Here is a 57,671-nt window from a genome sequence, read left to right on the forward strand (position 1 = left end):
AGAAACTAAAAGGCCTGAGTCCGATAGAGTATCGGAATCAGGCCTTGAAAGCCGCTTAGAACAGAGTCCAACTTTATGGGGTCAGTTCAAATTGCAGGCTTTCTCGATCCAATAAGACAAAATTCCACCGATATTATGGTAGCTCGTCCTCCAATTCCTCTTTTGGCGTTGGCACCAAATCTTCACGATTGACATTCATCGCCAACAACAAGTTAGCCGCAACAAAGATAGAAGAGTAAGTACCGATCACAATACCAACCAGTAAGGCCATTGAGAAGTTGTGAATGGCTTCTCCACCAAACAAGAACAAGACCACCAACACAAACAAGGTCGTCATCGAAGTAATCAAGGTACGTCCAAGTGTTTGATTAATGGATTCGTTAATCAAATCGTATGGCTTGATATCGCGCATGATACGGAAATTTTCACGGATACGGTCACACACTACAATAGTGTCGTTCAGTGAGTAACCCACTACCGCCAATAATGCTGCCAGCACCGTCAGATCAAACTCCACTTCAAACACAGAGAAGAAACCTAAGGTGATAATGACATCGTGCGCCAAGGCAGCAACAGAGGCCACAGAGAACTTGAACTGGAAGCGCACCGCTACGTACAACATAACAATGAGCAATGCTAACAACATCCCCAATCCACCCTGCTCCCGCAGCTCTTCACCCACTTGCGCACCAACAAATTCAGAACGCTGCAAGGTCACAGATTGTTCGCCATTGTTTTGCAAACTGGCTAATACCTCATCACCTAAGGTTGGGGTATAGGCATTTGCCATGCGTACTACCACATCGGTTGGTGAGCCAAAATTCTGTACCACAACATCATCGTAGCCGTTGTCACTTAACAACTGACGCACATCATCCAATTGAGGCGCGGTTTCATACGCCACCTCAATCAAGGTACCACCGGTAAAATCCAGGCCAAACTGCAAACCTTTAACGGCCAGCGAAGCTAAAGAAACAAGGATTAAGGCGATCGAAAAACACGCAACTATCTTACGCATCGCCATAAATGGAATATTGGTCACTTTCATGGCTCACTCCTTAAATATAAAGCTTCTTGTTTTTACGACCGCCGCCATACACTAGGTTAACCTGCGCACGGGTTACCAAAATAGCCGTAAACATGGAGGTCAAAATACCTAACGATAAGGTAACAGCAAACCCTTTCACCGGCCCTGTACCCACAGCAAATAAAATAACCGCAACAAGTAAGGTGGTGATATTAGCATCAAAAATGGTCGTAAAAGCTCGGTTGAATCCGGAATGAATGGCTTGCTGACTGGGCACGCCATTGGCCAGTTCCTCTTTTATCCGAGAGAAGATCAACACGTTTGCGTCCACCGCCATCCCCATGGTCAACACAATCCCGGCAATACCTGGCAAGGTTAATGTGGCTGACAAGATAGACATACAAGCCATCAGTAGAATAATGTTAAGCGCCAAAGAAATGTTGGCAAAAATACCAAATACCTTGTAGTAAACCAGCATGAATAACATGACGACCAACAAACCAATCTGCGCTGACGTCACACCTAGCTGAATATTTTCAGCGCCAAGACTTGGCCCGATAGTACGCTCTTCAACAAAGTAAATTGGCGCAGCCAAAGCACCGGCGCGAAGCAATAACGCTAATTCGGAAGACTCTCGAGGGCTGTCCAACCCTGTAATACGGAAAGAGTTGCCCAAGGTCGTCTGAATGGTTGCAAGGGAAATAATCCCCTTTTCACTGTAACTACGACGCACTTCTTCCAGCTTACCGTCTTTTTCCACAAAACGACTGCGAGATTTGTGCTCAATAAACACCACCGCCATGTTTCGACCTACTGCGGAACGCGTGACTTTCGTCATCTGCTTACCGCCTTTGGAGTCCAGACTGATGTTTACCTGTGGTTGACCATTTTCATCAAAAGATGAGCTGGCATCGGCCACACTGTCACCTGTGATGATAATGTCGCGCTCAAGACGCGCTGTACGACCACTACCATCACGGAAAGATAAGGTTTCCACATCGGCGCCTTGATCATCCAAACCGGCTTCCAAATGGAACTCCAAGTTTGCTGTGGCACCGATAATACGTTTTGCTGCTGCGGTATCTTGCACACCAGGCAGTTCCACCACGATACGGTTGCTACCTTGACGCTGTACCAAAGGTTCCGCCACACCTAACTCGTTAACACGATTACGCAAAGTCGTTAAGTTTTGCTCTAACGCATAAGCTTCAATTTGTTGCGTTTCCGCTTCGGTAAAGCTCACATCTAAGAAGTAATCACTGTCCTCTTGACGCGTGTTGTAGCGGTAATCAGCAAACTCATCTTTGAGGCGATTTTCCGCTAACTCAAGATCGCTTTCTTTCAGGAAACGAATAGACATTACGCCATCTGCAATGGCCACACTACGGTAACGAATACGGTCTTTACGCAGTGCGGCTTTCATCTCACTACTGCTGACTTCTAAACGCTGCTTGAGCGCCGCTGGTGTATCAACTTCGAGTAGGAAATGGACACCACCACGTAAATCCAAACCTAACTTAGCAGGGCCTGCACCAAGGGAAGCAAGCCATTCAGGTGTGGTCGGCACCAAATTCAAAGCACTGACATAATCTTCACCAAGCGCAGCAGCAACAACTGGTTTCGCCGCCAATTGGTCCTCACCGCTATTGAAGCGCAAGGTACCACCAGCAGACGTTAACTCTGCTGATTTCAATTCAATATTTGCTTTTTCGAGCGCCGCTTCAGCGGTCTGCAAAGTTCGCTCATCCACTACAGCAGTGGCTTTTTGAGTAGAGAGTTGTAACGCTGGATCATCTGGATAAAGGTTTGGGAAGGCATAGAGTAGCCCCAAAGCCAAAACAAGAAGAATTAGCAAATACTTCCACAAGGGGTACTTGTTAAGCATGAAAAATCCTTTATACCTTAAAAATTAAGTGGATCGACAAAAGAAAAAGCGCCTTTGGCTAAGCCTTTAGGCGCTTTTCTCAGAAGCATTAAATCGACTTTAATGTTCCCTTCGGCAACACTGCCGCAACAGAAGACTTCTGGAATTTCATCTCAACGCCTTCAGACACTTCAAGAGCGACATAAGTGTCGTCGACTTTTGTTACCTTACCCAAGACACCACCGCCTGTCACGACTTCAGTCCCTTTTTCCAAAGAAGCAATCAAGTTTTTATGCTCTTTGGCACGCTTTGCTTGTGGACGCCACATTAAGAAGTAGAAAATAACAACAAAGCCAGCAAGTAGAATCAGGTTAAACATACCTGCATCTGCTGGTGCGCCACCTTCAGCGTATGCTGGTGAGATCAATGCGATCATGGTTTTAGCTCTCCAATGGTTTATGAAACTCTTACAATTCCCTAACAAGAGAAAATTGTCTTATTTTGTTTATTATTCACTCAAAGGCGGTGTTTCTAAGCCGCGCTTTGCATAAAACTCATCAACAAAGGCGTCAAATCTACCTTCATCGAGCGCTAGACGCAATCCCGCCATAAGAGTTTGGTAGTAACGCAGGTTATGAATGGTATTTAATTGTGCTCCCACCATTTCCTGACATTTGTCTAAGTGATGTAAATAAGCCCGAGAAAAGTTTTTACAAGTGTAGCAATCACATTCTTTGTCTAACGGCTCCACATCATGACGGTATTTTGCGTTACGAATGCGTACTACACCTTCCGATGTGAACAAATGACCATTGCGGGCATTACGAGTCGGCATTACGCAGTCGAACATATCCACACCGCGACGCACCCCTTCCACTAAGTCTTCAGGCTTACCAACCCCCATCAAGTAACGCGGTTTGTTATCAGGCATTTTTGGTGTGATGTAATCTAATACCTTGATCATTTCTTCTTTCGGTTCACCTACAGACAAACCACCGATGGCATAACCATCAAAGCCAATATCCACCAAACCTTCTAATGACTCGTCACGCAAGTTTTCATACATGCTGCCCTGAATAATACCAAACAAAGCCGATGGACTGTCGCCGTGCTCGTCTTTAGAACGCTTCGCCCAGCGTAAGCTCATTCTCATGGACTTAGCAGCCACCTCTGGCGTAGCAGGATACGGCGTACACTCATCAAAAATCATGACAATGTCTGAGCCCAAATCACGCTGCACTTGCATCGATATTTCCGGACTCAAAAACACTTTTGAACCATTAATCGGCGAACGAAAACTCACCCCTTCTTCGGTAATCTTGCGCATTTCTCCCAGAGAGAACACTTGAAAGCCACCGGAATCAGTCAGAATCGGCTTCTTCCATTGAGTAAAATCATGCAAATCACCATGGGCTTTAATCACTTCCGTGCCTGGACGCAACCAAAGATGAAAGGTGTTGCCCAAAATAATATCGGCCCCTATTTCTTCAATATCTCTGGTCAACATGCCTTTTACTGTGCCGTAGGTACCGACAGGCATAAATGCAGGGGTTTCGACTTTACCGCGCGGGAAAGTCAAGGTCGCGCGACGCGCTTTACCCGAACTGGTGTGCAGTTCAAAATCCATAAAACATTCTGGACGTTTATCAGACATACGTCTTAATCCTCACTTTGCGGGCCTTTGGCCTGCGCATTTCGCGTTATAAACATGGCATCGCCATAACTAAAAAAGCGGTACTTCTGCTCAACGGCCACGCGATAAGCCTTCATCACCTCTTGATAACCAGCAAAAGCACTGATTAGCATAATCAAAGTAGATTCCGGTAAATGGAAATTGGTCACCAAGGCATCCACCGTCTTAAATTCATAACCCGGATAAATAAAAATACTGGTATCGTCTTGCATCGGGGCGATTGTCCCAGACTGACTGGCCGATTCTAAACTGCGCACACTGGTGGTGCCGACAGCAATCACTCGACCGCCTCGAGCTTTAGTCGCCTTTACTTGCTCAACAACCTGCTCATCCACTTCCACATACTCAGCGTGCATAATGTGATCTTCCACCTTATCCACTTTCATCGGCTGAAAAGTGCCTGCGCCAACATGCAAGGTCACAAAAGCAATCTCTACTCCCTTGCGCTTTAGCTCGCCTAACAAATCATCATCAAAGTGCAAACCTGCTGTAGGTGCAGCGACGGCACCAGGCTTTTCACTGTAAACCGTTTGATAGCGTTCCTGATCACTGTCTTCATCCGGACGCTCAATGTAAGGCGGCAATGGCATATGACCGACACGTGACAGGACATCCAATACAGGCTCAGCAAAGGATAAATGAAACAAAGCACCGCTGCGACCAAGCATAGTGACTTCAATATGCTCATTTTTATCCTGACCTAAGAAGATCTTACTGCCTTCTTTGGGAGACTTACTGGCACGCACATGAGCCAATGCTTCGCTGGAATTAATCACTCGTTCTATCAGTATTTCAAGTTTGCCACCTGACGCTTTTTGACCAAACACACGAGCAGGAATCACTCGGGTATTGTTGAACACCATTAAATCACCCGCCTCCACCAAATCCAAAAGATCTGAAAATTGGCGATGAGCCAGTTCACCGCTTGGACCGTCTAGATGCAACAAACGACTCGCGGTTCTATCCTCGGTGGGATAGTTGGCAATCAAAGAATCGGGTAAATCAAAGTGATAATCAGAAACCAGCATGAGCAGAAAGCTACCTTGAAAAAAACGACCCGGCATTCTAGCGAAAATCACGGCAAAAAGGTACTTCCTCATTTCTTTTTTATTAATGGGAGACAGTAAAAGATAAAAAATAATGCAAACAGTCGTTGACATCCTCTCAAATCTCCCTAAAATACGCCTCACCTTTTTCAAGGCCAGTGTGGTGGAATTGGTAGACACGACGGATTCAAAATCCGTTGCCGAAAGGCGTGGCGGTTCGAGTCCGCCTACTGGTACCAACATGAAAAGCCCTGATCGACTGATCAGGGCTTTTTTCGTTTATACTTGATAACTTTTACTCACTCATCAGGTGATGACATGAACCGCCGCAAGAAAATCAAAAGCATTCTGACTAAGAAAGCAAAACAAGCCAACCTAAAAGCCAATCCAAAGAATAAGCCAAAGTACGTTTCTAAAGCAGAACGCGCCAAATTAGAAGAGCAAGCCAATCAAACGGCCACGTCTGAGACGGTATCAACCGCAACGCCAGCAGAATAAACACCTCAGGACGCTTATTTTAAAGGCCCCCAAACCGCCCATTCGTTGCCACAAGGGTCTAAGAAATGAAAGCGACGACCACCGGGAAATTCAAAAATCACCTGCTCTATCGTGCCACCAGCGGCCACCACCTGATCAACAACGGCTTCTAAGTCTTCGTTGTATAACACCACCAAAGCCGCACCTTGTTGTGGACGCGAACAAAAGTCTGCCTTAAAAAAACCGCCGTCTAAACCTGCGTCTTTAAACGCTGTATATTCGGGACCATAATCGACAAAATCCCAACCAAAGGCCTGACGAAAAAACGCTTTATTTAACTCTAAATCTCGAGCGGGTAATTCTACATAATTTATTTTTGTCATTTGCATGCCTTTTCCTTTGTTATTTCACCGTCGACACCACAACCAATATCACACTGAATAGAATCATAGTGCCACCGAGCCATTGTTGTTTCGACATTTTTTCCGCGAAGCGTACCTTAGAATAATATAAGGTGCCTAATATTTCGATTTGTCCAAGGGTTTTTACTAAAGCGGGATTCACCAAAGCAAAAGCGGTAAACCAACCGATGGAACCCAATGAGCTTAATACTCCTACCTTCCAACTCAAGCCTTTGTGCTGGCTAAATGGCACCAAAAGATCTTTGCTTAACAGCATTTTCAGTCCTACCAAAATCAAAGATTGCAACGCCAACACATAGCAAAGGGTTATTCCTGCACTGGTAACAATGGAACCGGACAAAGCGTGACTGGCCATAGAAGCCGTGACGGAGGTAACAGCAAAACAAAAACCACTGGCTAAACCCAATAATAACGACGTATCTTTATGCGCTCGACGAAGGTTCTGCCATTTAACCGTCATCACAATTGCCCCCATTACACCCAAAACAATACCTAACCAAGACCACAAGGTTAAGGAGTAATGCAGCAGTGACAGACCAATTAAGGCCGCCAACACAGCTTCTGTTTTGGCTAACAAGATACCCATGGCAAAACTGCCTGATCGAAATGCACGCAACATAAAGTAGGTGGCCAGCATTTGCGCTACGCCACAACTTGAAGCGGCCCACCAAAAAGTCGTCTCTGCTGGCCATTGCACGCCACCAAATAGGTACCAAACCACCAGCAAATACAGACTCACTAAAGGTAGGCCGTATAGAGAACGTGCCATAGTGGCGTGCAGAAAACCCGCATCATGAGCAAGGGTATTTTGATAAGCAGTTCGAGCTGACTGACAGGCGGCCGCAAATAAGGTGATAACAATCCACATACAAGGGTTCTAATATAAGTGATTTAAGAGTGCGGTAGCTTGCGGCCTGTTATGTTATTTGTAAAAGGAATTAATTTAATGTTTTGCATTCCATAAAGGAATGATACTTATTTTTGCTTACGCAGTTCTGCTACCTGCTCGCCAGCAATCCCCCAATTGTCCGTCTCCACCTCATCAATAACCACCACAGTGGTTGCTGGATTTTTACCAAGAACCTCCACCAATAAGTCTGTCGCCCCTTTGATCAGTGCTTGTTTTTGCTCATTAGTAACGCCTTCATTGGTAATGCGGATGTTCACGTAAGGCATAGCTTATCTCCTAAATTCATCTTTTTTTGACCTGCATATCGTTAAAATTGCAGCATGAAACAGATATTAAAGCACTCTTTTTTACGCTTTGCCTTAGTTGGCGGAATGGGTTTTCTGGTGGACGTCAGTAGCTTTGCTTTGCTGAGTCATTGGCTGGATTATGCCGTCGCCCGAGGCTTGGCTTTTTGGATCGCTGCTAGCAGCAATTGGTGGTGGAATCGCCATTTTACTTTCGCACCACAGCAGAAAAAAGCCGCCATAACGGAATGGTTACAATTCCTTGGCGGCTCCATCGTGGCCTTTGTTCCAAATATGACCTGCTATCTTCTTGTAAGTCAACTTGACGTTATACAACACCTAGCTTTTGGCCACTATGTTGCGTTAGTACCCGGCGTGCTGATCGGCATGATGGTGAACTATACCCTCTCTCGATATTGGGTTTTTCATCACTGCTAGTTCAAAATTTAATTCGCTTCGCCATGCTCTGCAAAACGTCCTTTGCTTTTATCATGCACTTGATCGTGACGAGGCCAAGGCCAACCACCAAATTGCGTCCGCTGATAATCCTGAAACGCTTGTTGCAACTCTACACGAGTGTTCATTACAAATGGGCCATGCTGTTCAACATGTTCATTGATCGGACGACCTTGCAGAAGTAAAAATCGTGCTGGCTTAGCATGATTTTTGATCATCAATTCGGCATCACTTTTTAATAAGAACGCCTGATTCACCGACCCTGTCGAGTCACCTAACTGAGCCTCTTCTCCTTCAAAGAAGTACAAGGTTCGAGTTAGTCCGGTTTGTGTAGCCGGCAAAGTCCATTCAGCCTGCTCCGCCAGATCAATCAACCAAATAGCGACCTGATTATTACTATCCGCCGCCCAAGAGTTTGGCGGACAAGGCAGTGGCTTAATACCTTCTATTGCCCCTGCAATCACTTTTACCTTTACTTCATTGCCATTTGCATCCGGCGTGGTTAATACAGGTGTGTCTTCATTCCAGAGCATGGTGAAATGCGGTGGCACCATTTTATCCTTACTTGGTAAATTCAACCATATTTGAAACAATTCAGCTGGATTTCTATCGGCTTCATTCAGTAAAGGAAACATCTCTGAATGCTGAATGCCTTTACCAGCCGTCATCCATTGCGTATCGCCATTTCCATAACGACCTGCAGCCCCCATGGAATCCGCATGATCAACAAAGCCTTCATTGACAATAGTGACCGTCTCAAAACCGCGATGGGGGTGGGCAGGAAATCCTGGCACCTTACTACCATGGTACATACGCCAACCATCTATGCCCGAAAAATCTTGCCCTATAGGACGATTATTTAAAGGCGCATCTGGCCCCATTTCGCCATTGCCTCTTGGGTAATCGTCATGATGAAAAGCGCAAAACAAAAAAGGATCAAAGGTTGGCCAAAACATTTCTAGCGGCATTTTTCTCAAAATGGTCTTGCTCATGGTTTACCCCCTAAAAAATATTGCCAATTTAAATTAGCCATATCGTAACATCAAAAAAGTCGATTAATTTATGCTGTTATTGGATCTAAAAGATCGACTATTTTGATTAACCAATATCAGTTCGGGAAACTAAGACGTGCTGTGCAACCTTTATCAAGATTATCTTCCAAACTAAATTCACAAGCGTATTTCGCGCAGATATCTCGCACTATCATAAGCCCCAGACCATAGCTTTCACCACCCGGCTTACCAGATAACCCACACCCGGTATCGATTACACTTAGGCTGTTAGCATTAACCTGAATGCTCACTTCCCCTTGCACAGTTGAAGCCATGGCATTTTTCAAGATATTACCCAGTAAAATGTGCAAAATGGCTTCTGGCATTTGTGTTGATAAATCTTGCTCAACCTCTAGCACTACCTGTACTTCATCACTGGTGAGATAGACTGAGTGAGCTTGCAAGATTCTTTCAAACTCGCTTTTTGTCACGGTTCGCTTGGCCACAGCAGACCAATCTTCTTCCCGAGTCAAAGACAGAAGCGTGGAAATATAATCCTCCATTTCCTGACAAGCTTGGCGCATTCTGATTTTTTGCCGTTCCATGAAATCTGGCGAATCGGTTTTACCCAACAGGGTAATGGCTCCTTTTAGCACCATAAGCGGGGTTCTCAGCTCATGGCTGGCGTATCGATTAAACGCCCTTTCTCGCTCAATCAATGAACGGATTTGTTGCTGATAATCATTAAAACAAGCCACTAGCTGATGCACTTCTCGAGTAGCGGCACCGTTTGGCAAAGGGATAGCAGACACATCATTAGCACTTCTGCTCGCCAATGCTTCTGACAACCCTGATAAAGGTTTGGTTAAGCGTGTAGCAATACGCATTACCACCCACAAACTGACTACCAAAAGCAGCAAAGATAAGAACAATTGCGTACTTTGAGTACGAAACATCTGCGTTTCACTGATTTCATAAATTTCATCGTAATGGATAATATATAAAGTCTTTACTTGACCATTAATCAACACTTGCGAACGCATGGAGAAGACTTCTAAATCGGTATCCGATGCTTCACTCAGTTCATAAGGTTTGTCATCTGTCATAGTAGGATCAAGCACTATGCCCAACGGCAGATTTTCTTTTCCGACATAAGCCATTGAAAAGGGCGGTACTGCTACTTGGGTTAAATTGGTTCCCTGCAATTGCGCCAAGGCGATTTCTTTATCTTTCAGCATACGATTTTTTGCGTATATGAGCTCAATGTTTTCAATCACGGACTGAAACATTGAAAAATGAAACGCAATAATGGCAAAGGCCACCACAGAAAAATACGTAAAGGTGAGCTGCTTGGCGGTTTTAATCTGCTTCATGGCGTATCATCAAATACATTATGTAATTAGCGAACTGGGCTCAGCAACTAAGCGGTAACCCACCTTTGCCACTGTGTGCAAATAATCATGCTGAAATGGTTTATCCATCAGACTGCGCAATTGATAAATATGACTACGCAATACCTTACTGTCTGGCTCCTCATCCCCCCACAAGGCATCACAAATTTCGTCTTTACTGACCACATCAGGCGCTTTTTGTAGCAACAATTTTAAAATAGTGAACTGCGACGGGTTTAAGGCATAACGACTGCCTTCACGCTGTAAAATGCGGTTTTTGGTGTCTAAAGTTAACTGCCCAAACGACAAGGTACGATTGGCCAATTTTCCCTGTTGACGACGCACCAAGGCTTGAATACGCGATTCCAGTATTTCTAGATCAAAAGGTTTAACCAAATAGTCATCAGCCAAACTATCAAACCCTGCCAAAATGTCTTCTTTGGTGTCCCGAGCCGTTAACATGAGAACCGGAGTATCCACACCAGCTTCTCGCAATGATTTACACACCGTCAGTCCATCCATCTTTGGCAGCATCACATCCAGAATAATGACATCATAATCTTCCGCCACCGCTAAATCATAGCCATGTCGACCATTATTTGCATAATCAAGATCAAAACTCTTGAGCTCAAAATAATCAAAAATGACGCCTGCAATGTCTTTGTGGTCTTCCACCAACAAGAGTTTCATAGGTTACCTAAATAAAATGTTTTCCATGCTCACATTGTCACACATTAAGGTGAAAAAAAAGTGAATCACCTTTTTGCGACACGCTCTCAAATAGTATGGGCTCATTCGTTTACCACGACAGGAAAGCATTATGAGCGCCGTTTCTTTTCAACATTACGCACAAGCCTGCATTCATCCGAAAACCAAACCCTTGGTCAGTGTCATCATTCCTTTTCTAAATGAAAGCGATGTGCTGGAAGAATGCCATCAAAGAGTCACTAAAGTCTTGTCTGAGCTACAACAAGCCTGTGAAATCATTTACATTGACGATGGCAGTCAAGATGAAAGCTGGCACATGGTCAGTCAATTCAGTCACCCTTTGCATTGCATACGCAGCCTTAGACTAAGTCGCAACTTCGGCAAAGAGGCCGCTATGAGCGCAGGTTTAAAAGTCGCCATAGGGTGTTGTGTCATTCTATTGGATGCAGACCTTCAAGATCCCCCTGAATACATTCCGCAAATGGTCGAGGCATGGCGCAATGGTGCTCAGGTGGTAGAAATGCAACGTCGCCAAAGACAGGGGGAAAACTGGCTAAAACGCTTCACCGCTCACGGCTTTTATCGCTTCATGTCTTATGTCAGCGATCACCCTATTACCGAAAACGTTGGCGATTTTCGTCTGATGGATGAAAAAGTGGTCAAGGTCATCAACACCTTACCTGAACGCACACGCTTTATGAAAGGCTTGCTGGCTTGGCCAGGATTCCGCCGTCAAGTGTTAAGCTTTGACCGTGACCCAAGATTAGCAGGCCACACCAAATGGAATTATCCTAAATTGATTCATCTTGCCCTGGAAGGCATCACTTCTTTTAGTACCAAGCCTCTACGCTGGGCAACCATGGCAGGACTCTCTTCGTCATTGGCGGCTTTTTTCATGGCGCTTGTGGTGTTCACCAAAACCTTAATTTGGGGGGAACCTGTGGTTGGCTACCCTTCCACTATCTTGATCATTCTTTTTCTTGGCGGCATTCAATTATTGTCGATTGGCGTGTTGGGCGAATACGTCGGCCGTCTCTTTATTGAATCCAAACAACGACCGCTTTATGTACTGATGGAAGAAGCCATCGCAAAGCCTAGCAACACCAATACGGACACTCACACATTATGAAACCCAATACACCTGATCTCAGCGTCACCTTTACGCGCAATGTAATCATAATGATCGGCTTATGCATCGGTCTAAGACTGCTTTCTTTGGGGCTATACCCTCTAATGGACACAACCGAAGCTCGCTATGGAGAAATGGCTCGCATCATGTTTGAAACCGCAAACTGGATTACCCCTATGTTTGACTATCAAGTGCCGTTTTGGGGCAAACCTCCCATGTTTACATGGCTAAGCAGTCTTGGCTTCAGTCTGTTTGGAATCAATGAGTTTGCAGCTCGTTTGCCACACTTGTTGGTAGGCATAGGCATTTTATTCTTAGTTTTCCGCTTTGCGACTAGTCTCTATCAGAGCTCAAAAATGGGCTGGTTTGCCACCAGCGTATTGGCCTCAACCAGCGCTTTTATTATTCTCAGTGGCGCTGTAATGACAGATACAGCATTGACCTTTTCCGTCTGTTTGACCATGGTCAGTTTTTGGCAAGCTTGGCATAACAAAGGCAAGCTATGGGGATATTTATTCTTTGTCGGCCTAGCGTTAGGCATGCTATCCAAAGGCCCTCTGGCTGTGGTCTTAGTAGGCATATCCTTGACCTTATGGTTAATTCCAAACCATCGATGGCAATCCCTTTGGACACGTTTGCCTTGGGTATATGGTAGCCTATTGTTTGCTCTAATTGCTGCTCCTTGGTACCTGATCGCTGAGTACCGCACTCCTGGCTTTTTGGACTACTTTATTGTCGGCGAGCACATTAAGCGTTTTATCGTCAGTGGCTGGCAAGGTGATTTGTATGGCTCTGCCCACGAAAGAACCCGAGGCACCATTTGGTTGTATGCAATAATTGCTATGCTGCCCTGGAGCCCATTAATCATTTGGCAATGGCTGCGCAACCTGAAAGACCATCAGGATGCACAAAGCAGTGAAAATGGACTCGGCAGCTACTTACTGTGGTGGATGCTGGCACCCATGTTGTTATTCAGCTTTTCGGGGAATATTTTAGCCAGTTATACGATGCCAGCGTTACCAGCCATGGCATTGCTACTAGTTCACTTACATCAGCAAAGAAAACTACCCACCGGATACTATAAAATAGGCTATATCACACCCTTGCTCTTGGTCATTTTAGTTAGTGCTCTGCATTTTAATTGGCTGCCTGTAAGATCAGAGAAAGCGTTACTAAAACAATGGCAACAACAACCCGAAGCCAGCAAGAGTGACTTATATTACTTACATAAACGACCTTTCTCTGGTCAATACTACTCAAAAGGTAAGGCTAAACAAATTTCTACCAACATTACGACTTGGTTACCAAAACAAACTGCTCCTTTTTTCATTGTAGAAGGCATTAAAGACCCTACCCTGTTTAAGGGATGGCAATGTGACAAAAGAGCACGGTCAAGCAAAAAAGTCTTACTCTATTGTTTTCAGTAACGGATGCTGCTGAATTTAATCCAGTCATACCGATAAAAAAAAACGCACTGTCAGAAAACTGATCAGTGCGTTTTTAAAAATAAAATCAAACATCACATGGTCACAGAACCATAACTCGGTTCAGCATGAGAGTGATTAAGTGCCTCTTGTGCATGGGCCATCTTAATCATTGATTCACCGTTAAGCTGTGGTAAATCTTCCTTTGCTTGATGACTCCACGCCATTTTACGTTCGTCACGAGGAGACAAGCCTATGTGTTTACGATAACAACGACTAAAATGCGGGGTCGAAATAAAGCCACACGCCATGGAAATTTCCACAATAGACATGTTGGATTGTTTTAACAGTTTACGTGCTCTTTCTAGTCTTAGCTTGAGATAATAACGGGAAGGCGAACAATCTAAGTGGCGATGGAACATACGCTCAATTTGGCGACGAGACACATCGACGAAACTTGCTAATTCGTCTAGCTCTATGGGCTCTTCCAAGTTATTTTCCATCAGCTCAATCACATCCACCAACTTAGTTGCACCTGCGCCACCCGTATTAAACTGACGCATTGGCATACGTTGCTGGTCAGATTCATGGCGAATACGCTCACAGATAAACATATCGGAAATCGCATTTGGCAAGCGCGGTCCATGTTGTTTTGCAATCATAGTCAACAACATATCCATAGCGGCCGTACCACCAGATGACGTAATACGATCACGATCAAGAGAGAACAATCGATTATTACACTTCACTTTAGGAAAGGTTTCTTGCAAAGCAGTAAGACACTCCCAATGCACACTGCACTGATAACCATCTAATAAGCCAGCATAAGCCAATAGATAAGCCCCTGTACAAATACCACCGATAGTAGCGCCCTTGCGCGCCTGTTTCACTAACCAAGAAGCCTGCTTAGCGGTATAGGTTCGTGTAATATCAACACCACCCGCGACAATAATGATGTCAAAATTGGCAACGTCTTGAATGGACATATCTGGCGTCAGGCTCAAACCATCACTGGCCGTGACAGCTTGCCCATCTTCCGAGACCAAACTCCAACTATACAAAGGTTCAGCGGACAACTGATTGGCCATGCGTAATGGTTCAATCGAAGAAGCCAAAGCGATCATAGTGAAATGATCCAGCAACAGGAAACCCACTTTCGTCGTTTTTCTTACTTCGAATGGGACTACCGAATCTGAATTTGTTGCCATCACCATATTAATGCCCTCGTTTATATCTGCACTTTCTCCACACTTAATCCATGTACAGCAAAATATAGACCATGTTTGAAGAAGCGCTTTTATTTTTATTAAGAAAACACACCAACACACACTAACGTCTTGAAATCTAAACAGCTTCCGAGCAATAAAAACGCCACGTGCATTTTTTCTATATGCTCAGAGCAGATCAAGACATTCGCTTTGCACTAATATAGACCTATTTTGCTCTTTTATTGAACGCTTATTTAATAAAAAATGAAATTCACTAGCCAATATCGCTTTGCCTTTCTACTTTAGAATTCTATGACGACATCAGATTTGGCCACGGTACAACAAGACAACACATAACCCGCTTCGACATCTTCATCGGTAATACCGCCATTGTGATCCATCTGGGTTTCCCCCGATTTAATCATGACTTTACAAGTACCACAAATACCCATGCCGCAAGCCTTAGGAATCATCAAATCCAATTTTGCTGCTGCATTGTGCAAGGTTTCTCCTGCCGCTATTTGAACACTCTTACCGCTTTCTTCAAATTCCACTCGGAGTAGATCTTCCTGGTTAACAGCATCCGCTTCCGCCTGCGCCACTTCCGCCAGTTCGATCGCATCCTCCACCACCTCAACAGGCGTCGAGCCAAACGATTCTTCGTGATAGTGCGACATATCAAAACCTCTGTCTTTAAGAAGTTTTCTTACTGCTCGCATATAAGGCTCGGGACCACAACAATAGATTTCACGCTCCATGAAATCGGGGGAAATCATATCCAGTTTCGCTTCATCTAAATAACCGCGATAGCCCTGCCAAGGCAGACCATTTTCCATACGCTCCACAATCAGATACAAGCCAAAGTTGTCCAAGCGCGCCGCCATATGATCCAACTCACGCGAAAAAATAACATCTCTTGGAGAACGCGCACTATGAATAAAGGTCATATCCACTTCAGCATTCGTGTCAAACCACCACCGCGCCATGGACATAAGCGGTGTAATGCCCACACCACCGGATAATAACAAGACTTTCTCTGCTGGAAAGTCGATACAATTGAATTGACCCACTGGACCATGAACCGCCAGCTCATCACCCACTTTCATATTGTCATGCAACCAATTAGACACTTCTCCACCAGGCACACGCTTTACCGTAATAGAAAAGCTGTAAGGCACAGAAGGTGAGCTGGAAATGGTGTACGAACGCATGACTTGCTTATTATCAATGTCTAATTCCAAGGTGACAAATTGACCGGGTTTGAAGAAAAACATGACGGGCTGTTGCGCCATAAAACAAAAGGTTTTCACATCCCATGTTTCATGTATCACTTTCACACAACGTACATTGTGACGACCATTAACCCAGGTTTGCGTGTTGACTGGTGCGAGGTAGTCAGCTGACGCATTGTTCAAATCTGTCATAGTGGTTTCCTTCAAAATGGATGTTCATCAGATCATTTCGAGCCATTTTGGTGGCTATGCGCAATGTCAATTTAACCCTCAGCGACAATAACTTGCTCAACACAGCCAAGAGCAAGCCTGCTCTGCCCTAGCACGTCGATTTAAATACCTCCACGTGTCGTGATTAGGCATTTTCACATCCCCCAATTAAGACAATATGGCGACATTAACAACATCCCTATCAATCTTTTTGTCAGTAAGGGCCAGAAAGATGAATCAACATGATTTACTTAATATTCGTCACGCCAACTTAGCCGATGCCAAATCCGCTATGAGCGATCTTCTAGCATCTCGTCCTAGTCATTACTCGTTAGAGGCGCAGCTTTATAATGATCCACATATGTTTCGCATTGATATGGAGGAAATCTTTCAAAAGGAATGGCTATTCGTTGGTATGACCAGTGAGATTCCTAAAAAAGGCGACTATTTCACTGTTGAAATCGGCCAAAATCCGGTTCTCATCGTACGAGACGCTGAAGGCAATGTAAATGCATTTCACAATACCTGTCGCCACCGTGGTTCCGTTATTTGCACAGAGCACAGAGGCAAGGTGGCGAATTTGGTTTGCCCTTACCATCAGTGGACATACGATTTAAAAGGCAACTTACTGTTTGCTGGCACTGAAATGAATAAAGATTTCCAACTAAAAGAACATGGCCTCAAATCCGCCCATTGCAAAACCGCTGGTGGCTTCATTTTTATCTGCCTTGCTGTAGAAGCGCCAGACGATGGATTTGATGACTATCTGGCAACACTGGAAACCTACATGGAACCCTACGATGTTGAAAACACCAAACTCGCGGTAGAATCCACCATGTATGAAAAGGCGAATTGGAAATTGGTGCTGGAAAATAATCGCGAATGCTATCACTGTTCCGCCAGCCATCCTGAGCTGTTAAACACCTTATTGGAATGGGACGACACCGAAGACCCAAGAGCATCGCAAGAGTTTCTCGATCATTATGCAGAACAATCCGCTCAATGGGATGCGGAAGGCATTCCTCATAAACACCAAAGTTTTGGTGAAGTACAACGTAATCGCATTGTGCGCATGCCATTGAAAAAAGGCACCCAGGTAATGACCATTGACGGTTCAGCAGCCTCTAATAAACTGCTTGGCCGTATTAAGAACCGCTCGCTAGGCTCAATGCGTATTCTGCATTTGCCAAATTCATGGAACCACATGCAGTCGGATCATTTCATTGTCTTTAGGGTACTTCCCATCTCTGCTCAAGAAACCTTAGTAACAACCAAATGGTTTGTTCATAAAGATGCAGTAGAAGGAGTAGATTATGACCCTGAGAACCTTCGTAAAGTGTGGGACGCAACCAACGAACAAGACAAGGTACTTGGCGAACGCAATCAAATGGGTATTAACTCTATTGGCTACCAACCTGGCCCCTATTCAGAGACTTATGAGTTTGGCGTCATTAACTTCCTTAACTGGTACGCACACACCATGCAGAAAAACCTTTCTGCTTAATAACCTCTTCATTAATCAACCTTATGCCATAAGGGACAAAAAATCCGACTAAGCTTTATTAGTCGGATTTTTTATGTCCATGACATAACCTACTAACTATTCTAACAGAGCCAAAACACCACTACACAAGGTCCTATTTTGGTTACTTTAAATAGATAAATAATGAATTATGTTACCAATAAGGGACTCTATAAAAATTTGACTAAACCCTCATAAGGTTCTAAATTAGAAACATTGCAATGATAAACACTGCTTATGTCACCAATTTAGGACAGTAAAGATGAAACATTTAACCGCATCCGCATTAGCAGAAGAAATAGGTGGAAGACTAAAACAAGCACGCTTAAATCAGGACCTCACGCAATTAGAAGTCGCTAAACTTGCTGGCGTGGCACGCAAAACTGTCCTAAACGCTGAAAAAGGCAAGGTACAACTCGATATCATGATGGCGATCATGATGGCCTTAGACCTGACGGAACAAATTGATCTATTTCTTCCAAAACAAGAAATTTCACCATTGCAATTGGCCAAACTACAGGGCAAAAAACGACAAAGAGCATCAGGACAAGCGAGCAACAAACATACTGGAGCAATCGAATGGTAATGGAAGTCATCAAGCTAACCTATCAAGATCATGATGTGGGTGCAGTAAGCTTTGACACAGACAAAGGCATAGGGGCATTTGAATATGAACCCAACTTCATAAAAAAGGGCATCGAGTTATCGCCGATCAAAATGCCACTATCGACACGCATATACAGCTTTCCTGAGCTGGATTTCAATACCTTTAAAGGCTTACCCGGTTTAATTGCTGACTCTTTACCTGACGATTTTGGTAATGCGGTTCTAAATGCTTGGGTAGCGGGACAAGGTCGCTCACCAAATGACATTACCCCTTTACAACGTCTACAATATACCGGCAAGAGAGGCATGGGCGCCTTGGAATTTGCACCAGCCACAAAACTACGCAGCCTCAATGCCTCCCAACCAATAGAAATCCAATCCCTAGTATCCATTGCACAAGACATACTCGACTCACGAGATCATTTTGCCGTTGCCCTCAAACCAAATGAACAAGAAGATCGAGAGGCCATGATGTCATTATTATCAGTAGGCATGAGCGCCGGTGGAGCAAGACCCAAAGCGGTCTTGGCCTTTAATCAAGATTTCAGCCAAGTACGATCAGGCCAAACCAATGTACCAAATGGCTTCACTCATTATTTAATGAAGTTTGATGGGGTTAGTGAGCATAACCAAAACCAAGAAACTTTTGGCGACCCTCTTGGTTATGGTGCCATGGAATTTGTTTATTATTTAATGGCAAAAAAATGTGGTATCAAAATCATGCCGAGTCGATTACTAAATGAAGGCAATCGTCGACATTTTATCACTCAACGATTTGATCGTATCAACAATCAAAAAGTCCACGTACAAACCTTAAATGGTTTGGCTCATATTGACTATAAAAAACCCGGAAGCTTCTCATACGCAGAGCTTTTTGCCGTCGCAAGACAAATGCAATTATCAGCCCTCGATGCGGAGCAACTTATCAGACGTATGGCCTTCAATATCATTGCACGCAACCATGATGATCATGCTAAGAACTTTGCCTTCATATTACATGAAGAAAAGTGGTCACTCGCGCCAGCGTATGATTTGGCATACAGCTACAAGCCAGGCAGCAAATGGGTCAATCGTCATTGGATGAGTTTAAACGGCAAACGAGAGGACTTCACACGCGATGACTTCTATAGCCTAGAAAAGCTCAGCCCAATATTTAGTAAACGTAAGTTGGACGACATCATTGACAAAACCCTTGAACAGGTTTCCCATTGGCCTCAGCTCGCAAAAGAGTGGGATGTGCCCAATACATTAATAAAGGAGATCAGCACCAATCTGAGACTAAACCTATAGCCAACGAACCACCTATAACGAACTGTCTATCCTATCTATAAAGAAAGGCAGGGCTACCCGTTTACAGAATGCGTTTCAATAAACGATCTGCACGTACTCGAAACACGCGATTAAGTAACTTTTGAATGGCTTTAGGGTACTCTCTGCGGGTATCCAATTGCAGATAATTGGTCACTGTTTTAGTGTGTTCAAAAATACTCTCTAACTCAGCTTGAAACTTGCTTTCCAACAATTGATGATTATCTTGCACCAACAAACCATTTTCCAGATCCAGCGCCCAAGCTCTTGGGTTAACATTATTCCCTGTTAATAAAGCACGCTTACGATCAACCCATAAGCCTTTTAAATGAAAGCTATTTGCATCGTGTCGCCATAAATGAATGGCGAGCTTACCACTGGCCAAATATTTGCGATTGGCTCGGGCAAACTTGCGCAAGATGATTTCATACAAATAAGGCAAACCACCAATGGGCTTAAATGGCTGCTCAGGTGAAATATAAAAATCATTGGCCACTTTATCGCCGACTATAATATGAGTTTCTACGCCGCGTTTGATAGCACGTTTCACTTCTCTTAACACCACTTTTGGCAAATTAAAGTAAGGCGTAAAGAGATACAATTCCGAACGCGCCTCAGTAATCATCTCCACAATCGCTTGGTTTAATTGATTGTCTTTTTTACCCACCCCCACCAAGGGCGTGACACCTATGTGTTCAGGGTCAATTAGCTCACTTTCTAATGGGTAAGATGCTTCGCATAGGGATGCTCTAAACTGTTTTATGAGCGGTTTTAACTGCTTGGTTGTTGGCCAATCCCCCCGAGAAAAGTCCTGTACGGCAATGTGGCCTATCATGATTTGCTCAATGAAAGTCACCATACTATCAGCAAGCTTTTGGCATTCTAATACATGGTATCTGTCTAATCGGTATTTCTCTTGTTTATGCAAATACACATTATTGAAACTCGCGCCACTGTAAATGACCTTGTCATCAATAATAAAGCCTTTTAAATGCAGCACACCAAACACTTCTCTGTGGCGAACAGGCACACCATAAACAGGAATTTGCTCTTTGTACTTTTGCGCAAACTCATAATACATAGCCGCATTACCATCACAGGCATCTTCTGCGCCAATCAATCCCCGTTGGGCACGATGCCAATCCACGCAAATCACTATGTCTAAATCCGGACTGCGCTGCTTTGCTTCATAAGCGGCCGTTAATATCTCACGTCCACCTTCGTCGTTCTCCAAATACAAAGCCACCAAAAAGATTCTCGATTTCGCAGTACGAATCGCTTCAAGCAAATATTCTCGATACTCATCTGGCGAGTGCAAAATAGAAAAATTGTCTGGATGCGCTGAAAAAGCAGGTAAAGATACGAACAAAGAGGGTTGTGACATGATTTAGAAAAACGACCTTCAATTAAAAAACAAGGAACTGTACCAAAAGCCAACGGTTTTTGCTTGTGAAAACACGAAACAGCACTATTTTTTTCCTGACTGATTGATATTCAATCAAAAAATTAGATTACAAAAGTTTACACGCCAATGCAACTAACGCATTTTGATCTCCCTCATTTCATCATGTTGTTCTCGGTAAGCCCGCCAAGCTGCGTCTATTCTCGTCACTTCAGACTTAATCCAGTCACAAAACGTCTGCACCTTTTCATAGTTAAAATGTGGCGCTGGCGCCACCAGATAAAAATCGTATTTTGATTTCATATAGACAGGTAAAGGGCAAATTAACTGTCCCTTTTCAATTTGTTCGTACACCAAACCAAATCGCATCATGGCCAAGCCTTGCTGAGACAACAAAGCCTCTACTAAGGAAGTCGAGTCCGCTAAGTGCAAATGAGACTTTAATGGTAAGTCATAGAGTTCAAGAAAAGACTGCAATTTCGGCCACACATGATCCATATCAGGGCCAGTATCCGTGATAATGGGAATATCGGCGAGCTGTTCGGCAATCGCCTTAGAGGGATCAATTAACGCAGGGTGACAAACAGGCAATAAGTATTCTTCAAACAAAAGTTCAGACTGTAATCCATCATACTGGCCTTCGCCTAAACGTATACAAAGATCTAAATCCGTATCGACAAAACTCGACAAACCAATACTCGGACTCAGTCGCAAATTAATATCTGGAATCGATGCTTGAAAAACGCCGAGCCTTGGCACTAACCAACGACTGGAGAAGGAAGGCACCGCACTGATCACCAACGTATTGGGATTAGGATCTTGACTGATACCACGCACCCCCTCTTCCATTAGCACAAAGGCCTTACTCACATAGTCCAATAAGTATTGCCCTTCCGAGGTCAAAGCAACCTGTCTTGTCTGACGCTCAAACAAGGTAATACCTAAATGCTCTTCCAGCGTCTTTATTTGCTGACTGATGGCGGCTTGCGTCACAAACAGATGCTCTGCAGCCTCTTTAAAGCTCAGACTCTCAGCCGCGAAACGAAACGCTAATAACGACTTTAATGGTGGCAAACTGCGTGCAGACATAATCGCCCTCGATCACTATGATTAAGTTTTTCTTAATCATAGTGGTTTTTTTCTCGTTTGTCCCATGCTTGTGTCTGCACCATTATTAAAGCCTAACCCATCACGCTTCAAAGGAAGAAAGAAAATGAAAGCCTATCACGTTGAAAAATTAGATATCGCAAGTCAATGCAAAGCAGCACTGCAACAGAGTAATCAAAAAGCGACCATATTCAGCCTCAATCATGTCAAACGCCTACTTGCCAAAGTGCACCACAACTGGAAAACAAGAGCGCAATTACAACGCCTAGACGAATCCCAATTAAAAGACCTAGGCTTAACCTCAAGTGATGTATATGAGGAAGTACACAAACCACTTTGGAAATAAACAATAATGCCAGACCAATTTACAAATCACTTTCAACAAACGCTAACAAACGCTTAGCTCCTCCCATGCTAAGCGTTTGTCTCATCAAGTCTTCATCACGTAAAGACAAATTAAACCACTAACACTGTTTATTTTTTGACCAGATAATAATAAATTAAAAAGCAACCTCTTAAATTCTCAATCACAGACAAGGAAAGAAGGATGAAAACCGTCATTCTATTGCTCGTCAGTTTTTTGCTTATTGCTTGTTCCAGTAATCCAACAGGTACCATTAGCGTTCGTTCGGTCGAACCAGATGGCTCATTAAAAGAACCCCTCACTTCCGCTGCAAGTCTTGTAACAGATGATAAGACCATTTTTAAAACCGAGACCGACGGCTCTACCGATGGGAATGATGTATATGCTATCTATCTTACAGATGCTTATTTAAAGTACTTAGCCGATTGGTGGGGAGTTAATGAGGTCATTTTTGTCGTCGAGTTCACCGAAGCCGTTACCGGAGAATCAGATTCAGACATAACCACAAAAATATTGGGGCCTTATGAAAAATTGTCTGATGGTATCAAAGCACCATTATTAAACAAAGCCTTGTATGGCCCTAAAAAAATGGAAAGCGATCTACTGAGCATGAACATCAAAGTCTATGAGTATGATTTGGATGAAAATGATGGCAGCTCAGCTATGCTCGAATTCATTGCCTCTGCTGCACAAAGCTTTGCTTTATCTGATCCCGTTACCCTAGGGGAGATCAAACTCGCAAAAGAAATTGCAAACACCTTATTACTTGCCAATGAAAATGACCTCGTTATGGAAATGGATATGGATTTTGTGGCAGGAAATAGCAAATACGCTTCCAACAATCATTCTAATGTTGTGCCCCTAAAAGACGGTGAAATGATTATGGTAAAACAAGAAGGATGTGCAGTGATGACATGTTTTGACTATTTTAGTAAAGGCGGGTCTAACATTCCTGGACTCCTTCCAGACTTCTTTATGTTACTACCAACAGCACTGAACAGAGCTTTTGTTGACACTCCGGATCACTCGAGCCTCAAAGAGTTTAAAGACGAAAACCTAATTGTGACAAAGGACGGTATTACAGAGCTTGATAAAGACAAACCAAATGGACTTTATAAAGATAAAACTTGGCTTAGGTTAAATATTGTCAAAGGCGGTGATGCATCACACTGGTCTTTTAGAAAAAAACTCTACCCGACTGCAGAAGAGATCGAAAAGCTTTTAAAAAACCCCTACTCACTTAACCGAGAAAATATCGACTCCATTTTAAAAGGGATCGATGAAGCACAACAAAGCTTAGTTGAAGTAAATACAAAGGCCATTATTAAACTGACTTCTAAAATGAGTCAAAACGACACCCATTTTATTGAAGCAAATACTAATAACAGTAGCTTATGCATAAGCTATCCAGAGAATGTAAATCTTATTAACACCACTTCCAAACCGAATGATGGTGATGGTACGCAAGCCTTCGAGTTTGGTAAGTTGAGTTCGTCAAAACAAAGCAGCTGTTACCAGGTAAAAGCCTCACCAGAAGCCACTTTTACTCCAGGAGCAGGTGACTTTATTGTGAACTATGAGGTCAATAACGATATCAAAGTACAAAGTTTACCTTACTTAATAAGAGAGAAACTTCTTAAAGATGACTTTTCTCTGTCCTGCATGGCGAACGCTGACAACACCAGCTACCAGCTTGTACTTAAACCCAATACATCAGATAGCAAGAGTAAAATCTCTCAAATCACCGCTATTCTGTTTGGGGAGGCCAATCAAGATATTCCCTTCACTGCAACCGATACCGAAATTAAAACGAACAATTACTTTGATCAAAAAGACGGCATTAAGGTCAAGGTAGAAGATGTTTTTGGCGCCTCTATTGAGCCTTCTATCTCAGCCAATAATATTACGGCCTGCCTAACACCCTCTTAAAGTGAATTTTGACCATGAAAAAAGGGAATCGCCTCATTGCGATTCCCTTTTTTACGCAGGATATTCTAAGAAAAGCGATTAAGCTTGATCCAACACCTTGTTAAGGTCTTTCCAAGTTAACCCAGTGGCTTTTTTCTGCACCTTTTGCACATCATCTTGAGTCAATTGAATGATTTGCCCAGCAATGGAAATGGCTATTTCAAAAGGTTTTTTCCCCGCCACTTCAGGAATACCAACAGGGCTGTGTACCGAATCAATTTCCGCTTTACTGAATGAGGCACTGGCCAAACGCTTTTTGAAGCGCATGACTTTAGTCTGTGAACCGATCAGGCCGATAAAACGACAATCTTTGCGATCCAACAAGGCTTCCACCAGCTGATAATCCAAAGCATGATCGTGAGTCATGACCAAGGCTATTTCATTGGCTGCCATGGCCTCCACATGCTCCAGCATGGAATCGTATACAAAGGGCGTTACGTTGCTCGGCAAATCACTCGTTTTCTTGTCTTGAACAAGGTTAGTACGACTGTCTACCCAACGGATTTTAGCTTGCATTTGCCCCAACACATTGACCAAGGTCGTCGCCACGTGGCCCATACCAAAAATGGTGATTTTCGCGGCAGGCTCAGGAAAATATTCCAACAAAACACTCACCGCGCCACCACAACATTGATTGGTTTTAGCCGCAAGCGGAAAGTTTTCCAGCAAATGAGAAGGACCCTCACCCGCCTCCAACATAGCGCGGGCTTTTTGGCAGACAGCGTATTCCAGCTGGCCACCACCAATAGTGTCAAAACTGTGTTCAGCAGTAATCACCATTTTGCTGGCCGATTCTCGCGGCGATGAGCCTTTGGTACCAATAACCGTCGCCATCACCCAAGCCTGACCAGACTTCTCTACCTCAGCCAGCGCTTGAATCCAGTTTAATGAAGACATCATAGCGTCACCTCCTCTCGCCTATTACTCAGCCATTGTCGCGCCAGCTTGATAGGCTTTCGCTGCTTGCAAAGCATAATACACAGCTTCCGGTGTGGCCGGTGCGGACAAAGGTGGTGATAACTGATAATCACACACCGACGCACAAGCGTCTTTTAAAGCACACCAAACAGAAATCCCCAACATCAAAGGTGGCTCACCAACCGCTTTGGAGCGATACACGGTTTCTTCACAGTTGGCTCTATCAAAGAGTTTCACAGTGAACTTTTCTGGCACATCAGCAGACGTTGGAATCTTATAATTCGCTGGACTGTTGGTGGTAATGCGACCTTTGTCGTCCCAACTTAACTCTTCCGAGGTCAGCCAGCCCATGCCTTGTACAAAGGCTCCCTCTATCTGGCCAATATCAATGTGCGAGTTAATGGAGTCGCCTACATCATGCAGAATGTCCACTTGCGTCACCTTGTATTCTCCGGTCAAGGTATCGACGATCACTTCTGATACCGACGCGCCATTGGCGAAATACAAGAAGGGACGACCTTTTGCGGCTTTTCTGTCGTAACCAATTTTCGGCGTTTTATAGAAGCCCGTCGACGATAAAGACACCCGATTCATATAGGCCAATTTGATGAACTCAGGGAAGCCCATGCTGTCGGCTCCCAAACTCACCACATCATCGACAATGGCAAAGTCTTCTGCCGAAATCTCGAAATGCTCAACCGCGAATTCGCGTAAGCGCTCTTTAATTGTATTGGCAGCGTCTAAGGCCGCCATACCGTTCAAATCGGTTCCCGCAGATGCTGCCGTTGGTGACGCATTCGGCACCTTATCGGTACGTGTAGAACCCACATTGACCCTTTGATAATCAATGCCAAAGGCTTTCGCAACAATTTGTGCCACCTTGGTGTACAAACCTTGGCCCATTTCCGTACCACCGTGACTCACATGGACGCTACCATCTGTGTACACATGCACCAAGGCTCCACCCTGATTAAGGTGTTTGGATGTGAAAGAAATACCAAATTTCACCGGTGTTAAGGCCAAGCCTTTTTTCAAAAACGGGCTTTGTTGGTTGTAGGCTTTAATGGCCTCTCGGCGAGCACGATAGTCCGAACTCACCTCCAACGCCTCGATCAAGGTTAACAACACATCTTCTTCGATCTGCTGACCATAAGGCGTGGTGTCTTTGCCTGTTTGATAACAATTCAGCTTACGAATGTCCAACGGGTCTTTGCCGACTTTGCAGGCAATTTCTTCAATGATGTTTTCCGCTAACAGTACACCTTTTGGCCCGCCAAAACCACGAAAGGCGGTATTAGAAACCGTATGGGTTTTGCCTCGATAACCGCTAATACGAGCATTGGGTAAGAAGTAAGCATTATCAGCATGAAACATGGCGCGATCGACCACTCCGTCAGATAAGTCTGCGGTACAGCCACATTTGCCCACCATGTCGTATTCTGCTGCGACGATTTCACCTTGTTGAGTAAAGCCCACTTGATAGGAGTTCCAGAAGTCGTGACGCTTACCGGTCTGCACCATATCGTCTTGACGTGGCATACGGTATTTCACCGGACAACGGTTACGCACAGCCAGAACGGCAGCCATACAACCGAGTGTCGCTGCCTGCGACTCTTTACCGCCAAAGCCGCCGCCCATACGTCGTGTTTCCACCAAGACTTGAGCAACCGGCAAATTCAACACCCGCGCCACCAATTTTTGCACTTCTGCTGGGTGTTGTGAGGAAGCGAACACTTGAACGCTACCGTCTTCATTCGGCACAGCGACACTGATTTGGCCTTCCAAATAAAAGTGCTCCTGACCTTTAATGTAAAGGTCCGACGACAAGGTATGCTCAGCTTGTGCTAACGCAGTCTTACTGTCTCCACAGCTAATGGTGTGGGTTGGCAAAACAAATTCTTGTCGCGCCAATGAGTCTTTCGGATGCAAGGTGGCGGCTTTACTTTGATAAGTGATTTCCGCCAGCTCGGCCGCTTGTTTCGCGGCACGCAAACTGGTGGCCGCCACGGCAAAAATAGGTTGGCCGATGTAATGAACAAAATCCCCCGCCAACAACATATCACCGCTTAAAACAGGTGAAACATCTGGGTCTCCGGGAATGTCTGCTTGTAGAATCACATCCACTACACCTGGATAGGCTTTTACCTTATCCAAATTAATCGACACTATGTCCGCAAAGGCTTCGGTGGACTTGCCTGTGGCGACGTGAAGCTCGTTAGGCCACTCTGGCATGTCATCAATGTAAACCGCTTCGCCGGTCACATGTTTCATCGCAGATTCGTGAATCGGTAAGGCTTTGGCTTCCTGTGCGGTGACGAGATTGTCTGGTAATTTACGCATGCTTTGCCCCTTGTTGTTGACCGATTTCTTGACCGAGAGACAACCAGGATTCCGGTACCGGATGACCTGAAAAAGTTGGCACAGCATTACCATTTAACTCTAACCATGCTTTACGTACTGAATTGCACGCCATGTCGATACGATATTGGGCGCTGGCGCGCATGTCGCTCATGGGGTTCAACTCTTCGCGCAAAGCCTGCAGGGCTTTTTCTAACGCCACCTCATCTGAAATCTTCACAGCCTGTAAGCAGGCTTCCGCCGCGTTCGCTCGAATAGGCGTCGCCGCCATACCCCCAAACGCGAGGCGAACGTCCGTAATCTGATCACCATTCACGGTAAATCGCGCTGCCAATAGCACACTGGAAATATCGTCTTCCATGCGCTTCGAGACTTTATAAAAGCGATGAAACTCAGCAAGCTTATCAAGCGAGAGATGAAACGCGACAATGCATTCATCCTCTGCTAATTGGGTTTGCTTATAGCCTAAATAGAAGTCCGACATCTTCACCGTACGGCTTGAACCATCGACTTTGTCCAACCTAACATCAGCATCAAACGCCAACAAAATAGGCGGCAAATCCGCAATCGGAGAGCCGTTTGCCACATTGCCACCAATGGTGCCACGATTACGAATTTGTCGTGACGCAATCCGACTGAGCAGATGATAAAGCTGCGGATAAGCATTTTTACTGAAGTCTTCCAACTGGCTGTAAGTGACACCAGCACCAATGATGAGTTGCTCACCCTCTTCGCTTAACTGCTGAATTTCCGCCACATTGTTTAGATCAATCAGCACATCAAAGTCTTTATAGCGCTGGGTATTTTCCAGCATTAAATCCGTCCCACCGGCGATAAACTCGCCCTCTGGATGCTGCTGTTTCGCTGCTAAGGCTTCCGCTAAGCTTGTAGGACGCAGATACTTTGTATTGGCCGTTGACTTGTCTAGCTCAGACAAAGCCACTTTCAACCAGTCTTGTTGACTCAGCAAATGATCTTGCTGCCCTGCCATAGCCAATCCAGCTTCAATAATAGGACGATAACCGGTACAACGACATAAGTTACCTGAAATGGCATCGCACACAGCGTCACGACTCAAGACCTGATCAGTCTGAGCAAGGTTTTCATACAAACCGGCCAAAGACATGACAAAACCCGGCGTACAAAAACCACACTGCGAACCATGAGCATCGACCATTGACTGTTGAGCAGGATGAAGGCCATCTCCCAATTCGGCTAAATACTCGACCGACACCAGGTGCTTGCCAGCCAGAGACTGCAAAGGAGTAATGCAAGAATTGAGCGTGGAATAAGTCACTTTGCCTTCTTCTAGCGCACCAACAAGCAGCGTGCACGCACCACAATCGCCCGACGCACAACCTTCTTTCGTTCCCGTTAAACCGCGCTTTTCTCGCAAATAGCGTAACGCAGTAAAATCACTGGGGAGCGATGTTTCCTCGACAACTTGGTCGTTTAATATGAATTTCAAAGCTCTCTCCTCATGCTTCTTTGTCTGTCACGATGCAAAAACCTGACCAATCGTACAAACTTTTCCAACATTAAAGCCCATTCCCCGACATTTCACAATGTCGGCTGTTAAAAACGTCGAGGCCAATAAAATTGGAACACTAGTTGCAAATGAGTATGAAATGAAACGACTGAATCAAATTCCAGACCCTTTTCTTTTTTTAAGGCAAACCAACGGAGAGAATTCATGAAAAAAATATTACGCGTTTCCTTACTCGCCAGCCTAATCGCCAGTACTTCTGCCATTGCCGCAGACCAAGTGACCTTCCAGCTAGATTGGTTACCAGGTGGCGACAAAGCACCCGTGTATGTTGGAATTCAACAGGGGTTCTTTGCCGAGGAAGAGTTAGAAGTGAGTATCGCCAGTGGCCGTGGTTCCACCGATGCCTTAACGAAAATGGCCACGGGTCAATCTGACATAGGCAGTTCCGACATCAGTGCCTTAATGGCAGCAAAAGCACAAGATGATGTACCTGTGGTTGCCGTTATGGCCTATTTCACTCAAGCTCCTCACGCTTTTTTCGCATTAAAAAGCAGCGGTATTGGTTCGATTAAAGATTTAAAAGGTAAAAAAGTCGCCACTTCTCCCTTTACTTCATCGAATGCCTTCTTGCCTTTGGTCCTAAAAGAAAACAATTTAACAGCAGACGACATCAAGCTGGTGAAAGCCGACCCAGGCGCTCTAGCGCCCATGATGATTACCGGCAATACCGATGCCATCATAGCTTGGGTCACCAACACCGCCTTGTTTACCGCACAAGCCAAGAATGCTGGTAAAGATATCATCGAAATGCCTTGGTCTGACTCAGGCCTGTCATTATACAGTTCTTCTCTGCTGGCTTCCGAGCGCTTCCTAGAGGAACGCCCAGAGGTGGCTAAGCGTTTTGTTAAAGCCTTCGCTAAAGCGGTCAAATTTACCTATGAAAATCCTCAAGCGGCAGGTGAAGATCTGCACAAAATGGTACCGGAAGTGGATGCTGATATTGTTGCCGCGCAAATCAAAAGCATAACAGGTTTGGTATTCAATGATGTCACTGAAAAAGATGGCTTTGGTCACTTTACGTCTGAGCGCATTAAACAAACCTGGGATTACGCTGCGACAGCAAATGGTCTGAGTGAAGACGCCCTGGATCCAGCAACGGTAGTAGACAGCAGCTTCTTCAAGTAATTCCAATCACCTTCGGCAAGGCAGTCTTTACATGGATCAGCAAAACAACTCAGCCTATGTCAGCTTGAAAGGTGTGGGCCACCAATACGACTCACAGGCCCCTTTAGCGCTAAAAGACATAGACCTGAACATTCACCGTCACGAATTCGTGGCGGTGGTTGGGCCGTCAGGCTGCGGAAAATCCACCCTACTTCGCATGGTATCTGGCTTATTAATTCCATCACAAGGACAAGTGTCGGTTTTTAATCGCCCTGTTACCGAACCAAGAGACGACGTGGGAATCGTATTCCAAAAGGCCAACTTATTGCCTTGGCTAACGGTTCGTAAAAATGTCTTATTTCCACTCAAACACAAATACGGCCGTTACTCTAAAGCGGACGAAAAACGCGCCAATGAATTATTAGCAATGGCTGGGTTAAGTCAGTTTGCCGACAAAATGCCCGATGAATTGTCTGGTGGGATGCAACAAAGGGTTGGCATAGTACGAGCCTTGTTATTAAACCCTGACATTTTATTAATGGACGAACCTTTTTCCGCCCTAGATGCCTTAACCCGAGAACAAATTGGTTTTGATCTATTAAAAATATGGCGTGAAAACCCTAAAACCGTACTTTTTATCACTCACTCCATCAGTGAAGCGGTATTACTGTCTGATCGTATTCTGGTAATGAGCAAACGCCCCGGTACGGTGTTGGATCTGATCGACGTGGATTTGCCCCGCCCACGTTCCTCTAAAACCATTAATTCGCCACACTTTGCTAAGCTCACCGACCTAATCCGAGGCTATATTTATGAACCAGACGTCCCAGCCTAAATTTTGGCTTATTCAACAAGCAAATCGCTTTGCGCCTGCGCTCTTCTTCATTGGTTTAGTGGTATTGTGGGAGCTCGTTTGCCAGCTTGGTAAGGTGCCAAATTACATTTTACCTTCACCTTCCGCCATAATAACGGCCTTTTTTCAGGTCGATTTCTCGCGCTGGATGGTGCATTTGTGGGCAACGTTAAGAGTGGCTCTGATGGGCTTTATGTTGTCAATTTTGATTGCCATTCCTTTGTCCATTGGCATGATGCGCTCACAGTTGATGAATCGCATTCTGTACCCTGCCTTGATCGTCATCCAATCAACGCCTGTGGTGGCAGTGGCACCATTGATCATCGTCTTGTTGGGCACAGAAGATCCTTCCCGCGTGCTGATTACTTGTTTAATTACCTTCTTCCCATTAGTGGTATCGACCACCACAGGTATGTTAGAAACCCCACCGGAAATGATCGAACTCAGCCAATCCCTGCGCGCTCCACGTTACCGCGAAACCTGGCAAATTCGCATTCCTTATGCTATCCCGCATATTTTCAGTGGCTTACGTGTCTCTATTACCTTAGCGATTATAGGTGCCGTGGTGGCGGAGTTTGTCGCCGCTGAAGAAGGTCTAGGGTATTTCATCCAGTTCTCTACCTCCTTCTTCAAAATTCCTCAGGCCTTTGCTGGTTTGATTTTCTTATCCATCATCAGCTTATTACTGTTTAAGTCGGTGCAATGGATTCAAGCCTGGTTATTTCCGTGGAGCTTACCCAAGACTAAATAATCTCAAAACCTGAAACGGCACCTAGAGACATATATGACACGTTCAATACAAGACGATCAGCTATCATCACAGGATAAAAACCTTCTCCGCCAGAGCTTTGCTTTAGCAGAAGAAGCCAAGCAACAAGGGATTCATCCGTTCGCGGCACTCTTGGTTGACGAACATGGTGACGTCCTCATGACTCAGGTAAATGGCTATTTACCTGACTTCGACATGACAGGTCACGCAGAACGTAAACTCATGACGCGAGCCAGCAAGGCTTATCGTCCAGACTTTCTCGCCAAATGCACACTGTATGTCTCTGCGGAGCCTTGTGCCATGTGTGCAGGGGCGGCTTATTGGGCAGGATTAGGACGGCTCATTTATGGCTTAAGTGAAGCCAGTCTCAAAACCATTACCGGCAATCACCCAGAAAACCCAACCTTGGACCTCCCTTGTCGTACAGTATTTGACTCTGGTCAACGCCAAGTGGAAGTGATTGGCCCTTGTTTGGAAAAAGAGGCCGCAAAATTGCATGAAGATTTCTGGTAATACCAGGATTGTATAAAATTCGGAGTAGAAGCTGTCAGGCGATTCAAACCAGTCTCGCTAGGTCATTGCTCCATTTCCCAACAGTAAGATTAGGAGATGTTATGACCGCTTCATACTCACTTGAAGAACTCAATCGTGAAACCACCTTTGGTGGTGCTGGACAAGACGCCGACGAGAGAGAAATTCGTGTTATCGACATGAGCGACTTTGAAAATCGCCGCGATGAAATACGCGAAAAACTTTGGTTAGCCGCCACAGAAATTGGCTTTTTCCAGCTCAGCCATCATGGCATTACCCAGCAAGACATTGATGCTGCTTTTGCAGAATCCGAACGCTTTTTTGCCTTACCAGAAAGCATCAAGGGCAAATACTTAAGGCCCAAAGGCGTCAACGCGGGATGGGAAAGCCGCAGTCAAATTCGTCCATCTACTGGCACACAGGATCAAAAAGAATCCTACCAAATTACCCAATATCATATGGATGGCCTCTGGCCAACACAGAAAGAGTTACCTTATTTTCAAGCCAACACCCTAGCGTTTGAAAAACAGTGTTGGCAAGTGGGCATGAAGGTTTTGTCTTGCTTTGCGGAAAAATTAGGTTTTGAGCGAGATTTCTTCAGCAAAGCCCATGATCCTCAACAAACCGACTACCAAAGCACCCTGCGTTTATTGCATTATTACCCCACCCAAGGGGTGACAGAACAAGGCAACATTTGGCGCGCTGGCGCTCATACCGATTTCGATTGCTTAACCTTACTTTTTCAGCATGAAGGTCATGGGGGCTTACAGGTCTGCCCGGGAGAAGAGGCACAAAGCCAACGTTGGACGAATATTCCCCCGCGCGGTGATGTCATTACCTGTAATATTGGTGACATGCTAATGCGCTGGAGTGACGATCAACTCAAATCAAATTTACACAGAGTGCGCCAGCCAAGAATCGATGAGTACTGTGGTAGTCGTCATTCCATCGCTTTCTTTTGTCAGGCCAATAAATCGCAAATCATTCAAGGACCAAACAAATGCTATCAAGCCATTCGTGCTGATGACTTCCTCAATCAACGTATCCAAGCCAACTTTATTGACAACTAAGGAAGGAGCCAAATCGCGCCGCCACTGTAATCCCCCCATCAGACGCGACCGTTAACAACTTGCTATTGTCAACATCAAGGGGATCAAACACCTGACTGTAGCCGATTTTGACTCGCGCCCATTGACCAATCAAATCATCCGCCACGCCTTGTACAGTCGGCAAGTGTGATACTTTCGGTGTGGCAGGCGGCAAATCTGCAAAATCACTTGCGGGGGTCGCCTTGGTCGTCAAAAGATCAGATTCGTTAGCCCGTAAATTGAGGCTGAAATGATATGACTGAGACACGGCTTCCTGTCCCTGTAAAGACATCAGGCGCAAATAATTGGCATTCAAAGCGCGTCCCTTTGCATCGGCCTTCACTTCAAAAGACAAATTTGTCAAAAATTGTCTTTTCGACTCCACAGCCATGTAATCGAGCGGTAATCGATTATCACTCATATAATCTGCCTCATGCTGATCGATCAGAATAAGGAGACAAGAGCAGGATTAATGCCAAAAAATAAAAATCTATAAAAACAGTTAGTTATAATAAATTTAACGTAAAAGCGAACCTAAAAAGACACGCATCAAACACAAGCAATCGCCCAGTAGGGTAAATTTTCACCCAGCTTTAACAAGACGTTCCCCCTGAAGCTTCTTTATCAAACTTGGTAACGATCAAACTTGACAATGTCTCAAACAGGCACGATTTTAGCATCTCTCATGACCGAGAAGATGGAATGGGCTACCCCAACCTCTTCCATACATCAAAATGACCATCAAGAGGAAACACATATGTCTGATGTAACCAGAAGAGATTCTTTGCGTCTGCTAGCTGGAGGCGCTGCTTTTATTGGTTTAGGCGGAACCACAACCCTTAGTCAAACACTCATGGCGCAACCTTTGGATGCCAATGGCAACGAAAAGAGCGCATTAATTGTGGTCGATGTACAAAATGACTTTGTCCCCGGCGGCTCATTGGCGGTTAAAGGCGGCGATGAAGTGGTGCCTATCATCAACGCATTAAGCAAACAATTTAAAAATGTGGTCATTACCCAAGATTGGCACAATAAAGGCCACGCTTCTTTTGCATCAAGTTACCCAGGTAAAAAACCCTTTGAAACCACTGAGCTGTATTATGGCACGCAGGTTTTATGGCCGGATCATTGTGTACAAGGCAGCAAAGGGGCAGAATTGGTATCAGGCTTAGACATTCCTCATGCTCAGTTGATTATTCGCAAAGGCTTCCACCCAAACATAGACAGCTACTCAGGTTTCTTTGAAGCCGATCGCGAAACACCAACAGGCTTACAAAATTACTTGAAAGAACGAGGCATAACCACCCTTTATGTGGTGGGATTAGCGACCGATTTTTGTGTCGCCTGGACTGCCATGGATGGGGTCACTTCGGGCTTCAATGTGTCGGTCATTGAAGATGCGACCCGAGCCATTGACCTAAATGGATCGCTGGCCGCGGCGTGGAAAGCCATGAATGAAAAAGGCGTGGTCCGCATTCAGTCCAGCAATGTACTGGCCTAACGCTCGCCTTTACATATTTCGCCATTGCCATGGAAATTGAAATAACCACAGCTTAAACTTAGTAGCGCACACGAGCCTAAGCAACATCACTGCCCTTAGAGATAGACCGCTATTTCTAAGGGCGTTTTATATTTAAAAAATGTTTTTGAGACTTACTACAAACCGAATTCGCATACAGGCACCAATCAGTCTCGCTCTTCTCGACTATCTCCGTGCTTTGCTGATCCTAGTGTTCAACCCATGATTTCATCAAAATAATCGCAACATATAGGAGCGCAAGGAAATCTAGATGAAATACAAGGTGAAACATCGCCAGAATATCAGAATCCTGCCTTGCTCTCTGAACAAGATAAATAGAAGTAATCCTTACTTTTATTTCGTGTTACGCTCCGTAAGAATGCCCATCGGCTAACAATCTCGTTGTAGTTTGCATTAAAACTGAGAAGGTGTACCACCATGAAATTCGAAGTAGTTCGTGTCAATTCATTGATTTTCGATTCTGATACAGAAAAACGTTTGTTCACTTTAATGCGTAAAACTGTCAGCACCAACATATCATTAAGCGCATTCAGAAAATTGACTCAGCGTAGTCGAGAAATAAAAGTGATCTTTTGCATCGAAGCACAGCAAGATATCGGTTTTATGTATTGTGGAATATTCGATCTGAGTGACAAATTGATCATCATCAGGCCGATGCTTGGCATGCTGGCAGAATACCGCAAAGACAGTCTTAAACACGCCAAGTTTCTTTTAGCTAAAGCCATTTTTAAAGAAAAAATTAAACATTTAAGAAAACGTGTTTGTATGGTCACCATCAATTTGAATCCATTGGCCTATGCCGGATTATGCGTTTACTGGCGTCAAACATACCCCTCATCTAATACCCCCATTCCACGCCATTATCTCTCCATACTAAATCAATGTTCAGAGTATTTTCAGTTTAATATGACGACAGATTGTGTCGTGAAAATACCTTTTCAGATGCTGCTAGAGGATAACGATATACAGAGGATGAACCCGAGCAACCCTTATATTGGTTTTTTCTTCTCGCGTATTCAAAGTAACGACTGGGATGAAGGATTACTTACCGTCACTCCGGTTAATGTGGCCAATTTGCTCAGTTTATTCTTTAGAAGGATAAAGAAAATGACATGTTAGTATCCCAGGATCGGCTTAATTTTTGTCTTTTGCCCAGAATGTCAAAACACATCGCCCCTGACGGTTCTTTCTACTTGCCTTAGTTATTTATACTTGCCTTAATTTAACGAATTAACGTAGTATTTTTCATTAAAATCCAATTAACTCATCATAAAATAGGTCTACATATTCAAAAAGGTACTCGCTGAAATCATACTCAACATCATAAGGAAGTTGTAAAACATGGAAAATACCAAAGCAAAAATCGCCATCATAGGTGCAGGTGTTTCAGGAATCGCGGCCGCGAATGTTTGGCAAAAATGTGGCTATAACGTGACATTGTTTGAAGCATCAGAACAGGTAGGAGGTCAATGGAATCAAACCTACCCTGGTGTCAGCTTGCAAAATACCGCTCCTCAATATCAATTTTCAGAATTCCCTTGGCCCTTTAAGACTGATCGCCACCCCAGCGGTGCAGATGTCTTAAAATATCTTAACCAAGCCATTGATGCTTTTGATTTAACCGTCAAATTGAATCATCGACTCAACACTATGACGGACGACTCTAATGGCTGGCAATTAACCTTCGACAATGGTGAAAGCCATCATTTTGCCTATGTTGTCATTGCGACGGGGCAATACCCCGGAGGCGATAAAAAACGCTTACCGCAATTTCATAATATGGACATCTACCAAGGTGACATTATTAGCAATATTGAGTCAAAAGACGTTTTTAAAAACAAAAACGTTGCCGTGGTAGGGTTTGGTAAAACAGCACTGGATTTTGCGACTTGGAGCGCGGAAACCGCAAACACGACACAACACATTTTTAGAACACCAAGGTGGACCATTCCAGATTACCTACTAGGAATTGACTATACAAAACCATTTTTTGCACGAATCGGCAGTGGCATGATGCCCTCATGGGGGAGCAGCACTTGGATGCAAAAACTGTTACATAATCGCCTGCCCTTCATCGTAAATGGTTTCTGGCGCTTTATCTGTAACCTTTTTTTGTATCAGCATCGCCAAGATGCAAAGCTCGGTTCCATTGATCACAAAGTATTAGACTTGGTTATTCCACCTAAGTCTCAATTCGTAGCGGACTTCAGAAGTGCTTCTGCGCTTGCTCCAAAACGATATTACGAATACATTGCTCACCAAAAAATCACCCCCCATCGTGGCGAAGTATCGGCGTTTTATGAAGATGGCATCATCTTATCGGACGGCCAGAAATTAGCCGCCGACATGGTCTGCCTATGTTGTGGTAACGACGCCCCAACTTATGAATTCTTGCCCGATAAATACGCTCAACATCTTCAAATAAGTGGCGGTCCTTCACTGTATCGCCATCAAATTGATCCCCGTATTCCAAACCTAGGCTTTGCTGGCTACAATCATGGCTTCATGCATATCGCCTTGGCGGAAATGGGCGCTTTATGGCAAGTTGCGGCCTATGAGAAAACCTTCCAGCTACCTATCGAAGAAGAAATGCTTGCCTCAGCCGCAAGGGTGACACAGTGGAAAAAAGACCATTCGTCTTATGAGTCGACCTTTAATATCGCAGTCAATACACGCTACCAACAACACTTAGACATACTGATGCAAGACCTCGGCATTAGCCAATGGCGAAAAATGCCAAATGTCTTCGCAGAAGTCTTTTATCGCTATGATCCAACAGACTACGAAGGCGTAATAACCGAGTATTTGGCCAACAGCCAACAGCCTCAGACCGCCATAAAACCGGTTGTCGCAGTGGACGCTTAACGGTAACAATGCCGGCACATAAGACTCATTCTGAACCCACTTAAAACGCGCCACCTTAATGAGACCAAATCCATTGCAACCCGATTGCCTTGGTTTGGTCTCATTTTTTAGCATGCCTTGATCGAGAAGCAGTAGGCTTTGCGATATGGGAAGTATGAGTATCAGAAGGCTTAGACGCAGCATGATGCTCAGTCGATAAGCCATGCGCATCATGTATGGCCGAAGCGGAGGACAAACGATTGTGTGATATTGAGGGTGAGGCCGCGCCATGAATATTAGCAGAAGGCGAAATCTTATCATGCGGTGTTGCAGTGGAGGATGGTTTCTTTGACACTTCCGCCTTCTGATGCGACTCAACATGCTGAGCCCGTTTATTCATACTAGAGGGCTTATCATCCCCCTTCACAGCCGATCTAAGCCTAGAAGCACAACGGCGTTGCCTAGGAAAGGGGGTTTTGATACCGGTTTTACCCTGCTCCAAGTAAAAAATCTAGATGAGAAAAACTTTTGAAAGATAGTGCTCAGCGGCTAAATTCTCGATATAAACCTGCGACATATCACACCGACCTTACCGATTGGTCTGAGACTGAAATGACAGAAGTAAGAATGATCGATCTGTTTGAGGGGCAAGCTGTTTGTGAAATTTCTGGGAGAAAAAGATATCTTCTGTTGCTTTGATGATTTAGATGCACACACTGCGGTATGCCTTTCCCGAACTCCCAAAGGTGCCATTTTCTTCACACGACTAATGCCCCCAAGCTCAAAGCTCAAAGAGAGCATCTCAACCAAGAGGGCATTTTATATGGATCGTATTCTGTTAACGCCTTCCTAAAAATTACAACCCACAACCGCATACGGAGCCAGATGAGGGATTGATATTAGTCCAATTACCATTCCATTTCAGATAACTGGCTGTATTGGAACAAGTGCTCGGACAGTGTTTATCAGCATCGCTATTATCCATAAAGACCTTTTGGGCATACACATCAATGTCCAATCCCTGACCAATTTTAATATCTTTAAAAATATGGCTTAGCGCTTGCGAAGTAATATTGTTATGCACCGTCTCTGATGTGCCAGTGTAGTTGTGACAACCAAAACAATTACTCGCAAAATCACTGGTTATATCTACCTGCTGATAGCGAGTTTCCGCAACCGAGTTTGCCAAACGTAATGATCCACGCTCATTAGGCACTCCTTTCCCACCCGAACTCTTGGTAATATCACTAGCCCATAAAGCGCCGACATTAAAATAATTTTCTAGCACCTGCATATCTGCATTGCCTTGATTTTGCAGTAACTCATCAATGCCTTGATTTTGCTGAGTAATAATTGAAATATTTTCCCCAGCATTCGCATCGGTGAACACTGTGCCATAAGGATGCACTCGACAAATATTGGTTGGCGTCCCGATTGGAAAAGTGAGTTTTTCAGGGGGGTTATTAAAGTTACAGGCATTCCCAGGATCGGCCGAATCGGGTAAGTCGACGGTACAACTTTGACTGGCCATGGTCCAATCCGTTTTATCTTGGACAAAGGAAGGCAAGCAATTTGGCGTATTGATCTTATGCTCATAGGTTGCCCAAATAAATTCTGGATGATCTTCTGTCGCCACAACAATATGCACGCCAATCAGACCCAAGGTAACATTATCCTTCAATATAAGCTGTTGCTGAGTCACATATTGGCCTTTTGCAACCTCTTCAGCTGATAAAGTTTTCCAAGCAAACTTTAACTCAATCGTCCCAGCGGGAAAGTTAGTGATGTTTTGCTGCTGCAATTTCACTGCGCTCGCCGACAAATCGCATAAATTCCGAGTAAACCTGACGTCATAATAAATGACATTCCCCTCTTGGTCGTAAATGGTCGCACCGCCACCCGCTTGCCCCGTAATGAGACTGGATTTCTGTAAACCAGTACGTAATGTAGACCCGGATATCTCCGTATCACAGGAGTCCGCTGGGGTGCCATCGTCATCGTCATTAAATTCCAGCAAAGAAAACTGCTCATTCACCTGAAAATTGCGCAATTCGGGTTCAGATGTCGAAGGCGACATCAAATACAAATAGGTTTGATTGGCAAACTGATAAAAATCACAGAAATTTGAACTACCATCCGCACCACTTTTTTTCACTTCAACTGGCAACGAAGGTTGAGTTAACCAAGTGGGATCAACAGGACAATCGGCTGCTGCCACGTTAACCACTTGATAATCTGACTGAGCCCAAGACTTACCCGAGAAGGTAACCACCAGCAAAAATAAAAGCGCCATCAAGGCGTTCCAAATCTTCATACTCTTTCACCTCATCCTTAACATTGATGTCTCAAAGACAACTTCCCACTTGAAACACAGTAAATATAAAAAGGCAGCACCTATGCCCATAGTCTATGCAAAACCGATTATCTTAATTTGCCAGCGAATGGCCCCTTGAATCTGCCCCTAATATTTAAGATAGCAAGTGAATAGGAATTTTGTATAAGTTTTTAATAGGACACCCAAGCTAATCAGCTACCAAAAAACGATATTCCACGAAAGTTTTTAATAGGACACCCAAGCTAATCAGCTACCAAAAAACGATATTCCACGATGTATACCTGAATATGGAGAAGTCGTTTTTTATGGGGTATCCCTATCGGGGTACAGATGGAGACATCTAAACTCGAATTTAAGAAAAAGAACCAACAGACGTCAGTTTAATGAGACAGCAACTTGAGAGTTTTATTGTTTAAGCCAATAGCTTAACACTTTGCAGCGGTGGTTTACGTTGTCGATGATTTGACTCGCAGTAATGGCTAATCGAATGCTCGTTTCCCACGACATTTCCCGTTCTTGATCCAAATTCCGTTGCAATACACAACCAATTTTCAGAGGAAATATTAAGCCGTTGGAGTATCGGCAACAACGAAGCATCGATCGCGCCTCGTTTATCTTCTCGAATGATTCTCCCTGTCATATCAAGCAATTCAAGGTAATCCGTCAATTTAAAAGGCAACCCATCCGGCATTTTCTCTCGAGGATTGCCAACAAAAGGATACAAGCCTTCAGGTTGTTCTTCTTGTCTAGCGGATTCTACCCGCTGTTTTACACTGGTAAACACGGAACACTCCGGCGTCTGGCTTATTTTCGCCCTGAGTGGATTGAGGTCTACGTATACCAATCTGACCTGACAGCCTTTCATGATGTCATCAAAGTTATCACGATCAATTTGTACAAATTCACGCTCTTTCACCGGCGGTAAGGGTTCTGTTGGCGCACCGGATAGATCCGCCAACACGCCCACAATGAGCGGCAATTCTCTTTGTACAATAGCGTCCCCTATTTCAACATCATAGGTGATATGAACCCTTGGCGACCGTACCCTGGACAGTTTTTTCTGATTACTTTCCAAAATGAAATCTCCCATTTAAAAAGTGAGTAAGGCAAATCCTTGCTGATTACTTCTTAGTTAACCGAAAATACAGTTGATCATCACGGGTTATTGAGCTGATCTCTCCCTGCAACTCTAGCGCTTTTAAAGCCTTATCAACCGCCACGATAGAATCGTTGATTCTTTGCTTCTTTAACCACCAGTTTGTGATACCGACCACAGTGTCTTCACTGTCTGGATGATTGGTTAAGTACTTCTTTATTAATTGAGCCACATCATCTGCTTGATAATAATTTTTTATGCCCATCTGACTTAATCTCATAAGGTTTATGGTTCTCGGTCTTGTTTCTACATCACATTAGATGCCAACTTGAAAAATAAAATTAACTTATTGTTTTATATAAAAAATAAAATAATTCACGAAAAGAATGCTTTACCCTTTAGGGTAAAATTCAACCCAGCTAGGCGGGTCTCCATTACAATTAAAAGAATTAAAAAGGAAGGAGAAAATAAGACTTTACGCAAGTGCCCTGGCTTTTTATCAGACACTGTCTTCATAAAATCTGAAAGTTATCTATAATCATTATCCGTGGTTTAGGAGAATTTTTTCAGGAGGTGAAATCTATCAACATAGAACGGAGTTAAGATGATATGCGTAAAACCATGATTATCTATTTCAATATTCTTTTATTGGGCATAATCTTAGCCCTCTACTTGCCTTCTCATATCAATACCAGAAACACAAATAATAGACTTTACACTGTAGACGCAGACTCTCTGGCATCGCCTTATCCACTGAGCAGCATGCACTTGCCCGCTGCTGCTAAAGGCGCGGAATATACCCTTCAAGTGGGCTTGTATCGTAAAATGGGGCAAGCAACAAACCAAGCGCAGCGTATCCAATTCGATGCGCCGCTGCGGATTATTAAGGCGAAAGACCACCAAAAAGAATGGTTTTTCGTCTTGGTTGGCCGCTATTCAAGTCAGTTTCAGGCAGAGCAAGCGAAACAAGCTTTGCAGGAGGAAGGCATTTCTTCCCAGGTCAGTTTGTGGCCTAATGGCGCCCAATAATCCGTTGTTTGCAGGATACAAAACAGGCAAAAGTAGCCATCACTATTAACGTCTAATGACTCACCTAAAAAACCAATTTACGTATCCTTAATACCTCGCATTCGTCGAAAAATGCCGTTACCGTCAAGGTTACCACTCAGAGCAAAAGTCAGTTTAAGTATTCTTCATAACGAATTTGCCATTCTCTGCTGTTCACCGTGGTTAAGATCTGCCGATTGATGGGCTTAGTGAGAGGGCTGTTTTTTGTCATTATGATGGAATAGTTCTTTTGGTCTAGGTCAAGGGGTAAGACAGAGACACCTTTTAAATAGCCAGATTTTATGAGGAACTGCATTTCTTCTTTATTGTGTATAAAGGCATCCAATCGTTTTTCCTGCAGACTTAGCATCACCTGGCTCCAAGAAAACAATTGCTTGCTGTCTTGAAGCTTATGCTGCTGTAAAAAGCTTGCCACGCTCTGACCTTTCAAATCGGAATTCAGTGCATTCAAGTAAGCGATTTTCTTACCAGCCAAATCATTTACATTGGAAATCTGTGCCCCTAAGCCTTGCAGGGTTAAGGCAGAAGTCAGTAAAGCGGTTACGATGGAAACAAAGCTGACACCAAAAAACATTAAAATAATGACCAGCACTTGCCCGGCTCTATGCTTCACTTCAAAAGGGCTGCCCTGCCCAGAGAAGACCAACAATGTGGACCAAATCATGGCATTGAAAAACCCTTTTAATGGCCCATCAGTAAACAAGGGGTTGAGGTTTTTATTTTCTGCCTGCCAGTACAATAAAGCCGTGAACACCATGATAGACAACAGCACCAGTAAGACGAATAGGGTTTCCATGATAGGGAAATTTTGCACCAGACGAATAAGACTCGCCCAGCCAGACTCTTGCGCAACCAATACGCCAATGTGACCTTGAAAATAACTGTGAGAAAAGTCGGCCACCCCTTCCACTTCGGCATTGGGTACAAAGGGCCCCAGTACCACATCGATTTCTTGCTGATTGAGGGCAGTGATCATGTCTTGATCATCGACAAATTCCATAAAGCGATAAGACAGTTGCAAACAATCCGCTATTTCTCGCCACAGGTCAGCTCCAATTCCAGTCCAGCCAGCATGATCAATGGCGGAAGCATTGGATTCATAGATAAAAGGAGGGGAAAATTTTACGCCAACGTTAAGGGGAGCCGTGGTATCTATCTTGGTATCTAAGCAATCTGCTTGGGCTATATGGGAGACACCCAGCACAAGCAAACTGATCGCAAGAATGAGACGAATCACTCTCATGCATTTCCTCCCGAAAAGTAGGCCCGCATTTGAGCGGGAGAATGAAAGCAAAATGTCGGCTGGTATCTGGCCAATTCTTCTATTTGATTGTAGCCCCACAAGGCCGCCGCAGAGGCAATGCCTGCGCGCTTCGCGCAAAGCAGATCCGTTGGCGCATCGCCTACCATTAAGGTGTTGTCTGGCGATGTTTCGTAGCGTTTCATGTAATCCAGTAATACACTGGGGTTAGGCTTAGCAGGTGCTTGATCGGATCCCATGACATGATCAAAATACTTCAACAAATCTAGATTGCGTAATATGTCTTTTGCTCGTCGCCCCTCTTTTCCGGTCGCCACACAAAGCGTTTTTCCTTGTGCCGTTAACATCTCTAATAACGCCTCTATGTGCGGATACGGCAACACATAATCCGCCAAGTATCGACTGTGCCGACTAAAATACGGCACCAGCTCAGTAGGAAGCCCTAGTTCTTCCATAATCTGCTTAAAACCTTTGCCCAAGTGCTTTTGATATTCGCGAAACAAAGCCTCAACGGAACGAGAGGCGATGGAAAAGCCAAAATAATCAAAAATAGAGGCCCTAAAGGCCATTTTCATGACCATTAAACTGTCCACTAAGACCCCATCCATATCAAAAATGAACAATTGATAATCTTCTTTACCTGGTGCCATATGGTTATCGTTATCAGTCTTAAGGTTCGACATACAACACCTCAGACACATCTTCAAAACGATATAACCCAGTTTCTTTGGCATAGGCCTGATAAATCGCGGGTAAACGGTTGTTGCAAAACTGTTTGACTTTGCGCGCTGCTAAGCCAACTAAAAACTGCTCCGCGCGTTTCACCCCACTGTCAACAAGCGCCACTTCTTGTCTACCTGACCGCATCAAATTGACCAGCTCTTTGCCTTGTTCTTGACCAGCAATCGCCACTGTTATCATGCCGCCGTCATCAACAAAGTTGGTGCCTGCTCCTAACACCGGATACTTGGCATTGGCCATGGTCCAATGGACCAATTGATTGGCAGGCACAAACTGATTACTGCCGGCCTGTGTTTTGACTTGCTGATAGTTGGCAATGAGCAACATGGCTTGGTTGGCATTCGCAATGTCTACCTGCTGCTTCCATTGATCAAATGTGTCCACCGTTGCAGGTTCAATGAGTTGCAAAGGAAACCAACTGTATTGACGAAAGCCGACCACTTCTCTTTGTGCTGTTGAGGAATTATCGTTTAGTGGTAATACCGCCGTTGCTCTTTCGTCACCGCAATAACGACTCAAATCCAATAAGGTTTCAGACAGAGAAAGAAAGTTTTTATGCTCATAAATACCTTGTGTGTTCACCGCGTCAAAGTAGCCATATGGCTTCACGCTGTAATTCACGCCAGCGAAGACAATCTGCGGTAAAGCATCCCAGTCTTTTAGGTAAGTTTGTTGATAAAAATCGATATTCTGATCTGGGCAGTCCTGACGAAATAACTGCTCTGCCAGACTTTGCTGTGGGAAGCGTTTATCTTCATAGGCCAAATAGTGCGCTCCGATGAGCTGCTGAGCCAAGTCATCCACCAATAGAATGTAATCCGGTTTCCAATCATTGATGCCATACAGAACATCCCTAGTGGAACGACGGCGAAAGTTACAGCCATTATGGTTAATTAAATCCATATAGTGAAAGCGCACCTGCGCCGCAGGCATATCGCTTTTTAGCTTACTTAAAATGCCTTCATCAATTGAGTTAACCCAACTTAAATCCGTATTGTAAGAGTGAATCACGTACACCCTTGGCTCATTCTTTTTATGTTGAACCACCAAAAAAACAGTAATTAATACGATAAAAAGAATGGTTAATTTAATGGCGTTATTCATCATCTTCATGCTGTTAATCTCCTTAAATCAATGCTTGTTGCGACCAATAAGCTAACGAAGCGCATAACGCGACCACCCGGGCAAAACAGAACCAGATATTGGACGTCAGGAAGGCTTTCTGCATGTCTTTGTGTAACAGCTTTTCATCGCTTAACGCTGAACTCACTTGTGCCGAGACACCATGTTGGTAAGAAAATATAAAAGATTCACTGAGTAGCAGGAGGCAAAATCCCAATACCCAGGGCGACATAGCAGAACCCCCTGAGACAGAAATCAAGACACTCATTAAAATGACAAAAGTCGGTGGACCGGGGAAAAATAGGCGAACCCCAAATACCACCAAACTGAGTAATACAATGCCAGCAAGTGGGCTGGTTGATATGTATGTACCCAACCATTTCAGGTGTTCAAGGGCTAACAGATCCAAATTCAAATGCTGAATCATGGGCCCCCAAGAGACAATGGAAGCAATAAACAACAAGGTGGGCCAATCGACCCGGCTGCGCATATCTTCGATCGTTAATCCATCAAAAAGAAATAGGGTCATGGCGATAAATAATGCGACCCAAGCCAACTCTATATGATGCAATGACATGCTTAAGATGGCCCCCACTAATATCATCATGGATATAACGGCACCTTTCTCTTTGTTATCCAGCCCTCCTAGAGCGGTTAATTCTTGCTTTAATCTTTCAATTTCACTGTTGGAGACCGTTTCCTCATGACGACAGCGCCAAAACATCCACAGCACATAAAAAATCAATAAGACGACACCGGCAATAAAGGTACTTTGCAGCCAATTTCCCCACTGGAAGTAAAACCGGGTTTGCATATCCAAAAAGCCCAACATTACGAAGTTAAGGGGATTTCCCGTTAGAAAAACCGTGCACAATAAAAAACCACCCTGCATCGAACTGATTTGCAGTGTCGCGTGGCGATGGGGATTGTTAGACAATTTCGTTAAGTCCAGCGCCAGAGGTGTCATGATGGCGGAACGTCCTAATGGTGAAGGAATAAGAGAGGATAATGACGCCCCCAATCCAAATAAAATGAAGGGTTGCGTAAAACGATTATTGGGTAAGTGGGTGGTCAACCATAAAGATACCCTTCTCGCCAAGCCAGACGTACTCATCATGGCGGCAAATAAAAACATGCCGAGCACTAAAAAAATGACATTCGAACCAAACCCAGCCATCACCACTTCGCGTGGTGCAATATTTAATACTACGGCTAAAATGGTCACTAAGAGAGAGGGTACAAAGTTGGGCGTGAGCCTAAACACCCACATGCTCACGGCACCAACAATCAGTGCCAAAAAAGTCACCCCCTCGGAACCGGCCAAATCAATAACCTGCTTAGGCATATTGAAAAACAAGTATAAGGGGAGAGATAAGGTCACCAACCAACCAATCAGCTTAAAAAGGGTATCCTGTTTGGTTTTGGATTCTAATTCAGTGGATTTAAAGCTAGGTTTATCAAGAAGATCATTCATAGCATAGTCTCTAATCATTCATTTAAAAGATAAAACTATCTTCTTAAATGACTAAAGATATGACTTGGCGAAAACACGTAAAAATTATGATTATATTATCTAACCATCTTCCCCTTCATTTTGATTCACTTATTCTATAGATTATAAATAATCTCCCTCGGCATTGTGATCACACTATCCATTAAAATTTTCCATACTGACTGTCTATTTAATAGAAATTTTTTAAGATTTGAAGGTGTAAAAATGTCTTAAAATTATCACGACCATTTCTATACAGATTAAAGAATGGTAAAAAATTAAATTTACAAAAAATAACAAATGATCAACGTCGATTGATATTCAATTAACCCACCACTTTTATACTTTATTCATTGTATTAGCCTAGGATAGCCGCGTTTTTATAATAGGAAGCGCTGTCCATTCACATATTTCACCGCATATTCAATATGAAAAACCAATTATAAAACCTAAATTGAGATCTAGGATTAAAGCTCAAACCTAAATCATAAAAGGAATTACATTATGATAAATGAGCTATCCTATAATTTTATAGCCCCTAATGATTTACGCGTTACACCAAAAAATTTCACATCGCAAGGTTATCAAAATTACCCAATTCTCGGTCATTCTGATGCTATTATTCGAGTGAAAAAGCAAATTGAATTCGCTTCAAGGCTTCCTTTTCTCATTTTTCTTTCTGGTGAGAATGGCTGTGAGAAAGCCGCCGTTGCATGGCATATTCATCAACGAGACAGAAAAGAAAAAGGTAAATTCATCTGTGTTCCAGTCAATTTAATTGATACTGAATCATACAAAGCGCACTTATTAAAAAGCTTGCTGTTAGCAAAAGGCGGTACTCTTTATATTGAAGATATTGATTATTTGAGTGACAGCAACAAAGATGTCTTGATCTCTCTTTTGTCACGTGATGATTTTTTCATGAAGCTGAGTCAAGATAAGATTCATCTTGTCATTTCAAGCTCTAAAAAGGACCTTTCCCATCCGTCGCAGCAATGGATGTATGATATTTTTGGCGCGACCACTCCTCAATTTCATTTTCACCTTCCTCCCTTAAGAGAGCGACCGGAAGATATTCCCGAACACATTGCTTATATCTTATCTAGTTTAGAGATAAAATTGGATATTACAGACTCTGCCTTATCTCTACTACAGCAATATGATTGGCCAGGCAACATCATCGAGTTACACCGACTAACCCTCTTTCTCGCATCCTTTTGTGGCAGCGAGATTACCGCTAAGCAGATTTTGGATCTTGGTATTATTGATGTCACCTCTCCCCCCTTCAAAGACGAGCTGATTAATAAACTTCTCAGTCATCAATTAGACGGTTATGATCACCTTCATCCTAGTATTCAGAAGTCGCTAAACTTCCTGAGCCTTCATTTTCTGGATGAAATTTGTCTAGAAGACGTTGCCGCATCCGCTTTTACTAGCCCATCTCATTTGTCTTTTCTTTTCAGAGAACATTTAGGTACGTCCTTTAAGCCATTACTAAATCAAATGAGAATCGAATTTGCCAGACGTAAAATCGCCAAATCTCCAAATCAGAGTATTACTGATATTTGCCTGCAATCCGGGTTCGGTGATTTGAGTCACTTTGAAAAAATGTTCAAACGTTATTCTGGTTGTACCCCTAGAGAATTCCGTAATCAACAACGCAAAAAACGTAAGCAAGCTTACGTCTCTTAGGAAAAATTGAAGGCTCAATCGTGAGAAAATCTCTGACGCAAACGTCAGAGATTTATTATACCAGCGGTTGATAGCTAGAAATGAATAGCCTGCCATCACAAGCATTCTTCCACTATCTTTATCATTCCATACCAGTTTTTCCATACAGAAGACCCTAGGAAAAGAGACAGGCTCAAAACCAAATTCAATCAATCCTGCATGATCACCTACACTCTAATGAGTCTCACCTCTCTAATGAGTCTCACCTTGGGTTCGTCCGCGCAATCTATCTGGTCTATTTCCCCCTAAGTATTTAAAAACACCATGCTAATCAAAATACACAGCAAAAATACACAAGGCCAATACCATCTTCTAAGCCGAATGACATTCCTTTGATTCAGCAAAATACTCTTAACTCTCGCAGTATAGATCAAAGAACCGATCGCAATAAAAATGATCTGAAAATACGAAACAAAGTAAAAATACTCAATAAAAACAACACCCTGCACGTTCATCGAATCACGTAATGCCACATGGGAAATAACCAGAATAAAAAAGAGTGACGCACTGTATTGTAGCTCTGTTGCCGTACTAAACCCCCAAAGCGATTGCTTTTTGGAATCCTTCGTCCACAACAACAACATCCAATAATTCAATAAACTAACCATACAAAGCGGCATAATGTGACTAATTAATGGACCAGTCAGACTTCTTTGTATTGCTATTTTGAATTTTAACCCCGGCAAAACTTGTCTGTTCGGTACGCTTTCCTGATGATAAGTAAAATAGCTCCTTTCTATTTGCCAACCACTAATATCACGAAAGCTTGAGGACAAACCTGGTAAATCTTGCGGCGCCATACTAGGGTAATGCTGAAACATGGGTACCAATAGGGCCTGTTGTTGAGCATTGGGTAGCAAGGTAATAGTCAAAACATCTTTATCAAATGGAAAAGATTGAGATTGAATTGTCTGGGTCAAGATGGCCACAAAATGCCATAACTGATCTGAACCTATTTGCCTTTGTAAATGCCAGTCACTTTGTAACGCATCTTTAATTTGTAATGGCGTTACTTCGGCTTGGGAGTCTTCGACTAAAACGGTACCCGAAACTCTTATTTCATTGGCATCCAATAAATCAATATTTTGTATTGCTAATTGCAGTGGCCAAGCAATTTCATCCAGTAATTCAGATCCTTCTTCTCTTGTTCGACGCCAAGCCAATTCAACACTTTCACGGTCCACCAACATGGTCTCACCTTCTATCAGTGGAATGTCTTCCATTGCGTGATACCAAACAATCAGTAAAAAACACAATAAACTGGCTGATAAGACGATATAAAACCGCTTAATCATTGAGCTAGGTCGGCGAAGAAGGATACAACTAGAGAGAAAAAAAATCCCCCCAGTCACGCAGCAAAATAAAACTAAATAACCATACCATGCTAAAAATCCTTGCTTAGGCTGCAATGATTCAGCATCCATCACTAAGCCTAAATTGGCTTGTAAACTCTCAACATAACGTTTCACCATCCATTGCTCTCTTTGCGTCACTGGATGTTCAAACGTCATTAACTGGCCACGAGGAAATTGACGAAATACCGTAGACAATAAGGTGTCTTGAGGTAAGTTCAAAGATGAGATATTCCTACCTGACAAACGACTATCTGGATAAACCAAAACATCGCCATAATCGTCAATCAACACTGCAAAGCTTTGACTGCCAAGATCCATGTCATTTATCACTCGGTTAATTCTTCTCGTCAGCTCTTTAGACATCATCTGAGTCTGCTCACCTTGGGTATGAAGAAGGTCATACTCCGCTATTACCTCATTGAGCTGTGCCACAGAGACGTCACTTTTTTCCACCAATTCTTTGCGTAGACTGATTTCCAGCGCTGCTTGCCATTGAAAAGCCCACCAGGTTAACAAAGCTCCGACAAACCAGAATGTCAGAGCAATCCAACGATAATGATTATTATGAAGCTGATGAATTGATCGTCGCGTTTTCATCAATATCTTCCTTTGATTTTTGGTTTCCTGTCACCTTGTGGTAAATCCGGTTCATCAGGTTAAACAGCAGTTGAATCACTAAGCCACTAATGAGAAAAATGGCTACTACAATAAGATAAACAGGGAGTACTTTACTGGTCTCCCCCTGCAATGCTATGTAGGTATTAGCGGTTGCCATGAGTTCATTAACACCAATTACTGAAGCCGTTGTGGAGGCCATCAAAATAACCATAAAAAACTGCTTTAAGCCCGCCATAGAAAAAGCCAGCTGCTCTTTTAGCGTCAATTCAAAAATATCGCTGTAATATCCCATCACGGGGATGGATAAAGCCAGCACAGCTTTTGCTAACGGCGGTATTGAGCGGCTTTCACCCAACCATTCAAACTGCGAAGGAACCATCAAAGTAAAATAAAACAGCAACACGAAACTGGGTACATTACAAAATACTGAACGCATTATTTTTAAGAGGTAACCACTGGTTTTATTCGGGAAATTCGCTAAATAACCTAATATGAACCCCAATGAACAGCCCACTAACATGGCCAAAACAGCGATAATCAGGTTATAGAGATAGGCATTGATGAAATCCAAAATAACCGAGATAGGTATGTCAGCAAACATCATTTCTCCTCCTGCATCGCTAAAGTGGGCACACTTGATGTAGGGCGAATCTGTGCCTGATGTTCTAAACGTACTAATAGATAATGAATTAAGTAGGCAAAAAACATCACTTCTAAGTAATAAAAAAGAGCCAATAAACTCATTAATAAAAGTGGATAGCCTGCCCCCGACACTAGACTATTGATCACGAGTACCGCATTGGGTGACGCCAATACACTGGCCATCCCCGCCGCTTTCGCTAAGTTCACTAGATTTGCTCGTACTCCTACCTGATGCTGTAAATACAAGTCTAATAAAGGCACGTCTTTGGGACGACCAGAAGTCACCAGATTATTAATTCCTGCGGCGGTATACAAAGACAGCACCAGTAAAGAAATGACCACACCATTGAAGAAATGCGTTTGCTCAGAATTTAGCCACACGGGCAAAGCGCCAAAATACACTAAATACAGCATTAATATAGGCGGGATAGAACTCTGTATTGACGTAAAGAAAGCCACAACATGCCCTATTCCTAATGGGCCTCGAAGCGTGAAATAACTAAAAAGTGTCGCCAGTACTTGCGCCAATAACACAGCGATAAGGGTAAAAAAAGCGGTATGCAGTAGTGATTGAATCAGTCGTTGCGTATCAAACGCATCAAACGGCCACAGGCCTTTAGACTGTGGCATGGTCATTGCCAAAGGCTGATTTACACAGTCATGGGTATCATAGGCGCTGAGCATTTCTGCTCGGCACAACCACTGACCTGAGGCATCTTGACTGCGCCATAAGGTTTGCTGGTCCAGCAAAAATGATCGCTCAGGTAGTTGCCATTTTTCAGCCAATGCCAGTAACTTGCCTGAGCGAATTTGTGTTACTAAAAATTCAGATACCCACTGACTCAAAGCAGCAGATTCTAAGCCGTTGCGAGTCACAATGGACCAATATACAGGCAGGATGTTTTCCAAACCCAACTGATAATCTTGCCATTCAGGCTGATTAGAGAGGTGGAATAAAATACCACTATCATATGCCCAAGCGACGCACTTACCTGTCAATAAAGCCAATTGAACATCACGATTACTCATCATTATAATGGGCTCAATGCGATAGCTTTGTACTAACGTTTTATTAAAGTAAGCTCCAGCAGTAAGACACACGGGTTGACCAATTAAATCTGACCATTGCGTAATTTGTTGCTGATTGTGCATTAAGACACGCACACCACTTTCAAAATAATGTGGGTGAATCAGGTTAACTTGATAGCGTCGCTGCAAGGTATCGCCCACTGTGGCAATCAATATATCCACTTCCCCATCGTTAAGTTTACGAAAACGATTAGTCGAGCTAACAGATTTAAAAACCACATCAATGTCGTTATCTTCCGTCCCTAAATGCTGCGCCATTAAAAGGGCTAAGTCAGGTTCATAGCCAGCATTACTGCCATCAATTGCTAACATTCCCCATGGCGGATAATCGGTTTTGACACCCACCACTATGCGCCCTGATTGACGTATTTCTGAGAGCAAATCATTTGCTTGAACAACATAACAAACAAAGCATAAAAGCCACCCTACCAAAAGTCGTAGCAAACCTTTCATGATGGCCTCCTAGCTTCCACTAAAATGCCATAACCCAGCCATGCAGGTAAAAAATCACATAAAATACGATCAATTTGGGCGATAAGAGGAGAATGAATCACCCATTTTTCCGGCAGAATGCTTTCCGCTTTAATACGCTCAATCTTATAGCCAACGGCTTTTAGCTCATCATGAAGTTCTCGTGCGGTGTAGAGATGATAGTAAAGAGATATCGTAGCATTGCCTTGGTGCCGTTGATAAAAAATCCCCTCTTGTGATTGTCGTCGACTACGCCATTGTCGCCACCAAAAACGCCGATACTTGTTTGGAACAGACACCATTAAAAGACCATAATCTGGTTTTAACTGCGCCAATATCCAAGCCAGTACCTCTCTTCGGTTAGTTCGTCCCTCTATATGCGCCAACACTCCAAATAAAAGCATCGCCAAATCAATATTGTCTTTAAGATTCACGTTCGATTGTAATGACTCACGACAGCAAAATAGCGACACTCTACAGGAATATAGACTCAACCTCTGTTTGGCTTGCTCAATGGCAACTTCACTGACATCCAAACCAAATGCTTTCGACAGAGAATGTTGTAAAATTGGCAGTAAATAGCGCCCATTGCCACAGCCATAATCTAAAATCTTGCCACTTTCTAATAAGGGGGCGACATGGGCTAAAATTCTGTTGGTAACATTTGGGTTTGCTCTTGGATAACGATCTTCATACAGACCATTAGAAAAGTATTTGTTATAGGCCGTTGCCATCCATTGCGTATTGCTTTCGTCCACTATTATCTCCTGAAAAATCATCTATATGACAAAACCCATTTGGTCTTGTCTCCAACTATCCTAAACACGACATTGGATAATTACTGCACTTCCATTGCAGAAATGCGCTGACATTCTTTACCACTAAACAGCCCAAGAAAGATGCGTATTGATTCTCTAAAATCTGTTTTTCAGAAAAAGGGTTATTACATCAAGATTGAGCAGGAATACTCGGATCTTTCAATCAATCTTAATAAGAAAATATCGAAACGGATCGATGCATTTGCACTCTTGTTGATGACCCTTTTAGGTTTCAGGAAGGTGCGAACAAGTCCGCTGTCTTAAAGGTTCTTTGATAGATCAAGTTTTGAAGACGAATCCAAGTTTTCTCATAACGAATCGTGACAACATCCTCATAAGATAAGATTCAATCACACGGATTTAGTTTTGGTTTAATGGCTGAATTTAGCTTTTTAAACTTTAGAAAGAAACCTTAAGAAATACAAGTTCAAAATAAAAATAAGAAAACAAATATAGACTGGAATTTATTTTTTTAAATAAAAATGGCAAAGCAAGTAGAGGTAAGGTTTATTTTTTTGAAAATGGGATGAAGGCTTATTTCCCAACAGCTCTCCCCTTCCGATTTTCTATTCGGTGATCCCATCAATATTGAACACCCTAAAACAGGTAACCAAAAACAGGTAAAATGAGGAAACAACTTTCCCTCATTCAACCAAGTTTTTATACGCCGACATCCCTAACCTGACTAGGTCGCTTTATCAGTCCCAGTGGCATCCACTATTCCCTAGATGCTGTATTTAAATTGTCTTCACATTGCTCAAGATCGTAAGACAGTATCAGGCTAGAGAAGGCTGAAAAAGCGACTCATTAGAGCAGACTCTGCACTAGTTTTTCTCACTATTAACGAAAAAGGAGACGAAAATGTCTGGATTAGTTTCAATGGCCCAGCAGTTTAGTGGTTTACCGATGAAATCTCTTCTCGGTGCCCCGCTAAAAGCGGCAACCGATGCCAACGGCATGATGGCACGTACGCAAACTCAGTTCATGTTAAGTACCTGCTTTGACAAACAAGGCGATGATTTGGAACCCATTATGGTGTCCTTCAACATCACTCGTTCGATTGTTAAAGCGGACGGTACCGAAGCAACTCCGCCAACCGCGACGGTAAAATTCACTCTGCCTTTGCTGACGCTGATTCCGCTCAACTCGTTGGCGGTGGATGATGTAAAAGTGCATTTTGAGATGGAAGTGAAAAGCTCCACGTCAAAAGACAATGAAAGCAGTCAGGAGCAAGAAACGGCTGCCAAAGCGGACATCACAGCGAAATATAATGCGGGCCTTTTCTCCGTCGAAGTACACGGTTCTGTTTCTCATAACAGCAAGTCTTCTTCTTCTCAGAAAGAGCATTATGAAGCCTCTAACCAAGCCAAGTACGAAGTGGATGTTCATGCCGGACAACTGCCACTACCAACAGGTGTAACCACCATTATTAATGCCTTCACTAAAAACATCGATCCTATCATGTTGAAGGATGAAGCAACGACAACACCCGCTTAATAACAGCGTTACCTTAAGGAGTAGTCTGGAAGCGAACCGATCTCGCTTCCTCTTATAGTGTCCTAAACTGTCGATAGGAAAAAAGAATGATTGAATTTCAAGCTTTGATGCGCGCCATTCACAAAAGTGTTAAAGATGCCGCTAAATCCGTTGAGGGTGAAACCATCGATTTCATTAAGCGATTCTTTGATGAGGAAGAACGAGACGATCCGAAAGATCCATACAATACCGAACCGGTATTACGCCCCAAAACTTGCGCCATGGAGTTTCCCAGTCGCACTGCAGATGGGATCGAAAATGTCACCGCTGAGATCCCTCTTTTGGCACTTTGTCCTATCTCTGCACCACGCATCACCGAAGTCACATTCTCGACCGAGCTGGAAGTGACCACCAGCAAAGACAATAAACTCATGGTGTCTTTTCCAGACCCAAACAAAAAACGCAGTCTTATCGGGAGAAATAGTAATGACAATCCCGACTCTGCCAACACCAAAATTGAAATCACCTTAACAGGGAGCGAGCCGCCAGAAGGCTTAAAACGCCTTATCGAAGGTTATGAACGAGCCTTGAGGGCACAAATTCCAGGCTAACTCAGGTTATTAGATGATTAAAAGGAACACCCTATGGCAACTAAAAGTATCGCAAATCAATTTTCTGGATTGCCAATGAAAGCACTCATCGGTGCTCCCCTTAAAGCCGCCACCGATGCCAATGCCATGATTGCGCAATCTCAAACACAGTTCATCATCAATAACTGCTTTGAAAAGGCGTCTGATGACGACGAAGACTTACGTCCCATTATGATTAAGTTCCAATTGGAAAGACAAATACTATCACCTCAAGGCACGCCAAGTACTACGCCCATTAAAATGGGTTTTGCCGTTCCGCTGATGACCTTAATTCCAATTAATTCCTTAGCGATTGAAACATTAAAAATCTCTTTTCAAATGGAAGTCAAAAGTTCGAGAGAATTTAGCAAAGAAACCACGTCAGAACGCAGACAGCGCTCTACCAGTAAAGGAATGACAAATGCTTATAAGGCACACGAATTCGACATCGAACTGCATGGTTCTTTATCAAGCAAAAATAAAGACTCTGGTGACTCTTCTACGGGAGCAAATTACGAAGTCAACCTTACCGCAGGACAATTACCTTTACCGAAAGGTATGACCGCTATTTTGGATATCTTCACTAAAAACCTAGCCCCCCTACCAGCAAAAGATTAGCTTAACTGCCATAACTTAACTGCCATAACTTAACTGCCATAACTTAACTGCCATAAGGAGAAACAAGATGAGTGTTAAAACCGAAATAAAATGCCCTGATTGCCAATCCCCCATATTCATTGAGTCTACTTTACTTTTAGCGGGGCAAAGCTTTAAATGTTCCAATCCTAAATGTCACACTTCGGTTTCTCTGTCTTTGTCCGAAACACAAAAAGTGGCTCAGGCGTTCAACAAATTTGAACAAATTCGTCAGGATGCCGTAGTGCAAGCACAAAAATGCCAATGACAGACTATCGATAAGCAATCCACGAGTCAGCGAATCCGTATTACTTGTTTCTTGTATTTTGTGTAAAGATTTTGCATTGATCTTGCCATAACAATCAGTTACATTGATTTACAAACCATTATTTCGCAGAAAAATGGTTTGTTGTTCAATACCCAACCCCAATATGATATTTGAAAGGAATTCGTTGTGACAAAACTGCCTAAATCTTTCGCCTTTGTGCTTACCTTTGTATTCGCTGGTCTAGCCACCTCAGCCAACGCCATCGAAAATCGTAAAACCCTTTGTGTACATGCCGAGAAAACTCGCGTGATTGAAGTGGTTTATCCTGAAGGGAACCGCCTTCCTTGTGAAGTGCAATACACTAAAGGAGATACAACCAAAGTACTCTGGAACGCCAAAAATAAAGCCGGCTATTGTGAAAATAAAGCCGCTGAGTTTGTCGAAAAACAAATTGGCTGGGGCTGGTCTTGCAACCTAGTTGCAGACAATACCATGAAAGAGGAAGCAACGGCTCAATAA

The 57,671-nt window shown here is 43.6% G+C and carries 55 protein-coding genes and 1 tRNA gene; 25 read left to right on the forward strand and 31 right to left on the reverse strand.

The features are described 5' to 3' along the window. Positions 1-133 precede the first annotated feature (133 nt). The 5 genes from secF to queA all read right to left on the reverse strand — a co-directional run bounded on the left by secF (position 134) and on the right by queA (position 5,612). Positions 134-1,048 carry a protein translocase subunit SecF gene (gene secF / locus ACXAH2_RS02410; protein WP_475076378.1) on the reverse strand — a complete coding sequence of 305 codons (915 nt, stop codon included), beginning with the start codon at positions 1,046-1,048 and terminating at the stop codon, positions 134-136. Between the two features lie 10 nt (positions 1,049-1,058). Beyond that, the gene (gene secD / locus ACXAH2_RS02415; RefSeq protein ID WP_475076379.1) at positions 1,059-2,912 is read right to left on the reverse strand and encodes a protein translocase subunit SecD; all 1,854 of its coding nucleotides are present in this window, start codon (positions 2,910-2,912) and stop codon (positions 1,059-1,061) included. A gap of 88 nt (positions 2,913-3,000) precedes the next feature. Next, the gene (gene yajC / locus ACXAH2_RS02420; protein ID WP_475076381.1) at positions 3,001-3,327 is read right to left on the reverse strand and encodes a preprotein translocase subunit YajC; all 327 of its coding nucleotides are present in this window, start codon (positions 3,325-3,327) and stop codon (positions 3,001-3,003) included. Positions 3,328-3,399: 72 nt separating this feature from the next. Further along, entirely contained in the window at positions 3,400-4,545 is a 1,146-nt protein-coding gene (gene tgt / locus ACXAH2_RS02425) for a tRNA guanosine(34) transglycosylase Tgt (RefSeq protein WP_475076382.1), read from the reverse strand. A 5-nt stretch (positions 4,546-4,550) separates the two neighbouring features. Continuing rightward, positions 4,551-5,612: a tRNA preQ1(34) S-adenosylmethionine ribosyltransferase-isomerase QueA gene (gene queA, locus ACXAH2_RS02430; RefSeq protein WP_475076957.1), complete on the reverse strand. Its 1,062-nt coding sequence runs from the start codon at positions 5,610-5,612 to the stop codon at positions 4,551-4,553. 172 nt (positions 5,613-5,784) lie between these two features. Here queA and ACXAH2_RS02435 point away from each other — a divergent pair. Beyond that, positions 5,785-5,869 (forward strand) — tRNA-Leu (locus ACXAH2_RS02435). 79 nt (positions 5,870-5,948) lie between these two features. Next, entirely contained in the window at positions 5,949-6,128 is a 180-nt protein-coding gene (locus ACXAH2_RS02440; protein WP_475076384.1) for a DUF2986 domain-containing protein, read from the forward strand. Between the two features lie 14 nt (positions 6,129-6,142). On the opposite strand, the gene ACXAH2_RS02445 is transcribed toward ACXAH2_RS02440, so the two are convergent. The 3 genes from ACXAH2_RS02445 to ACXAH2_RS02455 form a co-directional block, all read right to left on the reverse strand. Then, entirely contained in the window at positions 6,143-6,496 is a 354-nt protein-coding gene (locus ACXAH2_RS02445) for a VOC family protein (protein WP_475076385.1), read from the reverse strand. A 13-nt stretch (positions 6,497-6,509) separates the two neighbouring features. Beyond that, positions 6,510-7,397 carry an EamA family transporter gene (locus ACXAH2_RS02450; protein ID WP_475076387.1) on the reverse strand — a complete coding sequence of 296 codons (888 nt, stop codon included), beginning with the start codon at positions 7,395-7,397 and terminating at the stop codon, positions 6,510-6,512. 107 nt (positions 7,398-7,504) lie between these two features. Then, complete coding sequence (locus tag ACXAH2_RS02455; RefSeq protein ID WP_475076388.1) at positions 7,505-7,705, reverse strand: 2-hydroxymuconate tautomerase family protein; 201 nt, start codon at positions 7,703-7,705, stop codon at positions 7,505-7,507. A 54-nt stretch (positions 7,706-7,759) separates the two neighbouring features. Between ACXAH2_RS02455 and ACXAH2_RS02460 the strand changes: the two genes are divergently transcribed. Beyond that, positions 7,760-8,161 carry a GtrA family protein gene (locus ACXAH2_RS02460; RefSeq protein ID WP_475076390.1) on the forward strand — a complete coding sequence of 134 codons (402 nt, stop codon included), beginning with the start codon at positions 7,760-7,762 and terminating at the stop codon, positions 8,159-8,161. Positions 8,162-8,169: 8 nt separating this feature from the next. Here the strand turns inward: ACXAH2_RS02460 and ACXAH2_RS02465 are convergent, their stop codons facing one another. The 3 genes from ACXAH2_RS02465 to ACXAH2_RS02475 form a co-directional block, all read right to left on the reverse strand. Continuing rightward, the gene (locus tag ACXAH2_RS02465) at positions 8,170-9,171 is read right to left on the reverse strand and encodes a pirin family protein (RefSeq protein ID WP_475076392.1); all 1,002 of its coding nucleotides are present in this window, start codon (positions 9,169-9,171) and stop codon (positions 8,170-8,172) included. Between the two features lie 116 nt (positions 9,172-9,287). Then, complete coding sequence (locus ACXAH2_RS02470; protein WP_475076393.1) at positions 9,288-10,544, reverse strand: sensor histidine kinase; 1,257 nt, start codon at positions 10,542-10,544, stop codon at positions 9,288-9,290. Positions 10,545-10,562: 18 nt separating this feature from the next. Next, a complete protein-coding gene (locus ACXAH2_RS02475) occupies positions 10,563-11,252 on the reverse strand; it encodes a response regulator transcription factor (RefSeq protein WP_475076395.1) in 690 nt (229 codons plus the stop codon). 130 nt (positions 11,253-11,382) lie between these two features. Between ACXAH2_RS02475 and ACXAH2_RS02480 the strand changes: the two genes are divergently transcribed. Further along, complete coding sequence (locus ACXAH2_RS02480; RefSeq protein WP_475076397.1) at positions 11,383-12,399, forward strand: glycosyltransferase family 2 protein; 1,017 nt, start codon at positions 11,383-11,385, stop codon at positions 12,397-12,399. 50 nt (positions 12,400-12,449) lie between these two features. Then, positions 12,450-13,826 (forward strand): ArnT family glycosyltransferase, encoded by a 1,377-nt coding sequence (locus ACXAH2_RS02485; protein WP_475076958.1) that lies wholly within the window; start codon positions 12,450-12,452, stop codon positions 13,824-13,826. 92 nt (positions 13,827-13,918) lie between these two features. Here ACXAH2_RS02485 and gbdR read toward each other — a convergent pair whose 3' ends face one another. Continuing rightward, complete coding sequence (gene gbdR / locus ACXAH2_RS02490; RefSeq protein ID WP_475076399.1) at positions 13,919-15,037, reverse strand: choline metabolism transcriptional regulator GbdR; 1,119 nt, start codon at positions 15,035-15,037, stop codon at positions 13,919-13,921. Between the two features lie 296 nt (positions 15,038-15,333). Next, on the reverse strand, positions 15,334-16,455 hold the full coding sequence (locus ACXAH2_RS02495; protein WP_475076401.1) for an FAD-binding oxidoreductase: 1,122 nt from the start codon (positions 16,453-16,455) through the stop codon (positions 15,334-15,336). A gap of 250 nt (positions 16,456-16,705) precedes the next feature. On the opposite strand from ACXAH2_RS02495, the gene ACXAH2_RS02500 reads away from it, so the two are divergent. From ACXAH2_RS02500 to ACXAH2_RS02510, 3 genes are all read left to right on the forward strand, one after another. Then, positions 16,706-17,977: an aromatic ring-hydroxylating oxygenase subunit alpha gene (locus ACXAH2_RS02500; RefSeq protein WP_475076403.1), complete on the forward strand. Its 1,272-nt coding sequence runs from the start codon at positions 16,706-16,708 to the stop codon at positions 17,975-17,977. Between the two features lie 280 nt (positions 17,978-18,257). Next, positions 18,258-18,581, forward strand: a complete 324-nt coding sequence (locus tag ACXAH2_RS02505; RefSeq protein ID WP_475076405.1) for a helix-turn-helix transcriptional regulator — start codon at positions 18,258-18,260, stop codon at positions 18,579-18,581. Continuing rightward, positions 18,575-19,891, forward strand: a complete 1,317-nt coding sequence (locus tag ACXAH2_RS02510; RefSeq protein ID WP_475076407.1) for a type II toxin-antitoxin system HipA family toxin — start codon at positions 18,575-18,577, stop codon at positions 19,889-19,891. Before ACXAH2_RS02505 ends, ACXAH2_RS02510 begins: the two co-directional genes overlap by 7 nt. 61 nt (positions 19,892-19,952) lie before the next feature. Here the strand turns inward: ACXAH2_RS02510 and pssA are convergent, their stop codons facing one another. Both pssA and ACXAH2_RS02520 read right to left on the reverse strand, forming a co-directional pair. Beyond that, the gene (gene pssA, locus ACXAH2_RS02515; RefSeq protein WP_475076409.1) at positions 19,953-21,293 is read right to left on the reverse strand and encodes a CDP-diacylglycerol--serine O-phosphatidyltransferase; all 1,341 of its coding nucleotides are present in this window, start codon (positions 21,291-21,293) and stop codon (positions 19,953-19,955) included. A gap of 153 nt (positions 21,294-21,446) precedes the next feature. After that, the gene (locus ACXAH2_RS02520; RefSeq protein ID WP_475076411.1) at positions 21,447-22,400 is read right to left on the reverse strand and encodes a LysR substrate-binding domain-containing protein; all 954 of its coding nucleotides are present in this window, start codon (positions 22,398-22,400) and stop codon (positions 21,447-21,449) included. Between the two features lie 124 nt (positions 22,401-22,524). Between ACXAH2_RS02520 and ACXAH2_RS02525 the strand changes: the two genes are divergently transcribed. Together ACXAH2_RS02525 and ACXAH2_RS02530 are read left to right on the forward strand one after the other, a co-directional pair. Further along, complete coding sequence (locus ACXAH2_RS02525) at positions 22,525-22,764, forward strand: DUF1127 domain-containing protein (protein ID WP_475076413.1); 240 nt, start codon at positions 22,525-22,527, stop codon at positions 22,762-22,764. Positions 22,765-22,965: 201 nt separating this feature from the next. After that, positions 22,966-24,711 (forward strand): hypothetical protein, encoded by a 1,746-nt coding sequence (locus ACXAH2_RS02530; RefSeq protein ID WP_475076415.1) that lies wholly within the window; start codon positions 22,966-22,968, stop codon positions 24,709-24,711. Between the two features lie 78 nt (positions 24,712-24,789). Here ACXAH2_RS02530 and xdhC read toward each other — a convergent pair whose 3' ends face one another. From xdhC to xdhA, 3 genes are read right to left on the reverse strand one after another with little or no spacing between them, the layout of a single operon-like run. Then, positions 24,790-25,650, reverse strand: a complete 861-nt coding sequence (gene xdhC / locus ACXAH2_RS02535) for a xanthine dehydrogenase accessory protein XdhC (RefSeq protein ID WP_475076416.1) — start codon at positions 25,648-25,650, stop codon at positions 24,790-24,792. 21 nt (positions 25,651-25,671) lie between these two features. After that, positions 25,672-28,008 (reverse strand): xanthine dehydrogenase molybdopterin binding subunit, encoded by a 2,337-nt coding sequence (gene xdhB / locus ACXAH2_RS02540; protein ID WP_475076418.1) that lies wholly within the window; start codon positions 28,006-28,008, stop codon positions 25,672-25,674. Then, on the reverse strand, positions 28,001-29,494 hold the full coding sequence (gene xdhA, locus ACXAH2_RS02545; RefSeq protein ID WP_475076419.1) for a xanthine dehydrogenase small subunit: 1,494 nt from the start codon (positions 29,492-29,494) through the stop codon (positions 28,001-28,003). The genes xdhB and xdhA overlap by 8 nt, the downstream gene beginning before the upstream one ends. Positions 29,495-29,719: 225 nt before the next feature. Here xdhA and ACXAH2_RS02550 point away from each other — a divergent pair, with 225 nt between their 5' ends. The 5 genes from ACXAH2_RS02550 (at position 29,720) to ACXAH2_RS02570 (ending at position 33,902) form a co-directional block, all read left to right on the forward strand. Further along, entirely contained in the window at positions 29,720-30,700 is a 981-nt protein-coding gene (locus tag ACXAH2_RS02550) for an ABC transporter substrate-binding protein (protein WP_475076421.1), read from the forward strand. 31 nt (positions 30,701-30,731) lie between these two features. Next, positions 30,732-31,514, forward strand: a complete 783-nt coding sequence (locus ACXAH2_RS02555) for an ABC transporter ATP-binding protein (RefSeq protein WP_475076423.1) — start codon at positions 30,732-30,734, stop codon at positions 31,512-31,514. After that, a complete protein-coding gene (locus ACXAH2_RS02560) occupies positions 31,492-32,283 on the forward strand; it encodes an ABC transporter permease (protein WP_475076425.1) in 792 nt (263 codons plus the stop codon). The genes ACXAH2_RS02555 and ACXAH2_RS02560 overlap by 23 nt, the downstream gene beginning before the upstream one ends. Before the next feature lie 33 nt (positions 32,284-32,316). Further along, positions 32,317-32,814, forward strand: coding sequence for a nucleoside deaminase (locus ACXAH2_RS02565; protein ID WP_475076427.1), 498 nt, complete (start codon positions 32,317-32,319; stop codon positions 32,812-32,814). A 101-nt stretch (positions 32,815-32,915) separates the two neighbouring features. Then, the gene (locus ACXAH2_RS02570; RefSeq protein WP_475076429.1) at positions 32,916-33,902 is read left to right on the forward strand and encodes an isopenicillin N synthase family dioxygenase; all 987 of its coding nucleotides are present in this window, start codon (positions 32,916-32,918) and stop codon (positions 33,900-33,902) included. Here the strand turns inward: ACXAH2_RS02570 and ACXAH2_RS02575 are convergent. Then, on the reverse strand, positions 33,889-34,341 hold the full coding sequence (locus ACXAH2_RS02575) for a hypothetical protein (protein ID WP_475076431.1): 453 nt from the start codon (positions 34,339-34,341) through the stop codon (positions 33,889-33,891). The genes ACXAH2_RS02570 and ACXAH2_RS02575 overlap by 14 nt on opposite strands. 336 nt (positions 34,342-34,677) lie before the next feature. Here ACXAH2_RS02575 and pncA point away from each other — a divergent pair, with 336 nt between their 5' ends. The 3 genes from pncA to ACXAH2_RS02590 all read left to right on the forward strand — a co-directional run bounded on the left by pncA (position 34,678) and on the right by ACXAH2_RS02590 (position 38,325). After that, complete coding sequence (gene pncA / locus ACXAH2_RS02580) at positions 34,678-35,421, forward strand: bifunctional nicotinamidase/pyrazinamidase (protein ID WP_475076432.1); 744 nt, start codon at positions 34,678-34,680, stop codon at positions 35,419-35,421. Positions 35,422-35,877: 456 nt separating this feature from the next. Next, positions 35,878-36,579 (forward strand): hypothetical protein, encoded by a 702-nt coding sequence (locus tag ACXAH2_RS02585; protein ID WP_475076433.1) that lies wholly within the window; start codon positions 35,878-35,880, stop codon positions 36,577-36,579. Between the two features lie 222 nt (positions 36,580-36,801). Next, entirely contained in the window at positions 36,802-38,325 is a 1,524-nt protein-coding gene (locus tag ACXAH2_RS02590; RefSeq protein ID WP_475076435.1) for a flavin-containing monooxygenase, read from the forward strand. Between the two features lie 100 nt (positions 38,326-38,425). On the opposite strand, the gene ACXAH2_RS02595 is transcribed toward ACXAH2_RS02590, so the two are convergent. From ACXAH2_RS02595 to ACXAH2_RS02610, 4 genes are all read right to left on the reverse strand, one after another. Further along, entirely contained in the window at positions 38,426-38,704 is a 279-nt protein-coding gene (locus tag ACXAH2_RS02595; RefSeq protein ID WP_475076437.1) for a hypothetical protein, read from the reverse strand. A 456-nt stretch (positions 38,705-39,160) separates the two neighbouring features. Continuing rightward, a complete protein-coding gene (locus tag ACXAH2_RS02600; protein WP_475076439.1) occupies positions 39,161-40,618 on the reverse strand; it encodes a mannan-binding lectin in 1,458 nt (485 codons plus the stop codon). A gap of 433 nt (positions 40,619-41,051) precedes the next feature. Next, on the reverse strand, positions 41,052-41,714 hold the full coding sequence (locus ACXAH2_RS02605; RefSeq protein ID WP_475076440.1) for a type VI secretion system contractile sheath small subunit: 663 nt from the start codon (positions 41,712-41,714) through the stop codon (positions 41,052-41,054). A gap of 46 nt (positions 41,715-41,760) precedes the next feature. After that, the gene (locus ACXAH2_RS02610; protein WP_475076441.1) at positions 41,761-42,015 is read right to left on the reverse strand and encodes a hypothetical protein; all 255 of its coding nucleotides are present in this window, start codon (positions 42,013-42,015) and stop codon (positions 41,761-41,763) included. A gap of 329 nt (positions 42,016-42,344) precedes the next feature. Between ACXAH2_RS02610 and ACXAH2_RS02615 the strand changes: the two genes are divergently transcribed. After that, positions 42,345-42,764 (forward strand): SPOR domain-containing protein, encoded by a 420-nt coding sequence (locus tag ACXAH2_RS02615; protein ID WP_475076443.1) that lies wholly within the window; start codon positions 42,345-42,347, stop codon positions 42,762-42,764. A gap of 148 nt (positions 42,765-42,912) precedes the next feature. On the opposite strand, the gene ACXAH2_RS02620 is transcribed toward ACXAH2_RS02615, so the two are convergent. Genes ACXAH2_RS02620 through ACXAH2_RS02635 form a run of 4 tightly spaced genes read right to left on the reverse strand, consistent with a single transcriptional unit; the run spans position 42,913 to position 47,401 of the window. Then, positions 42,913-44,046, reverse strand: coding sequence for a transporter substrate-binding domain-containing protein (locus ACXAH2_RS02620; RefSeq protein WP_475076445.1), 1,134 nt, complete (start codon positions 44,044-44,046; stop codon positions 42,913-42,915). Continuing rightward, positions 44,043-44,747 carry an HAD family hydrolase gene (locus tag ACXAH2_RS02625; protein WP_475076447.1) on the reverse strand — a complete coding sequence of 235 codons (705 nt, stop codon included), beginning with the start codon at positions 44,745-44,747 and terminating at the stop codon, positions 44,043-44,045. Before ACXAH2_RS02625 ends, ACXAH2_RS02620 begins: the two co-directional genes overlap by 4 nt. After that, positions 44,734-45,918, reverse strand: coding sequence for a hypothetical protein (locus ACXAH2_RS02630; protein ID WP_475076449.1), 1,185 nt, complete (start codon positions 45,916-45,918; stop codon positions 44,734-44,736). Before ACXAH2_RS02630 ends, ACXAH2_RS02625 begins: the two co-directional genes overlap by 14 nt. A gap of 13 nt (positions 45,919-45,931) precedes the next feature. After that, positions 45,932-47,401, reverse strand: a complete 1,470-nt coding sequence (locus tag ACXAH2_RS02635; RefSeq protein ID WP_475076451.1) for an SLC13 family permease — start codon at positions 47,399-47,401, stop codon at positions 45,932-45,934. Positions 47,402-47,923: 522 nt separating this feature from the next. Here ACXAH2_RS02635 and ACXAH2_RS02640 point away from each other — a divergent pair. Further along, the gene (locus ACXAH2_RS02640) at positions 47,924-49,111 is read left to right on the forward strand and encodes a helix-turn-helix domain-containing protein (protein WP_475076453.1); all 1,188 of its coding nucleotides are present in this window, start codon (positions 47,924-47,926) and stop codon (positions 49,109-49,111) included. A gap of 284 nt (positions 49,112-49,395) precedes the next feature. Here ACXAH2_RS02640 and ACXAH2_RS02645 read toward each other — a convergent pair whose 3' ends face one another. Genes ACXAH2_RS02645 through ACXAH2_RS02660 form a run of 4 tightly spaced genes read right to left on the reverse strand, consistent with a single transcriptional unit; the run spans position 49,396 to position 54,083 of the window. After that, positions 49,396-51,102 carry a PDC sensor domain-containing protein gene (locus ACXAH2_RS02645; protein ID WP_475076455.1) on the reverse strand — a complete coding sequence of 569 codons (1,707 nt, stop codon included), beginning with the start codon at positions 51,100-51,102 and terminating at the stop codon, positions 49,396-49,398. Then, on the reverse strand, positions 51,068-51,727 hold the full coding sequence (locus tag ACXAH2_RS02650) for a hypothetical protein (RefSeq protein ID WP_475076456.1): 660 nt from the start codon (positions 51,725-51,727) through the stop codon (positions 51,068-51,070). The genes ACXAH2_RS02645 and ACXAH2_RS02650 overlap by 35 nt, the downstream gene beginning before the upstream one ends. Continuing rightward, a complete protein-coding gene (locus ACXAH2_RS02655; RefSeq protein WP_475076458.1) occupies positions 51,724-53,307 on the reverse strand; it encodes a transporter substrate-binding domain-containing protein in 1,584 nt (527 codons plus the stop codon). The genes ACXAH2_RS02650 and ACXAH2_RS02655 overlap by 4 nt, the downstream gene beginning before the upstream one ends. Beyond that, a complete protein-coding gene (locus ACXAH2_RS02660) occupies positions 53,304-54,083 on the reverse strand; it encodes a class I SAM-dependent methyltransferase (RefSeq protein ID WP_475076460.1) in 780 nt (259 codons plus the stop codon). The genes ACXAH2_RS02655 and ACXAH2_RS02660 overlap by 4 nt, the downstream gene beginning before the upstream one ends. Before the next feature lie 921 nt (positions 54,084-55,004). Here ACXAH2_RS02660 and ACXAH2_RS02665 point away from each other — a divergent pair. The 5 genes from ACXAH2_RS02665 (at position 55,005) to ACXAH2_RS02685 (ending at position 57,671) form a co-directional block, all read left to right on the forward strand. After that, the gene (locus ACXAH2_RS02665; protein ID WP_475076462.1) at positions 55,005-55,640 is read left to right on the forward strand and encodes a DUF2589 domain-containing protein; all 636 of its coding nucleotides are present in this window, start codon (positions 55,005-55,007) and stop codon (positions 55,638-55,640) included. Between the two features lie 86 nt (positions 55,641-55,726). Beyond that, positions 55,727-56,230, forward strand: a complete 504-nt coding sequence (locus ACXAH2_RS02670; RefSeq protein ID WP_475076464.1) for a DUF2589 domain-containing protein — start codon at positions 55,727-55,729, stop codon at positions 56,228-56,230. A 33-nt stretch (positions 56,231-56,263) separates the two neighbouring features. Continuing rightward, positions 56,264-56,866 (forward strand): DUF2589 domain-containing protein, encoded by a 603-nt coding sequence (locus ACXAH2_RS02675; RefSeq protein WP_475076466.1) that lies wholly within the window; start codon positions 56,264-56,266, stop codon positions 56,864-56,866. Between the two features lie 67 nt (positions 56,867-56,933). Further along, positions 56,934-57,152, forward strand: coding sequence for a hypothetical protein (locus ACXAH2_RS02680; protein WP_475076467.1), 219 nt, complete (start codon positions 56,934-56,936; stop codon positions 57,150-57,152). A gap of 186 nt (positions 57,153-57,338) precedes the next feature. Next, a complete protein-coding gene (locus tag ACXAH2_RS02685; protein ID WP_475076469.1) occupies positions 57,339-57,671 on the forward strand; it encodes a hypothetical protein in 333 nt (110 codons plus the stop codon).

The sequence above is a fragment of the Marinomonas sp. ABL3_031 genome, from assembly GCF_056161265.1.

What these genes read in the sequence shown, in the direction of transcription:
- ACXAH2_RS02465 (WP_475076392.1), bottom strand. Translation starts at nt 9,171, where the DNA reads ATGAGCAAGACCATTTTGAGAAAAATGCCGCTAGAAATGTTTTGGCCA.
- ACXAH2_RS02470 (WP_475076393.1), bottom strand. Translation starts at nt 10,544, where the DNA reads ATGAAGCAGATTAAAACCGCCAAGCAGCTCACCTTTACGTATTTTTCT.
- ACXAH2_RS02570 (WP_475076429.1), top strand. Translation starts at nt 32,916, where the DNA reads ATGACCGCTTCATACTCACTTGAAGAACTCAATCGTGAAACCACCTTT.
- ACXAH2_RS02590 (WP_475076435.1), top strand. Translation starts at nt 36,802, where the DNA reads ATGGAAAATACCAAAGCAAAAATCGCCATCATAGGTGCAGGTGTTTCA.
- ACXAH2_RS02550 (WP_475076421.1), top strand. Translation starts at nt 29,720, where the DNA reads ATGAAAAAAATATTACGCGTTTCCTTACTCGCCAGCCTAATCGCCAGT.
- ACXAH2_RS02555 (WP_475076423.1), top strand. Translation starts at nt 30,732, where the DNA reads ATGGATCAGCAAAACAACTCAGCCTATGTCAGCTTGAAAGGTGTGGGC.
- ACXAH2_RS02675 (WP_475076466.1), top strand. Translation starts at nt 56,264, where the DNA reads ATGGCAACTAAAAGTATCGCAAATCAATTTTCTGGATTGCCAATGAAA.
- ACXAH2_RS02530 (WP_475076415.1), top strand. Translation starts at nt 22,966, where the DNA reads ATGAAAACCGTCATTCTATTGCTCGTCAGTTTTTTGCTTATTGCTTGT.
- ACXAH2_RS02575 (WP_475076431.1), bottom strand. Translation starts at nt 34,341, where the DNA reads ATGAGTGATAATCGATTACCGCTCGATTACATGGCTGTGGAGTCGAAA.
- ACXAH2_RS02525 (WP_475076413.1), top strand. Translation starts at nt 22,525, where the DNA reads ATGAAAGCCTATCACGTTGAAAAATTAGATATCGCAAGTCAATGCAAA.
- queA (WP_475076957.1), bottom strand. Translation starts at nt 5,612, where the DNA reads ATGCTGGTTTCTGATTATCACTTTGATTTACCCGATTCTTTGATTGCC.
- ACXAH2_RS02640 (WP_475076453.1), top strand. Translation starts at nt 47,924, where the DNA reads ATGATAAATGAGCTATCCTATAATTTTATAGCCCCTAATGATTTACGC.
- secF (WP_475076378.1), bottom strand. Translation starts at nt 1,048, where the DNA reads ATGAAAGTGACCAATATTCCATTTATGGCGATGCGTAAGATAGTTGCG.
- xdhB (WP_475076418.1), bottom strand. Translation starts at nt 28,008, where the DNA reads ATGCGTAAATTACCAGACAATCTCGTCACCGCACAGGAAGCCAAAGCC.
- ACXAH2_RS02620 (WP_475076445.1), bottom strand. Translation starts at nt 44,046, where the DNA reads ATGAGAGTGATTCGTCTCATTCTTGCGATCAGTTTGCTTGTGCTGGGT.
- ACXAH2_RS02565 (WP_475076427.1), top strand. Translation starts at nt 32,317, where the DNA reads ATGACACGTTCAATACAAGACGATCAGCTATCATCACAGGATAAAAAC.
- ACXAH2_RS02665 (WP_475076462.1), top strand. Translation starts at nt 55,005, where the DNA reads ATGTCTGGATTAGTTTCAATGGCCCAGCAGTTTAGTGGTTTACCGATG.
- ACXAH2_RS02595 (WP_475076437.1), bottom strand. Translation starts at nt 38,704, where the DNA reads ATGAATAAACGGGCTCAGCATGTTGAGTCGCATCAGAAGGCGGAAGTG.
- xdhC (WP_475076416.1), bottom strand. Translation starts at nt 25,650, where the DNA reads ATGATGTCTTCATTAAACTGGATTCAAGCGCTGGCTGAGGTAGAGAAG.
- ACXAH2_RS02445 (WP_475076385.1), bottom strand. Translation starts at nt 6,496, where the DNA reads ATGCAAATGACAAAAATAAATTATGTAGAATTACCCGCTCGAGATTTA.
- secD (WP_475076379.1), bottom strand. Translation starts at nt 2,912, where the DNA reads ATGCTTAACAAGTACCCCTTGTGGAAGTATTTGCTAATTCTTCTTGTT.
- ACXAH2_RS02630 (WP_475076449.1), bottom strand. Translation starts at nt 45,918, where the DNA reads ATGAAGATGATGAATAACGCCATTAAATTAACCATTCTTTTTATCGTA.
- ACXAH2_RS02480 (WP_475076397.1), top strand. Translation starts at nt 11,383, where the DNA reads ATGAGCGCCGTTTCTTTTCAACATTACGCACAAGCCTGCATTCATCCG.
- ACXAH2_RS02450 (WP_475076387.1), bottom strand. Translation starts at nt 7,397, where the DNA reads ATGTGGATTGTTATCACCTTATTTGCGGCCGCCTGTCAGTCAGCTCGA.
- ACXAH2_RS02495 (WP_475076401.1), bottom strand. Translation starts at nt 16,455, where the DNA reads ATGACAGATTTGAACAATGCGTCAGCTGACTACCTCGCACCAGTCAAC.
- ACXAH2_RS02475 (WP_475076395.1), bottom strand. Translation starts at nt 11,252, where the DNA reads ATGAAACTCTTGTTGGTGGAAGACCACAAAGACATTGCAGGCGTCATT.
- ACXAH2_RS02510 (WP_475076407.1), top strand. Translation starts at nt 18,575, where the DNA reads ATGGTAATGGAAGTCATCAAGCTAACCTATCAAGATCATGATGTGGGT.
- yajC (WP_475076381.1), bottom strand. Translation starts at nt 3,327, where the DNA reads ATGATCGCATTGATCTCACCAGCATACGCTGAAGGTGGCGCACCAGCA.
- gbdR (WP_475076399.1), bottom strand. Translation starts at nt 15,037, where the DNA reads ATGGTGATGGCAACAAATTCAGATTCGGTAGTCCCATTCGAAGTAAGA.
- ACXAH2_RS02585 (WP_475076433.1), top strand. Translation starts at nt 35,878, where the DNA reads ATGAAATTCGAAGTAGTTCGTGTCAATTCATTGATTTTCGATTCTGAT.
- ACXAH2_RS02635 (WP_475076451.1), bottom strand. Translation starts at nt 47,401, where the DNA reads ATGAATGATCTTCTTGATAAACCTAGCTTTAAATCCACTGAATTAGAA.
- ACXAH2_RS02610 (WP_475076441.1), bottom strand. Translation starts at nt 42,015, where the DNA reads ATGAGATTAAGTCAGATGGGCATAAAAAATTATTATCAAGCAGATGAT.
- ACXAH2_RS02520 (WP_475076411.1), bottom strand. Translation starts at nt 22,400, where the DNA reads ATGTCTGCACGCAGTTTGCCACCATTAAAGTCGTTATTAGCGTTTCGT.
- ACXAH2_RS02460 (WP_475076390.1), top strand. Translation starts at nt 7,760, where the DNA reads ATGAAACAGATATTAAAGCACTCTTTTTTACGCTTTGCCTTAGTTGGC.
- ACXAH2_RS02625 (WP_475076447.1), bottom strand. Translation starts at nt 44,747, where the DNA reads ATGTCGAACCTTAAGACTGATAACGATAACCATATGGCACCAGGTAAA.
- ACXAH2_RS02485 (WP_475076958.1), top strand. Translation starts at nt 12,450, where the DNA reads ATGATCGGCTTATGCATCGGTCTAAGACTGCTTTCTTTGGGGCTATAC.
- ACXAH2_RS02505 (WP_475076405.1), top strand. Translation starts at nt 18,258, where the DNA reads ATGAAACATTTAACCGCATCCGCATTAGCAGAAGAAATAGGTGGAAGA.
- ACXAH2_RS02615 (WP_475076443.1), top strand. Translation starts at nt 42,345, where the DNA reads ATGCGTAAAACCATGATTATCTATTTCAATATTCTTTTATTGGGCATA.
- pncA (WP_475076432.1), top strand. Translation starts at nt 34,678, where the DNA reads ATGTCTGATGTAACCAGAAGAGATTCTTTGCGTCTGCTAGCTGGAGGC.
- ACXAH2_RS02600 (WP_475076439.1), bottom strand. Translation starts at nt 40,618, where the DNA reads ATGAAGATTTGGAACGCCTTGATGGCGCTTTTATTTTTGCTGGTGGTT.
- pssA (WP_475076409.1), bottom strand. Translation starts at nt 21,293, where the DNA reads ATGTCACAACCCTCTTTGTTCGTATCTTTACCTGCTTTTTCAGCGCAT.
- ACXAH2_RS02440 (WP_475076384.1), top strand. Translation starts at nt 5,949, where the DNA reads ATGAACCGCCGCAAGAAAATCAAAAGCATTCTGACTAAGAAAGCAAAA.
- tgt (WP_475076382.1), bottom strand. Translation starts at nt 4,545, where the DNA reads ATGTCTGATAAACGTCCAGAATGTTTTATGGATTTTGAACTGCACACC.
- ACXAH2_RS02680 (WP_475076467.1), top strand. Translation starts at nt 56,934, where the DNA reads ATGAGTGTTAAAACCGAAATAAAATGCCCTGATTGCCAATCCCCCATA.
- ACXAH2_RS02670 (WP_475076464.1), top strand. Translation starts at nt 55,727, where the DNA reads ATGATTGAATTTCAAGCTTTGATGCGCGCCATTCACAAAAGTGTTAAA.
- ACXAH2_RS02655 (WP_475076458.1), bottom strand. Translation starts at nt 53,307, where the DNA reads ATGAAAGGTTTGCTACGACTTTTGGTAGGGTGGCTTTTATGCTTTGTT.
- ACXAH2_RS02645 (WP_475076455.1), bottom strand. Translation starts at nt 51,102, where the DNA reads ATGAAAACGCGACGATCAATTCATCAGCTTCATAATAATCATTATCGT.
- ACXAH2_RS02455 (WP_475076388.1), bottom strand. Translation starts at nt 7,705, where the DNA reads ATGCCTTACGTGAACATCCGCATTACCAATGAAGGCGTTACTAATGAG.
- ACXAH2_RS02560 (WP_475076425.1), top strand. Translation starts at nt 31,492, where the DNA reads ATGAACCAGACGTCCCAGCCTAAATTTTGGCTTATTCAACAAGCAAAT.
- ACXAH2_RS02650 (WP_475076456.1), bottom strand. Translation starts at nt 51,727, where the DNA reads ATGATGTTTGCTGACATACCTATCTCGGTTATTTTGGATTTCATCAAT.
- ACXAH2_RS02500 (WP_475076403.1), top strand. Translation starts at nt 16,706, where the DNA reads ATGAATCAACATGATTTACTTAATATTCGTCACGCCAACTTAGCCGAT.